At 44.9% G+C, this 57,671-nt stretch carries 51 protein-coding genes, 1 tRNA gene and 1 pseudogene (2 of these 53 cut by a window edge); 23 read left to right on the forward strand and 30 right to left on the reverse strand.

Annotated elements, in window-relative coordinates; genetic code table 11:
* Positions 1–540 carry the 5' end (the start) of an O-acetylhomoserine aminocarboxypropyltransferase/cysteine synthase family protein gene (locus BSHG_RS19470; protein ID WP_008657251.1) on the reverse strand. It extends 741 nt beyond the left edge of the window, so only the first 540 of its 1,281 coding nucleotides appear in the window; the start codon lies at positions 538–540; the stop codon falls past the left edge of the window.
* A gap of 169 nt (positions 541–709) precedes the next feature.
* Between BSHG_RS19470 and BSHG_RS19465 the strand changes: the two genes are divergently transcribed.
* Both BSHG_RS19465 and BSHG_RS19460 read left to right on the forward strand, forming a co-directional pair.
* Complete coding sequence (locus BSHG_RS19465) at positions 710–1,750, forward strand: N-acetylmuramoyl-L-alanine amidase (protein ID WP_008657253.1); 1,041 nt, start codon at positions 710–712, stop codon at positions 1,748–1,750.
* A gap of 127 nt (positions 1,751–1,877) precedes the next feature.
* Positions 1,878–2,834, forward strand: a complete 957-nt coding sequence (locus BSHG_RS19460; RefSeq protein ID WP_005814689.1) for a homocysteine S-methyltransferase family protein — start codon at positions 1,878–1,880, stop codon at positions 2,832–2,834.
* Positions 2,835–2,881: 47 nt separating this feature from the next.
* Here BSHG_RS19460 and BSHG_RS19455 read toward each other — a convergent pair whose 3' ends face one another.
* Complete coding sequence (locus BSHG_RS19455) at positions 2,882–3,877, reverse strand: hypothetical protein (RefSeq protein ID WP_008657255.1); 996 nt, start codon at positions 3,875–3,877, stop codon at positions 2,882–2,884.
* 156 nt (positions 3,878–4,033) lie between these two features.
* On the opposite strand from BSHG_RS19455, the gene BSHG_RS19450 reads away from it, so the two are divergent.
* From BSHG_RS19450 to BSHG_RS19435, 4 genes are all read left to right on the forward strand, one after another.
* Positions 4,034–4,297, forward strand: coding sequence for a hypothetical protein (locus tag BSHG_RS19450; protein WP_008657257.1), 264 nt, complete (start codon positions 4,034–4,036; stop codon positions 4,295–4,297).
* Positions 4,298–4,398: 101 nt separating this feature from the next.
* Positions 4,399–4,674, forward strand: a complete 276-nt coding sequence (locus BSHG_RS19445) for a hypothetical protein (RefSeq protein ID WP_005790330.1) — start codon at positions 4,399–4,401, stop codon at positions 4,672–4,674.
* A 294-nt stretch (positions 4,675–4,968) separates the two neighbouring features.
* A complete protein-coding gene (locus tag BSHG_RS19440; protein WP_005790332.1) occupies positions 4,969–5,403 on the forward strand; it encodes a DUF6078 family protein in 435 nt (144 codons plus the stop codon).
* Positions 5,404–6,204: 801 nt separating this feature from the next.
* The gene (locus BSHG_RS19435) at positions 6,205–8,517 is read left to right on the forward strand and encodes an ABC transporter permease (protein ID WP_008657259.1); all 2,313 of its coding nucleotides are present in this window, start codon (positions 6,205–6,207) and stop codon (positions 8,515–8,517) included.
* A 289-nt stretch (positions 8,518–8,806) separates the two neighbouring features.
* On the opposite strand, the gene BSHG_RS19430 is transcribed toward BSHG_RS19435, so the two are convergent.
* Complete coding sequence (locus tag BSHG_RS19430) at positions 8,807–9,493, reverse strand: HAD family hydrolase (protein WP_005790337.1); 687 nt, start codon at positions 9,491–9,493, stop codon at positions 8,807–8,809.
* Between the two features lie 188 nt (positions 9,494–9,681).
* On the opposite strand from BSHG_RS19430, the gene BSHG_RS19425 reads away from it, so the two are divergent.
* Positions 9,682–10,554, forward strand: coding sequence for a fimbrillin family protein (locus BSHG_RS19425; RefSeq protein ID WP_005790338.1), 873 nt, complete (start codon positions 9,682–9,684; stop codon positions 10,552–10,554).
* An 82-nt stretch (positions 10,555–10,636) separates the two neighbouring features.
* A complete protein-coding gene (locus tag BSHG_RS19420) occupies positions 10,637–11,461 on the forward strand; it encodes a fimbrillin family protein (protein ID WP_005790340.1) in 825 nt (274 codons plus the stop codon).
* Here BSHG_RS19420 and BSHG_RS19415 read toward each other — a convergent pair whose 3' ends face one another.
* The 5 genes from BSHG_RS19415 to BSHG_RS0219945 all read right to left on the reverse strand — a co-directional run bounded on the left by BSHG_RS19415 (position 11,462) and on the right by BSHG_RS0219945 (position 20,296).
* Positions 11,462–12,250, reverse strand: a complete 789-nt coding sequence (locus BSHG_RS19415; protein WP_005790342.1) for a hypothetical protein — start codon at positions 12,248–12,250, stop codon at positions 11,462–11,464. It lies immediately after the preceding gene.
* A 346-nt stretch (positions 12,251–12,596) separates the two neighbouring features.
* The gene (locus tag BSHG_RS19410) at positions 12,597–14,243 is read right to left on the reverse strand and encodes an efflux RND transporter periplasmic adaptor subunit (protein ID WP_008657261.1); all 1,647 of its coding nucleotides are present in this window, start codon (positions 14,241–14,243) and stop codon (positions 12,597–12,599) included.
* Positions 14,244–14,274: 31 nt separating this feature from the next.
* The gene (locus BSHG_RS19405) at positions 14,275–15,780 is read right to left on the reverse strand and encodes a TolC family protein (protein WP_008657265.1); all 1,506 of its coding nucleotides are present in this window, start codon (positions 15,778–15,780) and stop codon (positions 14,275–14,277) included.
* 179 nt (positions 15,781–15,959) lie between these two features.
* A complete protein-coding gene (locus BSHG_RS19400; protein ID WP_008657267.1) occupies positions 15,960–19,718 on the reverse strand; it encodes an efflux RND transporter permease subunit in 3,759 nt (1,252 codons plus the stop codon).
* A gap of 191 nt (positions 19,719–19,909) precedes the next feature.
* Complete coding sequence (locus BSHG_RS0219945; protein ID WP_224223207.1) at positions 19,910–20,296, reverse strand: HYC_CC_PP family protein; 387 nt, start codon at positions 20,294–20,296, stop codon at positions 19,910–19,912.
* 136 nt (positions 20,297–20,432) lie between these two features.
* Here BSHG_RS0219945 and BSHG_RS19395 point away from each other — a divergent pair, with 136 nt between their 5' ends.
* A complete protein-coding gene (locus BSHG_RS19395) occupies positions 20,433–21,410 on the forward strand; it encodes a lytic transglycosylase domain-containing protein (RefSeq protein WP_005790351.1) in 978 nt (325 codons plus the stop codon).
* 44 nt (positions 21,411–21,454) lie between these two features.
* Positions 21,455–22,354, forward strand: a complete 900-nt coding sequence (locus tag BSHG_RS19390; RefSeq protein WP_005790353.1) for an ion transporter — start codon at positions 21,455–21,457, stop codon at positions 22,352–22,354.
* Here BSHG_RS19390 and BSHG_RS19385 read toward each other — a convergent pair.
* Both BSHG_RS19385 and BSHG_RS19380 read right to left on the reverse strand, forming a co-directional pair.
* The gene (locus BSHG_RS19385; RefSeq protein WP_008657271.1) at positions 22,344–28,217 is read right to left on the reverse strand and encodes a DUF3320 domain-containing protein; all 5,874 of its coding nucleotides are present in this window, start codon (positions 28,215–28,217) and stop codon (positions 22,344–22,346) included. The two genes, BSHG_RS19390 and BSHG_RS19385, sit on opposite strands and share 11 nt — an antisense overlap.
* Positions 28,218–28,335: 118 nt before the next feature.
* Entirely contained in the window at positions 28,336–28,707 is a 372-nt protein-coding gene (locus tag BSHG_RS19380) for a DUF2809 domain-containing protein (RefSeq protein WP_005797821.1), read from the reverse strand.
* A gap of 224 nt (positions 28,708–28,931) precedes the next feature.
* On the opposite strand from BSHG_RS19380, the gene BSHG_RS19375 reads away from it, so the two are divergent.
* Positions 28,932–29,600, forward strand: a complete 669-nt coding sequence (locus BSHG_RS19375) for an MgtC/SapB family protein (RefSeq protein WP_005790360.1) — start codon at positions 28,932–28,934, stop codon at positions 29,598–29,600.
* A 2-nt stretch (positions 29,601–29,602) separates the two neighbouring features.
* Here BSHG_RS19375 and BSHG_RS19370 read toward each other — a convergent pair whose 3' ends face one another.
* From BSHG_RS19370 to BSHG_RS19360, 3 genes are read right to left on the reverse strand one after another with little or no spacing between them, the layout of a single operon-like run.
* A complete protein-coding gene (locus BSHG_RS19370) occupies positions 29,603–30,376 on the reverse strand; it encodes a TIGR03915 family putative DNA repair protein (RefSeq protein WP_032497320.1) in 774 nt (257 codons plus the stop codon).
* A gap of 7 nt (positions 30,377–30,383) precedes the next feature.
* A complete protein-coding gene (locus BSHG_RS19365; protein ID WP_005802486.1) occupies positions 30,384–31,649 on the reverse strand; it encodes a putative DNA modification/repair radical SAM protein in 1,266 nt (421 codons plus the stop codon).
* Positions 31,646–32,545 (reverse strand): helix-turn-helix transcriptional regulator, encoded by a 900-nt coding sequence (locus BSHG_RS19360; RefSeq protein ID WP_008657276.1) that lies wholly within the window; start codon positions 32,543–32,545, stop codon positions 31,646–31,648. The genes BSHG_RS19365 and BSHG_RS19360 overlap by 4 nt, the downstream gene beginning before the upstream one ends.
* 171 nt (positions 32,546–32,716) lie before the next feature.
* Here BSHG_RS19360 and msrB point away from each other — a divergent pair, with 171 nt between their 5' ends.
* Positions 32,717–33,802: a peptide-methionine (R)-S-oxide reductase MsrB gene (gene msrB, locus BSHG_RS19355; RefSeq protein WP_008657279.1), complete on the forward strand. Its 1,086-nt coding sequence runs from the start codon at positions 32,717–32,719 to the stop codon at positions 33,800–33,802.
* A gap of 163 nt (positions 33,803–33,965) precedes the next feature.
* On the opposite strand, the gene BSHG_RS0219950 is transcribed toward msrB, so the two are convergent.
* A complete protein-coding gene (locus BSHG_RS0219950; RefSeq protein WP_005780999.1) occupies positions 33,966–34,142 on the reverse strand; it encodes a histone H1 in 177 nt (58 codons plus the stop codon).
* A 148-nt stretch (positions 34,143–34,290) separates the two neighbouring features.
* Between BSHG_RS0219950 and BSHG_RS19350 the strand changes: the two genes are divergently transcribed.
* The 4 genes from BSHG_RS19350 (at position 34,291) to BSHG_RS19335 (ending at position 39,319) form a co-directional block, all read left to right on the forward strand.
* On the forward strand, positions 34,291–34,932 hold the full coding sequence (locus BSHG_RS19350) for a helix-turn-helix domain-containing protein (protein WP_008657281.1): 642 nt from the start codon (positions 34,291–34,293) through the stop codon (positions 34,930–34,932).
* Positions 34,933–34,967: 35 nt separating this feature from the next.
* Entirely contained in the window at positions 34,968–36,347 is a 1,380-nt protein-coding gene (locus BSHG_RS19345) for an alanine/glycine:cation symporter family protein (RefSeq protein WP_008657282.1), read from the forward strand.
* 100 nt (positions 36,348–36,447) lie between these two features.
* Positions 36,448–37,086: a hypothetical protein gene (locus tag BSHG_RS19340; RefSeq protein WP_005790373.1), complete on the forward strand. Its 639-nt coding sequence runs from the start codon at positions 36,448–36,450 to the stop codon at positions 37,084–37,086.
* A 133-nt stretch (positions 37,087–37,219) separates the two neighbouring features.
* Entirely contained in the window at positions 37,220–39,319 is a 2,100-nt protein-coding gene (locus BSHG_RS19335) for a KamA family radical SAM protein (protein WP_008657284.1), read from the forward strand.
* Between the two features lie 90 nt (positions 39,320–39,409).
* Here the strand turns inward: BSHG_RS19335 and BSHG_RS19330 are convergent, their stop codons facing one another.
* Together BSHG_RS19330 and BSHG_RS19325 are read right to left on the reverse strand one after the other, a co-directional pair.
* Positions 39,410–40,735 (reverse strand): nucleobase:cation symporter-2 family protein, encoded by a 1,326-nt coding sequence (locus tag BSHG_RS19330; protein WP_005790376.1) that lies wholly within the window; start codon positions 40,733–40,735, stop codon positions 39,410–39,412.
* 6 nt (positions 40,736–40,741) lie between these two features.
* Positions 40,742–41,449: a DUF5020 family protein gene (locus BSHG_RS19325; RefSeq protein ID WP_005790377.1), complete on the reverse strand. Its 708-nt coding sequence runs from the start codon at positions 41,447–41,449 to the stop codon at positions 40,742–40,744.
* 106 nt (positions 41,450–41,555) lie between these two features.
* Here BSHG_RS19325 and BSHG_RS19320 point away from each other — a divergent pair, with 106 nt between their 5' ends.
* The 3 genes from BSHG_RS19320 to BSHG_RS19310 all read left to right on the forward strand — a co-directional run bounded on the left by BSHG_RS19320 (position 41,556) and on the right by BSHG_RS19310 (position 42,640).
* Positions 41,556–42,146, forward strand: a complete 591-nt coding sequence (locus tag BSHG_RS19320; RefSeq protein WP_008657288.1) for a uracil-DNA glycosylase family protein — start codon at positions 41,556–41,558, stop codon at positions 42,144–42,146.
* A gap of 2 nt (positions 42,147–42,148) precedes the next feature.
* Entirely contained in the window at positions 42,149–42,502 is a 354-nt protein-coding gene (locus BSHG_RS19315) for an arsenate reductase family protein (RefSeq protein ID WP_005790381.1), read from the forward strand.
* 65 nt (positions 42,503–42,567) lie between these two features.
* Positions 42,568–42,640 (forward strand) — tRNA-Trp (locus BSHG_RS19310).
* Between the two features lie 50 nt (positions 42,641–42,690).
* On the opposite strand, the gene BSHG_RS19305 is transcribed toward BSHG_RS19310, so the two are convergent.
* From BSHG_RS19305 to BSHG_RS19285, 5 genes are read right to left on the reverse strand one after another with little or no spacing between them, the layout of a single operon-like run.
* Positions 42,691–43,860, reverse strand: a complete 1,170-nt coding sequence (locus BSHG_RS19305) for an energy transducer TonB (RefSeq protein ID WP_008657292.1) — start codon at positions 43,858–43,860, stop codon at positions 42,691–42,693.
* Positions 43,857–44,432, reverse strand: a complete 576-nt coding sequence (locus BSHG_RS19300) for an RNA polymerase sigma factor (RefSeq protein WP_005790385.1) — start codon at positions 44,430–44,432, stop codon at positions 43,857–43,859. Before BSHG_RS19300 ends, BSHG_RS19305 begins: the two co-directional genes overlap by 4 nt.
* Positions 44,433–45,089 carry a lysophospholipid acyltransferase family protein gene (locus tag BSHG_RS19295; RefSeq protein WP_005790386.1) on the reverse strand — a complete coding sequence of 219 codons (657 nt, stop codon included), beginning with the start codon at positions 45,087–45,089 and terminating at the stop codon, positions 44,433–44,435.
* A 24-nt stretch (positions 45,090–45,113) separates the two neighbouring features.
* Positions 45,114–46,070, reverse strand: coding sequence for a phosphatidate cytidylyltransferase (locus BSHG_RS19290; RefSeq protein WP_005790388.1), 957 nt, complete (start codon positions 46,068–46,070; stop codon positions 45,114–45,116).
* Positions 46,067–46,723: a CDP-alcohol phosphatidyltransferase family protein gene (locus BSHG_RS19285; protein ID WP_005790391.1), complete on the reverse strand. Its 657-nt coding sequence runs from the start codon at positions 46,721–46,723 to the stop codon at positions 46,067–46,069. The genes BSHG_RS19290 and BSHG_RS19285 overlap by 4 nt, the downstream gene beginning before the upstream one ends.
* Before the next feature lie 190 nt (positions 46,724–46,913).
* Here BSHG_RS19285 and BSHG_RS19280 point away from each other — a divergent pair, with 190 nt between their 5' ends.
* Together BSHG_RS19280 and BSHG_RS19275 are read left to right on the forward strand one after the other, a co-directional pair.
* Positions 46,914–48,746: a vWA domain-containing protein gene (locus BSHG_RS19280; RefSeq protein WP_005790393.1), complete on the forward strand. Its 1,833-nt coding sequence runs from the start codon at positions 46,914–46,916 to the stop codon at positions 48,744–48,746.
* A 202-nt stretch (positions 48,747–48,948) separates the two neighbouring features.
* Positions 48,949–49,263, forward strand: coding sequence for a hypothetical protein (locus tag BSHG_RS19275; protein WP_005790398.1), 315 nt, complete (start codon positions 48,949–48,951; stop codon positions 49,261–49,263).
* Positions 49,264–49,463: 200 nt separating this feature from the next.
* Here BSHG_RS19275 and BSHG_RS19270 read toward each other — a convergent pair whose 3' ends face one another.
* The 6 genes from BSHG_RS19270 to queD form a co-directional block, all read right to left on the reverse strand.
* A complete protein-coding gene (locus BSHG_RS19270; RefSeq protein ID WP_008657302.1) occupies positions 49,464–50,336 on the reverse strand; it encodes a pyridoxamine kinase in 873 nt (290 codons plus the stop codon).
* A 70-nt stretch (positions 50,337–50,406) separates the two neighbouring features.
* Positions 50,407–50,985 carry a lactate utilization protein C gene (locus BSHG_RS19265; RefSeq protein ID WP_005790401.1) on the reverse strand — a complete coding sequence of 193 codons (579 nt, stop codon included), beginning with the start codon at positions 50,983–50,985 and terminating at the stop codon, positions 50,407–50,409.
* Positions 50,982–52,367 (reverse strand): lactate utilization protein B, encoded by a 1,386-nt coding sequence (locus BSHG_RS19260; RefSeq protein WP_005790403.1) that lies wholly within the window; start codon positions 52,365–52,367, stop codon positions 50,982–50,984. The genes BSHG_RS19265 and BSHG_RS19260 overlap by 4 nt, the downstream gene beginning before the upstream one ends.
* A complete protein-coding gene (locus BSHG_RS19255; RefSeq protein ID WP_005790405.1) occupies positions 52,364–53,104 on the reverse strand; it encodes a (Fe-S)-binding protein in 741 nt (246 codons plus the stop codon). The genes BSHG_RS19260 and BSHG_RS19255 overlap by 4 nt, the downstream gene beginning before the upstream one ends.
* 132 nt (positions 53,105–53,236) lie before the next feature.
* Positions 53,237–53,782 (reverse strand): 7-carboxy-7-deazaguanine synthase QueE, encoded by a 546-nt coding sequence (locus BSHG_RS19250; RefSeq protein ID WP_005817247.1) that lies wholly within the window; start codon positions 53,780–53,782, stop codon positions 53,237–53,239.
* Positions 53,769–54,101 (reverse strand): 6-carboxytetrahydropterin synthase QueD, encoded by a 333-nt coding sequence (queD, locus tag BSHG_RS19245; RefSeq protein WP_005790409.1) that lies wholly within the window; start codon positions 54,099–54,101, stop codon positions 53,769–53,771. Before queD ends, BSHG_RS19250 begins: the two co-directional genes overlap by 14 nt.
* Before the next feature lie 116 nt (positions 54,102–54,217).
* Between queD and BSHG_RS19240 the strand changes: the two genes are divergently transcribed.
* Positions 54,218–54,580: a YbaN family protein gene (locus tag BSHG_RS19240; protein WP_005790413.1), complete on the forward strand. Its 363-nt coding sequence runs from the start codon at positions 54,218–54,220 to the stop codon at positions 54,578–54,580.
* Here BSHG_RS19240 and BSHG_RS19235 read toward each other — a convergent pair.
* Positions 54,547–55,113 carry an MTA/SAH nucleosidase gene (locus tag BSHG_RS19235; protein ID WP_005790416.1) on the reverse strand — a complete coding sequence of 189 codons (567 nt, stop codon included), beginning with the start codon at positions 55,111–55,113 and terminating at the stop codon, positions 54,547–54,549. The two genes, BSHG_RS19240 and BSHG_RS19235, sit on opposite strands and share 34 nt — an antisense overlap.
* 152 nt (positions 55,114–55,265) lie before the next feature.
* Here BSHG_RS19235 and BSHG_RS0219955 point away from each other — a divergent pair.
* Positions 55,266–56,436: pseudogene (locus BSHG_RS0219955) on the forward strand (acyltransferase).
* Positions 56,437–56,513: 77 nt separating this feature from the next.
* Here the strand turns inward: BSHG_RS0219955 and BSHG_RS19230 are convergent.
* Together BSHG_RS19230 and BSHG_RS19225 are read right to left on the reverse strand one after the other, a co-directional pair.
* Positions 56,514–56,996 (reverse strand): PepSY-like domain-containing protein, encoded by a 483-nt coding sequence (locus tag BSHG_RS19230; protein ID WP_005790420.1) that lies wholly within the window; start codon positions 56,994–56,996, stop codon positions 56,514–56,516.
* Positions 56,997–57,105: 109 nt separating this feature from the next.
* On the reverse strand, positions 57,106–57,671 hold the 3' portion of the coding sequence (locus BSHG_RS19225) for a copper homeostasis protein CutC (protein ID WP_005797842.1). 190 nt of this gene lie beyond the right edge of the window; the window shows 566 of its 756 coding nt (coding positions 191–756); the start codon falls outside the window, past its right edge — the gene reads right to left on this strand; the stop codon is at positions 57,106–57,108.

The following is a 57,671-nucleotide window of genomic DNA, read 5'->3' on the forward strand; positions in this document are numbered from 1 at the left end:
CAAAGGCACACCGTGACTATGGGCAATGCGGGCGAATTTCTCAATGTCGAGCACTTCAAGTGACGGATTGGAGATGGTCTCGCCGAACAGTGCTTTCGTATTCGGACGGAAAGCCGCCGAAATCTTTTCTTCACCAGCATCGGGGCTGACGAAAGTGACATCGATACCCAATTTCTTCATCGTCACGCCAAAGAGGTTAAACGTTCCGCCGTAAATGGCCGACGAACAAACAAAATGATCGCCCGCCTGGCAAATGTTGAATATGGCATAGAAATTGGCAGCCTGTCCACTGGAAGTCAACATAGCTCCCACACCTCCTTCGAGAGCGGCAATCTTGGCGGCTACAGCGTCGTTCGTCGGATTTTGCAGACGGGTATAAAAGTAACCGCTGTCTTCAAGATCGAACAAGCGGGCCATCTGCTCACTGGTTTCGTATTTAAAAGTAGTACTTTGATAGATGGGCAGCACGCGCGGCTCGCCCTTTTTCGGAGTCCATCCTGCTTGTACGCACAGGGTTTCGGGCTTGAATTGTTTTGCCATAATGATATTGAGTTTACGATTATATTGCCTTAAAAAAGTTATATCGACGCAAAAGTAGAGAAAATTATTGGTTTAAAAGGCTATCTTTGCGAGCGAAAAAGCAAAAATTCACCTTAGAAGTCAAACAATAGCACAGCAGCCCGAGCCTGCATCTTTTATACGTAGCGATATGAAAAGAAAACTCTGTCTTCTCCTGTTCTTCTGTCTTTTATTGATTGCCCCGGCTTTGCGGGCACAGCAGAAAGCCACTCCCAGATCCGGTGAAGGTATCTCTACCTTCCTCCTGCGCCACAACCGCGCCCCGAAGAAATACTACAATGATTTCATCGAACTCAACAAAGCCAAACTAGGGAAGAGCAGAACTCTTAAAATGGGTGTCACTTACCTGATTCCCCCTGTCAAGAAAGCGTCGGCCGCCACTTCCGGAAAAACGACGGAGGCAGCAACCGAAAAGACATCCGCACATCACCCGCGCCGTACGGAAGTCAACGAGCCGCTCTTCGGGAAGTGGCTTTCAAATGTCAAGGTCACTTCCAATCGCCTTGCCGGTACCTGCTTCTATGTTGTCAGCGGACATGGCGGTCCCGATCCGGGCGCCATCGGACGCATTGGCAAACACGAGCTCCACGAAGACGAATATGCCTACGACATCGCCCTTCGCCTTGCCCGCAACCTGATGCAGGAGGGTGCCGAAGTCCGTATCATCATTCAAGATGCCAAAGACGGCATCCGTGACGAGGCTTATCTCTCGAACAGTAAACGTGAAACCTGCATGGGCTCTCCCATCCCGCTGAACCAGGTACAGCGCCTTCAGCAGCGTTGCGACAAAATCAATGCCCTTTATCGTAAAGACCGCAAGAAGTATAAATACTGCCGCGCCATCTTCATTCATGTGGACAGTCGTAGCAAAGGTACCCAGACCGACGTCTTCTTTTACCACTCCAACCGCAAAGCCGAGAGTAAGCGCCTCGCCAAAAACATGAAGGAAACCTTCGAGTCCAAATACGACAAGCATCAACCTAACCGGGGGTTTTCGGGCACCGTAAGCGGACGCAACCTCTATGTTCTGGCCCACACCACGCCCGCCTCTGTTTTTGTCGAGTTGGGCAACATCCAGAATACCTTCGACCAGCGTCGCCTGGTGATCCCCTCCAACCGGCAGGCACTCGCCAAATGGTTAATGGAAGGGTTTATAAAAGACTATAAATAAACAGAACCTCTTGTTTTTCTGAAAGATTACAAAAGGATGTGAATGTACTGAGAGCAGATGACCGGAGTGAGCCGATAAATCCTATATTTGTTGCCGGATGTAAAGTAAAACTTTTAAAGTCATTTTTATGGAACAGTTATCTTTTATAGAATCATTCCGGACTTCTCCTTTCATTCTCACCGAAGGCGCTATCGTAGAACGTTTGCGTCACGAGTTTCACATTTCACCGGACAAACACATTGCACATGCCGCACTGATCTACGATGACTCCCATCGTGAGATTCTGGCATCCATCTACCGGCAATACCTGCAGATAGCCACTGAGTTCCGCCTGCCACTGATGCTGATGACTCCCACCCGCAGAGCGAACATCGAGCAAATAGCCGCGTCCGATTACCGGCATAAAAATGTACTGGCGGATACTATGGCCTTTCTCTCCCGCTTCCGTGACGAAGCTTCCACTCCCGTATATATCGGCGGACTGGCCGGATGCCGCGGCAATGCCTACGACGGCCGCTACTATCTGTCGGTAGAAGAAGCCATGGAGTTTCATTTCCCGACAGTCCGCACGCTGGCACAGTCGGGGGCGGACTATCTGTTTGCCGGCATCATGCCGCAACTGACAGAAGCCATCGGAATGGCCAATGCCATGGCTGCAACAGGACTGCCTTACATCATCAGCTTCATGGTATGTCGTGACGGACGCCTGATAGACGGTACTTTCATTCATGACGCCATCGATGCCATCGAAAAGGAAACTTCCACCCGCCCACTGTGCTATATGGCCAACTGCGTACATCCCGATGTGTTGCATCAGGCGCTGCTGCATCCCCGGAACGATACGCCTTTGGTGCGTCAGCGCTTTCAGGGTATTCAGGCCAATGCCGCCAACCTCAGCCCGGAGGAACTGGACGGATGCGATCATCTGATTTCTTCTTCACCGGAAGAACTAGCAGACAGACTGATGACACTGCTGTGGGACTTTCCGTTAAAAATCTGCGGAGGCTGTTGCGGAACCAACCAACAGCACATGCACCGTTTCGCAGAGATGCTGGCCTACCGCCGTGACAATAAAGCGTGGTAACTGTCTGCTCCGGTAAACGGGACCGCCCGTGCCGGCAATGCAAACTCTCACTCCTTCCTCCTGCGGTTCAGATATCTGCGCAACAATGTGGGAGTAAAGCAGAAAATCAACTGGGCTTTACTCCACTTGTAGCATTGCTGGAACACAAGCATACCGATAGTGATGAACAGGGCAGCGCCCGCAGCAGCTTGCAGAGGCAGCCAATGCACACCCTCTTGCGGGACTATCAGAGGAATCAACGCCAATGCTCCGGCGGGAGCAAAGTACTTTCCGGTCCACTCGAAGACAGCAAACAAGCAGCAGATGATGAGCAAGGCGACCACCGTCTCGGGCAAATGCAAAAAGGTATGCCCGATGATCTGAAAAGCAGTCCCCAAGGCAGCTCCGGTAACCAAAAACAGAAACACCTGCATGGGGCGGTTTCTGAATCCGGCTTTCGAATTGACAATCTCCGTGAATGTCACGATCAACGGAGGAATAATGAAATAACTGCATCCGCAGGAGATAGAAAGGGCAGCTACCAGTGAAACCCAAAAGAGCAGAGCCGCCCAACGGAAAATCTCCTTTTTCCACTCACGCCCGGGCAGGACGTAATCCGTCTCCCGGCGCAAACTTCCTTTTTCCATCAGCCTTTGTCCGGCAACAAGCACGGCGGAAAGCAGGAAAACGGCCGACGGATAGATCCAGGTTTCAGTGTGCAGCAGCACCGGCAGCATACAAGCCGAAATCAGTGGAATCAGAGTAGCCCGGCTGAACAGCAGGCAGCAGGCGGCAAAGGCAAATGCCAGACATAAATTGCAGAGCAAAGGCAGCGTGGAGTAGCGCACGATACAAACTCCAGCAACAGCCCCTGCTGTCATCAGCCCGATCAGCTGCCAACACCCGACTTTCCAAACCCGCTTATCGATCACCCACAAGCCGACGGCGAGCGCTGCCATCTCCGGAAAGATAATCTCTTTCTCGCCTGTCCATTCGGCTATGCCCACCATCAGCATCACCATGAAAACAGAGAATACATATCTGACTTTTTTCGTTTTGTCCATCATGAAGTCCAATAAAGATCCGCAAAGATAGTCATTTATCAGGAGGCATCCCTCCCGAATGGCTACCGGATGGAAATTTAACCGTAAAAATTCGACGATCGCCCGATCATAACCGTCCCGGATTTGTTACTACACCAAGTGTAACATCAAATTCTTATGACCATGTCCGATTTCAACCCCAGACCGTCCGACAAACTGACGGCAAGCGAACGTAAAGAACTGGATACCTCCGAGTTCGGCATACCCCAATTAAGAGAGTTCCCCATCCATGACGCCGCCCATGTACGCGCGGCAGAAGCCTACTTCAGGTATGCGCCCGAAGAATATAAAGCGCAGTTGGCACGGAACATCCTGGCCAAAGCATATCTGCTGGGAGTGAACGTAAAAAGCCCCACCATCCTGGAGTGGGCGGAGAAATAACCGGAAATAAAAGCAATAAGGCAGGCGCACGAAGAAAGATTCCCGGATTATTTCCTACTTTTGTACCCATATACCCCCTCACTTTATAAAAACTGTTGTATATGAGTTTCTCAGGATTCGTTTTTGATATGATCAGGCGCAATAAGGAGAACAGAGACCTGCTTACTCTGCGCCGGGAACGGATGAAGGACCTTCAAGGTAAAATGTACCGGAAAGGGACGCTTCAAAATCCGAATGTAACCCTGGAAGAGCTGGAGAAGATAGAAAAGGCCACCCGTGAAAAGGAAAAAGCGGAAACACAATATTATCTGCGCGCCACGCTGATCTTCCTGACCGTGACAGCCATACTGGCACTCATACTCTGGTGGATATTGTAGCACCGTCCCCGCTTTAGAGAACCATCGGTTCCACATCCGTTACCGTTCACCTCCTCATACCTTTATTCAACCGATTATGAACACAAAGACATACCCTTGGCTGCGTACGGCCGCATCGGTGAAACGATAAAAGAGAATGCTCAGGACTACGGACGGTGTCTGCCCTTCTGAAAACGAACGGGACTTATTTGTAACCGGTATGAAAATATTCTTTCATGCCGGGATGATATTCGTCGGATAAACACTACCTTTGTTGGAATACAACGTTTCCAACCTAATATCAATCCATATAACATGACTCCAGATTTCGATTACAGTGAAGTGCCTTTCGGATTCAACTATTGCCTCAACAAATCATGTAAGCAAGCCTCCACGTGCCTGCGCTACCGGTTGTACACTCATATTCCGGCAGCTTGCCAGACCATAAGAATAATCAATCCCGTTTACGCCGCCACCATCGACGACGTGTGCCCTTTCTTCATGCCCGACAAGAAAGTGCGGTATGCCTTAGGCATCACCCACTTGCTGGATCATGTGCCTTACAGTGACGCAGTCAGCATCAAAAGACAAATGCTGGCACACTTCAAGCAGGCCACTTATTATCGTTGCCGCCGCAAAGAACGGATGCTCGATCCTTCCGAACAGGAATATATCCGTAAATTATTTGTCAGTAAAGGAATCAAAGAACTACCGGTATATGATGAATACATAGAAAAGTACGACTGGTAGCACAAGCATTTATAAAGAAACCGGCAACTTCGGTAAAGGGAAAGGATTGCTTCATAAAAGAGAAACGAATGCTTTGTCAAAGGGGAGAAAACGCCTTGTTGAAAGGGAATGGCAGACCTCTCCCAAAGGAAAAATCGCACGACCCAAAGAAGGCAGTCAGCCTGCCGAAGAGAAAAAACCTACTATCTGAAAGGGAGCAATCACTTCAACAAAAGAAATAATCACTTCAACAAAAGGGGAATAGTGCCCTCTTCAAAGAAAAATAATCGATCTGTCATAGAAAAGCAGTTGCCTCACCACAGAAAAAGAGCTGCTTCACCACCCAAGAACAGTTGCTTCACCACAGAAAAACAGACATTTAACCGATGACAAACAGATATTGCTTCCATGGCAAATCATCATTTAAATGAAGAGAAACCTTCCACTAAAGTGTCACAATCTTTACTTCTAGGCGACAACTTTTTGTCGCCCGAGAGAAAAAAGTTTTTCACCTACACGACACAAAGTGAAACAATAGAGAAAGGAATAAATACATCTCCATCTACCGGATTCTTCCACTGAATTCTTCCAATAAACTTATCGGATTCTATATTCAAAATAAGATTGCGAATGTACCGTTTTTTACAGAAGCTCCGATTTAATATCCAAGGGTAGCCGGATGTAATTGTGCGATAGTGAACTGCCTTTGTGCGTGTCCGCACAATAGCAAAAGAATGTTCAGGAATATATTGTATTATATAATAGCCATTTAGCGATATGGCATGATTCTTGCAAGCATAAAGAAAAAACAGTAATAGAACCATGATCAAGCATTACTTGAAAGTAGCATTACGCAATTTGATGAACTTTAAAGTTCATAGTCTTATTTCGGCTATTTGTTTAGCGATAGGTATCACCTGCTTCAGTATGATGAATTATTTTATTGATGCCATAACGGGTAAAGTAGAACTGTCCGATAATAATAAATACAGCATCCGGTTGTCCGGAGCATCTTCCCAGACAGCCGCCGATATCTATTTGTTTAAGGAGGATTTTGATTATCTGAAAGAGTTGCCGATAGCGGGCATAGATACCCTTGTGGCTTCTTCCTCTTATAGCAATGGAAAAGAGATTACGGCCATCGACAAAAAACAACGGGAACTGCCGTTTTTGGTGTCGTTCCAAAATGTATCATCCAATTATTTCACCTATAATTCGCTCCAATTGAAGTATGGCAATCAAGAGATAACAGCTCCCGACGAGGTGATCGTCTCCCGATCGTTTGCCCGGAAAGCATTTGGAGAAGAGAATCCGATAGGCCAGGTCATCCGTCAGGAAACAGAGGCTGCCAACCCGTCTGATCTTATGGTGTATAAAATTGTCAATGTTGCTTTGACAGAAGAAAAAGATTTTCATGGGAAAACGATCGATTGTTATTTTCCCTTGTCCGCAAAATCCCGTACTCCGCTCTGCATCAGATCACGTCTCACCGGACAAACCACGACCGAAAGCCTGAATAAGCAGTTAAAAGGCCTGACCTGGAAGCATGGAGACCAGGATATCTATTTATATGCCTCCCTGGAGTCGGAACAGAATAGCAGTGTTCAAAGAACGATAAGCATTCTGCTCGCCCGGTTTATAGCTTCGCTGATTTTATTGTCTGGTTTGATCAATTTTCTGAAATTCATTATCCAGATGTTCTATAACCGGCAACGAGAACTGGTGCTTCGCAAATGTATCGGTTCGGACATCAAAGGATTGTTTGCCTTGCTTTTCGCCGAAATCTTCTGGATGCTATCTGTCGCTTTCCTTCTGTCCTTGGCCGTGACGGAAATCACGCTCTCTCTGGTATATACGTACATCCGTCCGGAAGACATGATCTCATTCTCCCTGGTAGACTTGTATGGTTCACAGTTAGGTTTGTACCTCGCTTTGTTGTTGATCTGCATGCTCGCCATTCTTTATCCTATCTATCGGTTACGCCGGTTGAGTGTCCTCCATTCGGTCGTGCAGAGACAGAAGCGGCACGTGTTCCGCAATTTCATGATTGCTCTACAATTGGCGATCTCCATCCTTTTCACAGGCGGTGTATTCGGCATAACGCTTTTGTTCAATGAGATGTTTGAAGGAATGTACCGTCCTTTGAGCACGGAAGAAGAGAACCGGGTGATTTCAATATCGGTCAATACCATATGCATGCAGAAAAACATGGATGCCATTCTTTCGGATATCCAGTCTTTGTCCGAGATAACCGATCGGACATCCGCCTTCAATACCTTCGATGCCGATGTTTATACTTATATGACCTATATGAAAGACGGAAAGCCGAGAGGAAATGTGATGATGATCCAAGCAGAGCCTCATTATTTTGAGTTCTTCAAGATCCCGTTCTCCGGAAAATTAGTAGATAAGGATGCTCAAGGCTTTGTTTATATAAGCGAACAGTTTAAAGAACAATTGCAAAGGGATAGTATAGCAGGTAGTGTCACGCTGGATGGCAAAGAATACCGGATTGCCGGGACTTACCGTGCACTGAACAGGGAAGATACTCAGAGCAGTTCAGTCGGTTCTGTCTTTCTAGTTAACCCGCAAGCCTACACCTATTACTTCAAAACTCTCCATTCCGATATTACTCCGGTCGCCCTGGAAAAGATAACGGAGATCTGCCGGCGTTATGTACCCGAGACATTGCCTCTTAACATTCGTAATACGGGTGATTCCAAACAGTCCGTCATGGGAACTGTAGCACTCTTGCAGACAGCATCCCTGTTGTTGGCGATAGTCAGTATCCTCCTGTTGATATTAAGTATTTATTCCGGAATCTCCATGGATGTGATAAATCGGCAAAAAGAAGTGGCCATCCGAAAAATAAACGGAGCCACCCCAAGAGTGATTGCCCTGTTATTCGGCAAAATCTATTTGATTATTTATCTTTCTGTCTTCGTCATTATCTATCCGCTGGTACGATTGGTGTTGATAAGCATCACACAAAAAAGCAATCTGCAAAGCATATATAGTTGGAGCTGGGGAGTCCTGTTGTTCTTCACGATGGCTCTTTTGATCTTTTTGGTTACGGCATACAAGATTTATAAAGTAATGCACCTGAATCCGGCAAGCGTCTTGAAAAAGGAATAAAAACGATCTCTATTGCGCCTGCCTGTTATAAGGTCAAAATGAGGAGATGTGTCAAGACTCGTATTCACCACAGGTTACACGGATGTATACAGATAAGCAGTATTGGTTATCAGCAGATAAAAAAATCGTTTAGTGTAAATCTGTGCAATCCTGTGTGGTGAGTTATGAAACCCTCTCCTTTCCTGCGCGATGCACAATAACCATGTCAGGGTGTTGATGCGCCCCAAGGCTGTGGAAGTACACCGCCTACTCTTCAAAGCCATTCTCTTGTGCAACCTCATTTTCTGCTTTATCCTCTTAGCACTGCCGGCAATTCCGCCAACGAATGAATCATCAAATACTCTCGCTCCGTCCCGGAGATCACCTCGTGTTTCCACATAGCTTCGGCCGGCACATGAATGGCATGCCCACCCAATGACAATACCGGAAGCACGTCCGATTTCAGCGAGTTACCCACCATTAAAAAAGATTGTGGAGCAACGTCCAGTGAAGAGATCAGCCGCTGATAATCCTGCGGTGCCTTGTCGGTCATGATCTCCGTATGATCAAAATAATGGGAGATTCCCGAACGTTGCAGTTTACGTTCCTGATCCAGCAAGTCGCCTTTGGTCGCTACAACCAGTTTATAGTCATCCTTCAGTGTCTCAAGCGCTTCCGTCACCCCGCCGAGCAGACGGATAGGCATCTCCAACAGTTCTTTTCCCATCTCCACGATGCGTCCGATCACTTCGGCAGGCACCCGGTTCCGGCTAATCTTCACGGCAGCCTCCACCATGGAGAGCGTGAACGGCTTAGCCCCGTATTTATAGATATCCATATTCTCCATCTCTATGGCGAATAGGCGGGACGAGATTTCTTCCGCCGTTCCATACCCGGCAAGTAAATGGCAAAATTCACTCTCAACCTTGTCGTAAAACACCTGATTATCCCATAATGTATCGTCCGCATCGAATGCGATCACTTTAATTTGCTGCATGTCTCTCTCTTTTGATTCCTGCAAAAATACGCTTATAAAATGAAAGCAGCCTGCATCCGGTAAATAAAATTAAGTTCTTTTCCGGATTCAAGAACCAACACATACGGCTTTTGTTATTACCGCATAATCAGAGATGTTCAATTTTCAAACAATAAAATCAATGTATGATAACCTAAAACAACAGAAGTATGAAAAAGTTAATGTTTGCTGTAATAGCTTGCGCGATGGGCCTTTCGGGCTGCTCTTCGGAGGATGACTGTGCTACCAATCCCGAACCTGCGGGAGATGTGACGGAAATCAAATTAAGTGCCGGTATCCAGGGAGTGGCAACCCGCAGCCCGGTATCGACCAATGACAATATAACGGCTCCGTTTGTGGCCTCCGCCACCACCGGAGACTATACGACGAATGCATGGAGTTCCACCGTGACGTTTGTGGCATCGCCCACACCGACAGCCGCACTCTCTTTCAGCCCGGCACGGTATTATCCGGTGGATAATTCTCCCATCTATATCAGAGGTTACTACCCGGCAGGGACACTTTCCGGTAAAACAGTTACGCTGGCTGGCGATGGGACAGAAGACGTGATGCTCACCGCTCAAGCCTCAGGGACGAAAGCGACTGCGGGAGCACTGTCGTTTGTCTTCAACCATCTGCTGACGCAATTGCAATTCAAACTTGTGGCCGGTGCAGGATATCCGGCATCGGGTGTCAACGTGACCAGTCTTGTCATCAAGCAACAAAAGACACCTGCCACACTGGACCTGAATACATCCAGCCTGACGTATACCACCAAAGACCTTACCCTTTCGGGTACATTCCCCATCCTAACGGCCGGAAGTACAATCAACAACTATCCGATGGTGAAAAGCGGCGAAGCCCTCACGGTGGCAGTCACCACAAGTGACGGAGTGACTTATCCCGAATCTACCATCTCGGTCACTACCGAAGTCGGAAAATCACATTTAATCACCCTTACCTTTACGCCGAAGGAAATCACGTCCTCTATCAGTGTGACAGCCTGGCAGACAGGAGGGACCGGATCGTCCACATTACAATAAACGTTCTCATAACACGCAGGTTGTGCAGGAGATGGCGACAGCTATATCCGCGCAATCTGTCACATCAAGAAAGAAAGGGGCGATGAAACGGACTATCCTCATCTTATTGGGCTGGATGCTGCTCTCGCAAGGATGCAGCTATGGTGTGGGCGACGACTGCCTCCCACCTGAAGAACCTGTACCCATACGGATGGCGATTGCAGAAGGAAAGCTCTCCACGCGGGCACCTGTCACAACGATCGATGCAAGCAATCTGTCGAATGTCGGCATTTACGCAGTCAGCGAAGGGAGCATAGCCGGGCAGTATCCCTGGACATCCACTCCTTTCGCCCTGAATCTGGTACCGAGCGGCATCAGCGGCAGCCAGCTCTCTTTCAACCCCAAACTCTATTATCCATTGGGAGGGAAACGGGTCATTTTCTACAGTTATTATCCGCGCACGACAGCCACAAGCGGCAGCAATTACATCACGGCTCCGGGCAACGGTGTCGCCCCTGCCTATCATTTCACGCTGACGGGAGCAGAAGACATCATGTATGCCGCAGGCACTCCCACAGGAAGTACCAGCACCATGCCCGTCAGCCTGACATTCAACCATGTGTTGACCCAACTCCAACTGAACACTTCTCTATTGGGCGCACTGTCCAGCATCAAGCTGCTGGGTGTGTACAATAAAGGTACGCTCGACATTGGCAACGGAAATGTCACCTACGACAGTTCCACGACGGATATCACATTGACCGTTCCCCTTCTAGGTTCGGTTACCAATACCGTAATGGTTCCTGCCGGAGTAGCAAGTTATAAGGTAGAAGTCGTTCTGCTGCTTTCGCTGTTGAAAAGGACATATCTGGTGAAACCCACTTCGGGTAATTTCCAACCTGGGGTAATTTATACGATCAGTCTCTGATCAGGAAAAGAGTAACGACAGGAAGTTTGCATTCTCCTCCTGCTCTCCGTCTTCCGGATTATGGCTGTAGCCGTTCTCCATCAACAAGTCACGGTATATCAGGCAGAGCTGCATGGGTGAGTGGTAAGGCTCGTATGTGCTGACCGGAAGTTGCGACACCGCATGCAGGGCATCTGCTATTTTCATCGCCATCCGCCTGTTCTCCTGTATCCGGTGGAAACACTCTTCCCGCTCCTCTACACTTTCGGCATGTACCATCTGCGACGCAAGTTCCTCTATTCGGTTGAGAGGTCCCCGCAGCTCCCTGCTGACGTGGGCAAAAAAGGCTGAGCGCAACCGGTCCGCCTGTTCGGTGCGCTCCTTCTCTATACACAGACGGTTGGCTTCCATCACCTGTGCGGTTATATTCTTGACGTATCCTTTCAGATAATAGAATCCATTGCCCAGCGGTTGGCAGGTCACAACATGATTTTCAAGATAAAAGTCCTCTCCGTTGCCATGAATCTTATAACGGATTCCTTCCTGGGGAGGACGCCCGGCATGAATGTCGGCCATAAACTGAGTGACGGTCTGCAGATCTTCACCGTTCATCAATTTCAGATAATCCGCTGGATCGACATACTGCAATTCGTCGTGCCGATGGATGGTATCGGCGAATCCAATGTAACGTAATCTTCCCGTTTCGGTACTGTATGTCCACATACCAACTCCTGCTATTTTCAGCATTTCCAGCAATACCTTTTCCCTGAAAAGGGCATCAAGGCTCTCTTTACGATGTTTTTTAGCCATTCTGTAATGATTATGAATACTTAGATGGTCCTGAGTTGTTTTACAGTTAAATCTATTTTATAAGTCCATTGTCTATCCAATTGCATAGTACACATCCGAAAGATGTTTGTTGAAGTACAACAATCGGGAAAAGAAAAGGTTCGGTAGCGGTCCTCTACTTTCCGGATGAGGAGCAGGCTGCTAAAAAGAGGATGTGTCAAGACTCCTGCTCACCACTGATTGCAGCGATTGACACAGATAAACATCATTAGTTATCAATAGATTAAGTTCGCTCTACAGAACTCAGTGTTGCTCTGTGGTGAATTTTGACACATCCCCCTATCTTCTATCCTACGCTGTGACAGCGTTACTCATCCCGATATTTGCAGCAGCCGGGCAGAGCATCGTAAACCGCTTTGACAGCCTTGTACTTATCCGTATCATGGCCCGCTGCGGCAATGGCTTTGGCAACGGCGTCGGCCGATGTTTCTGACGGGTCGAGTTGCAAGTGGATCATTTGTTTCTCCCGGTCCCAAAGAGCGGACCGGACACCGGAAACACCTTTAGCGGCTGTTTCGATGCGTTCCTTGCACATATCGCAAGAACCACGGACGGCAAACAGTACGTGTTCACTTTCCTGAGAGACAGCATGACTGCCAGACATACCGGACATGCTGTGTCCTTGGTGTCCGGTCATGGGAGCAGTTCCCGGAGTATCTTCGTTCATCATTGAGCGTTTGCCTTCGAGTTGTGCACTGGCATCGATGGAGAAGACTCCGTTGGTCACAATCTCCTCACCATCGGAAAGTCCGTCGAGAACCACATAGGCTCCGCCAAGAGCGGGGCCAAGGGTGACTTCACGCATCCGGAAGGTGGGAGTATCCGTATCGGGCAGGCGCACATAGACCACAGCACGCTTGCCGGTCCAGAGGACAGCCGTTTGCGGAACAACAATCCGGTCTTTATACCCCTTTAGAGGAGCAGCAACCTGAGCAGTAGCATACATTTCGGGCTTCATCTCCAGAGTGGGATTGGCTACATCCACGCGGACCCGGGCCGTGCGCGTAGTGGCATTAAGAATGGGATCGATGAATGAAATACGCCCGGAATACGTCTTTCCGGGAAAGGCAGAAAGAGTAAACTCCACCCGGTCACCTTTGGCAAGAAAAGGTAAATCCACCTCAAAAGCGTCGAACATGGCCCACACACGGGAGAGGTTGGCAATATCGAAAAGAATGCTCCCCTGTGAAACATAGTCGCCCCGGTTAACCCGCTTGGCAATGACGATCCCATTCGTGTTGGATTTAATCTCTACCATAGGAGACGCCTGGCCGGAATATTGGATAGCGTCGATCTGGGCATCCGTCAAGTTCCAAAGGCGGAGTTTCTCGCGGGCAGCCTGCACAAGAGCGGGTTGCTGCATACGGACCGCTTCGAGCAATTCCTGCTGGGCGGTGAAAAGTTCAGGCGAATAAAGAGTAGCAAGTGTCTGCCCGGCACGTACGGTCTCGCCGGTGAACTCGATGTCAAGCCGTTCAATACGTCCGCCTACATAAGCTGTCTGCGACTGCAAACTACGTTCGTCCGGAATAATCTTACCGTACAGCCGGACTTGCTTCACGGGGTTACTGCGACTGACACGGGTAGTCTGAACATCGGCGAGAGCCATGGCCTCATCAGAGAGCCGGATGGCATCGGGATCGGAAACAGCATCACCTCCAGAAATAACGTTCTTCTTAAGAGGGATCAGGTCCATACCGCAGATAGGGCATTTGCCGGGTTTGTCCTGACGAATCTGCGGATGCATGGAGCAGGTCCAGACACCGGATTCGTCCTGCACCAGATCATGAGACGTTCCATGCATATCATGGTTATGAGCTTCAGCATGTGTTCCCCCGGCAGACTCCGGAGAAGATGAAGGGCTGAACAAAAGCCATCCCAGCACAAAGCCGGCAAGGGCAATCAGGGGATAAAGTACTTGCTTCTTACGAAGAATATCTGATATCTTTTTCATACAATTACTATTTTAGTGGTTCTATTTATTTTCAGTCGGCTATCAGCTTTTCTATGGCTGCCACCGTAGTATTATAAGCGGCTACGGCCTCACTCTTTTTCAGTTTATAATCGAGCATCTGGCGCTCCACCTGAATCACATCGGTCAGCGATTGACGCCCGGCGGTAAATTCACGCACCATCAACTGCCAGGTAGAAAGAGAGAGGGCATACTGCCGTTCGTAAAGTGACACCTTACGGGCGGCATCGTCGAGCTGCTGGCGAACGTTAATGTATTCAGCCTGCAACTGGTTCTGTACATTGTCACGTTTCAGTTCGCTTGCCATCCGGTAGTTATGGCTCTCCCGCTGCCGGGCATTGTATTTCCGGCGGAACAGCGGAAGACTTACCTTGACCATCGGCATCACCATGTCCTTGCCGTTCATATCGGGCATTCCCATCGGATCGGCCACTTTATTGACCACAGAGTATTGAAGACCGATACCGATCATAGGATAACTCATGCGACGGTCCATCTTTGCCTTGGCACGATAGGCTTCTCCCTCCGCCTCGAGCATGGCAAGCATGGGATTACGGGTGAAGATGCTGTCGAGCAGGAGCTGTCCGTCTATCCGGTAGAAGCGTTGTGTCAGAGAATCGGGTACACAGACAGAAGCATCGGACGGACGGTTGAGCAGGGCGTTAAACCGGGCTTGAACGGTCAGCCGGGCAGAAAGCAAACTGGCAAGGTTATCCTCCAATCCGGCACGCTCCATTTGAATGCGGAGAACATCGGACATACCACCAACAGCAACGTTTCCCATTGATCCGCCTCCCATGCCGGACATGCCTCTACCGGAAGAGCTGCCGGCAGAAACACCTGGAGTCCCCGCAGGCGCCGGGCTGCCCATTCCTCCCATACCGGACATGCCACTTCCCGAAGAAAGTGCAGATGGCATCGAAGCAACTGACGTTACAGAAGTCGACGAGGGAGCTGCCTGTGCCGACGAAGCGGAAAAGCGGTTCAGTGCCAACTGCTCGAGTTGATAAAGAAGACGGATATTAGCTTCCGTAATGTGATATTGCTCGTTGAGGCTACTAAGCTGATACCACTGGGCCTTAACCTCGTACCAGAGATTATTACGTGTATCACGAAATTGTTCGTAAGCCATACGTGCCATCTCAGAAGCTTCACTGCGGGCGGCCTTGCGAGTGCCGAACCAAGGAAACATCTGCATCAACGTAAAGTCGGCTATCTGCTTTCCCATCAGCGTCTCCATAGGTTTAACGAAAAAACCGATTTCCAATTCGGGATCGGCAAAAGCACCGGCCTGAGGGATCTTCTCCAAAGAGGCTTTATAGAGCATGAAGTCGGCATTGACTTGCGGATTACTGCGTGCCGCCTGTTCCAGATAGTGGGACAAGCTGTCGACAGAGGGTTGCACCGAAACAGAAGGCACCTCCACAACGGATGGCTGCGCCGAAGCCGAAACGGCAAAATGACTCAGCGAAAGGAATATCGCCAAGGTGAGTAAAGATATATGTTTCTTGTTTATCATATCTGATTGTTTTTATGTGAATCCGATAGACGAATCGAAGACTGTCGGATTCTGATTCTGTTATTCTTTATAATGATGAGTACGGTTTCAGCCCCATACGACCGGCAGAGGGGACATTCCAAATATCCGGGAATGTCCCGGATAGCCATCAGGGAGTATGCCGGATGCCCATCTGAAGATCAGATACCGGGAGAGCCTGTAACCGGCTCAGAAACTTCACTTCCGTTTTTCTTCTCACGTCTCCTCTCCACAGTCTCACGCCACCAGCATTGTAATACCGGGACGACAAACATGGTCATTGATTGTATCAGCATTCCTCCAAACGTGGGTATAGCCATCGGTACCATGATATCCGCTCCCTTTCCGGTAGATGTAAGTACGGGAAGCAGAGCGATGAGTGTTGTCGCCGTTGTCATTGCAGCAGGGCGGACACGCTTCAGCCCGGCTTCTACTACCGCCTCACGGATGTCATATTTCGTACGGGGATCGCGTTCCAGAAAAACATGGTGAATATACGTTCCCATCAATACTCCATCATCCGTGGCCACACCGAAGAGAGCAATGAACCCTACCCAGACCGCTACACTCAGGTTGATGGGATGCATCTGGAAGAGGTCACGCATGTTTTCACCCGCAATGCTGAAATTCATAAACCACGGTTGCCCATAGAGCCACAAGAGAATAAAACCGCCAGCGAAAGCTACGAATACACCCGAAAAATGAATCAGCGAGGCCGTCACCGTACGAAACTGGAAATAGAGTACTAGCAGGACAATGAGCAAAGCCAACGGAACAACAATCATCAACCGGTCCGTAGCACGTTGCTGTTGTTCATAATTACCGGCAAACTTATAAGAAACACCTTTGGGGAGAACCAGTTCACCGCTTTTTACTTTAGCCTCGAGCAGATTACTCGCCTCCTTCACCACATCCACTTCGGCACGGCCTGAAAGTTTATCGAAGATGACATAACCTACCAGGAAAGTGTTCTCACTCTGGATCATTTGTGCACCACGGGAATATTCGATGTCCGCCAACTCTTTAAGAGGTACCTGTATTCCGGTAGCAGTAGGTACAAGTAGCATGGAAAGAGCCTCCGGACTATCACGCAACTCACGTGCATAACGTAACCGGATGGGGAAGCGCTCGCGCCCCTCTACAGTACGGGTCAACGCCATGCCACCAACAGCAGCACTGAGCACTTCCTGCAGATCGCCCACCGCCACGCCATAACGTGCCATTGACTCACGATTCAGCTTTATTTCGAGATACGGAGCACCTACCGCCCGGTCGTAGAACACAGACGAGGGAATGACAGACGGTACAGACTTTAATGCCTGCTCAATCGCCTTACCTCCCTGCTCTATATCCTCCAGTGTGGGACCGTATACCTTCACCCCCATCGGTGCACGCATACCGGTTGAAAGCATTACGAGCCGTGCCTCAATAGGTTGCAGTTTCGGTGCAGAGGTCAGTCCCGGCAAATGGGTAACATTGACAATCTGTTGCCAGATATCATTTGCATTCTTAATCTCCGGACGCCACTGGCGGAAATAGTCGCCACGCGAATCAGGTACCAGACTATCGGCAGGGATAAGCCGGAAACCATTGGCAGGATTATATGTACCTCCACCTTTCAGCAGGAATGCACCATCATAATTCACACGGAAACGGGCACGCTTTCCGTCTTCTCCGATGATATATTCGGGACGATAATTAATGGTATTCTCAAACATCTGGACCGGTGCCGGATCGAGAGCGGAATTTACACGTCCCCACTTACCGATGGCAGTTTCTACTTCTGGAATGGCCGCCAGCCGCTTATCGAGTTTCTCCACATAATCTAGATTCTGTTCAATACCCGTATGAGGCATACTGGTAGGCATCAATAGAAAAGAGCCTTCGTTCAGGCTGGGCATAAATTCCTGCCCGATACCCCGCCAGATGAGGAAACCACAAACGACGGTTGCTGCAGGAATCATCATAAACTTCCAACGATTGGCCAGACACCAACGCAAAATACGCTCGTAGAAAATGACCAGTATCCAAAGTAAAGCCAGAATGATGGCAACGCAACCGGCTACAAACAGCACATTTACCGACAGTCCCCGTTGCGGTCCCATCGGCAGCCACTCTTCGGACAGATAGAAAACAGCTACCAACAGGGCAATACCGATATTAACATAATTGCCTGTCTTAGGATTCTTCCAACGATATGCAAGCAAGTTATTGATTCCAACCGCCGTCAGTCCCAATGCAGGGACACTATCGTATACGGCGAACAAAACAATACCCGCTGCTATAAGCACACAGTTCATTACGCGCCGGATCAACCTCGAGTCAATCCGCACCGAAAAAAGGATATAAGCCAATGTAGGCAGCAAAATTAATCCCAACACAAAAGCTGATGCCAATGCATAAGTTTTTGTATATGCCAGTGGAGAGAACATTTTCCCCTCTTGCGCCTGCATGGCAAATACGGGTAAGAAACTGACAATAGTCGTAATCATTGCCGTAGCAATAGCTCCCGACACCTCGCTTACAGCTTTATAGATCAGTCCGACAAATGGTTTACCCCGCGTGATACCCTTATTCTCCGGCATCTCCATGTACCGGATAATACTCTCGACAAATACCACACCCACATCTACCATCACCCCGATGGCAATCGCGATACCGGACAGCGCCACGATATTTGCTTCGATACCGGTATATCGCATCAGTAGAAATGTAGCCAATACGGCAATAGGCAGCATACTTGCTATTACAACCGATGCCCGCAAGTTAAGTACCAACACAATGATGACAATAATACAGATCAATATCTCGTGCGAAAGGCTCGTCTCCAATGTACCGATGGTCTCCTTTATCAATCCCGTCCGGTCGTAGAAAGGGACGACAGTCACTTTCGACACCGTCCCGTCAGCCAATGTTTTCTGCGGCATTCCGGCATCCATCTCATGTATCTTTTCTTTCACATTATTAATTACTTCCAGAGGATTGGAGCCATAACGGGCAATCACCACGCCCCCCACAGCCTCTACTCCTTCCTTGTCCAAGCCGCCACGTCTCGTCCCCGGCCCGATATTCACAAAGGCAATATCGGAAATACGTACAGGTACCCCTTCACGGACGGTAACAACCGTATTCTCTATATCTGCCACATTTTTCACATACCCAAGACCACGAATCAAGTATTCCACTTTATTCACCTCCATTGTTTCGGCACCAATATCAAGGTTACTCTTCTTCACAGCATTCATCACATCCATCACCGACACATTGAACGAGTACATCGCATCCGGATTCAACTCGATCTGATACTCCTTGATAAAACCTCCTGCTGAAGCTACTTCGGACACACCTTCGGCAGCAGACAAAGAGTACTTGACATAAAAGTCCTGAATAGTACGCAATTCCTCAGCGTTCCAGCCGCCGGCAGGTTTCCCGGTTTTAGGATCACGCCCTTCCAGCGTATACCAATAGATTTGTCCCAATGCTGTAGCATCCGGCCCCAGCGTAGGCTGCACATTTTCGGGCAAAGTGCCCGGAGGCAACGAGTTGAGTTTCTCTAAAATGCGCGAACGACTCCAATAGAACTCAATATCATCCTCAAAAATAATGTAGATAAACGACATACCGAACATAGACGAACTGCGGATGGTCTTCACCCCCGGTATACCCAACAATGAAGTGGTCAGCGGATAGGTAATTTGATCTTGGATGTCCTTAGGCGAACGTCCCATCCATTCCGTAGCCACAATCTGCTGGTTGTCACCGATATCGGGGATAGCATCCACAGGAATCGGGTTTCGCGGCACAATCCCCCCATGCCAGTTAAAGGGCGCAGTAGAAATTCCCCAAACCACGACAAGTGTCAGCAGAAGAATAGTTATCACCCTATTTTCAAGGAAATAACGAATTATTTTATTAATCATACAGATAGATTATTTATTTTAAATTAGTAAACACTTGGCAATGCCAAAAAGGATCAGTAAAGTGATAATAAAATAGAAAGTAGGAGCCAAATCCCCATCGATACATGGGTATGACGACTCCTACCTCACTTTAAAATCAGTAAGGTCTAATTTTCTCTTCTTTTCTGGCCGAAAGAGAAGCTATGTGAAAACTAAATCAGATAAGTACAATGATGAACAAACAGCGGAATATCTGTTTGCCAAGGTGGGAAATTGAAAGAAGCAACACTTCGACGCAGACTTTCTGCCTCCAATGGTATAAAAGCACTATACATCACAGGTAACAGTTCTGTCACTGCCGGTAATAGATTAGTTACCGGTACGTGGTTCACATCCTGATCTACCGCCAGTTTGACGTAATGCGCCTCGTCTTTACAACAATGTGAGGTCATCTTCTTCTCTCCACACGATGCACAAACGGACGCACTTCCCCACTCTACATCCGCCAGACGGCCCATGCAGTAATGGAAATTAATCGTTATGCCTGATGAAACAACGGCATAAAGCAACGTCAAGGTGATTAATATAAACTTCTTCATGTGCATTTTGAGGCTGCGAAAATAAGTATCGACACCGATACTACCGATACCCGTTACATATAATTAACGTATGAACATCCTTTTTGGTTTAATCCTTTTGGTTATCTTTACCCCACTAATTAACATAATAATTGTCATGAAACATATATCTATTAACTATATTCTAACTACTGCACTTGCTTTAGGTATCGGCATCAGCATCCCTGTCCTTATAGGCAGCACTTGCCTCAGCGAACAACACTCTGTACAATCCGAAGTTCCTTATTGCGTCACTCCTCCCACTGTCCCCGAACAAGCTGTGTTTGATGGTGACACAATCGACCTGCGTCGTTATGACCGCCGTGAACGTATGGACCGCGAACTGATGTCCTTCACTTACATGCACTCCAGCACCATGCAAATGATTAAACGGGCCAACCGCTACTTCCCTGTCATTGAACCATTACTGAAAGCCAACGGTATTCCGGACGACTTCAAATATTTGATGGTAATAGAAAGCAATCTCAACCCGATAGCACGTTCACCGGCCGGTGCCGCCGGTTTATGGCAATTTATGCCTGTCACTGCCCGTGAATTCGGTCTTGAAGTAAATGATAACGTAGACGAACGCTATCATATTGAGAAAGCTACCGCAGCCGCCTGCCGCTATTTCAAGCAGGCTTATGCCAAATATGGCGACTGGATGGCTGTATCTGCCTCTTACAATGCCGGACAAGGACGTATTTCCTCTCAACTGGACAAACAATTGGCGGATCATGCCATGGACCTCTGGCTGACAGAAGAAACCTCACGCTACATGTTCCGCCTACTGGCTGTAAAAGAGGTATTCGGCAATCCTCAACGTTTCGGTTTTCTGCTGAAGCGGGAACATCTCTACCCTGCCATTCCCTACAAAGAAGTGGCGGTAGATACAGAAATCAGTGACTTGAGCAACTTTGCACAGAAACAAGGCATCACCTATGCACAACTTCGCGATGCCAACCCCTGGCTTCGAGGTTCATCACTAAAAAACAAAACCGGGAAGAAATACGTTTTACATATACCCACACAAGAGGGTATGAATTATGATCCTCGTAAAACAGTTCCTCACGAACATAAATGGGTGATTGACTAATGGTTAATCAAACAAGTACATTGGTATATTAATATATTGGCACATTGAAAAGTGATTCTTGGCTCCATCGTTTTTTGCATAATCAGCCGCTAAAGCATAAGCTGTATGTCATTATCTTCGAATCCGATACACCCGCAGGGAAAGCATTCGACGTAACCCTTATCATATGTATTCTGCTGAGTATCCTGCTTGCTATAATCGAAAGCCTTCAAGGTCTGCCTTCCTGGCTTTCCACTCCCTTTATCGTGCTTGAATATCTTTTCACAGTTTTTTTTACCTTTGAATATGTCACCCGCATCTATTGCTCACCCAATCCACGGAAATATATTTTCAGTTTTTTCGGTATTGTCGATCTTCTGGCTACATTGCCACTCTACCTTGCCTTCTTCCTGCCCGGAGCACGCTATCTGCTGATTATACGTGCTTTCCGGATTATCCGGGTATTCCGAATATTCAAGTTGTTCAACTTCTGGCTCGAAGGTGAACGTCTACTCACTTCCCTGCGGGAAAGCAGCAAAAAGATCGCCGTCTTTTTCCTCTTTGTTGTCATCCTCGTCGTTGCCATCGGCACTTTAATGTACATGATTGAAGGGACTCAACCCAATACACAATTTAATAACATTCCGAATAGTATCTATTGGGCCATTGTCACCATGACCACCGTAGGCTATGGAGACATCACTCCTGCTACCGCTCTTGGCAAATTTCTTTCTGCCTGCGTGATGCTGATCGGTTACACAATTATTGCTGTCCCTACAGGTATCGTCTCTGCATCCATGATGAAAGAATACAAAAAATTAAAAGACTTACAATGTCCCAACTGTCATAAAACGGGGCACGAAGAGAATGCCACTTATTGTAAATACTGCGGACATAAATTGAAAAATGATGAAATTTACCGGCAGGAAAACACGGCAACTGATCCGGATCGGACTACTTCATAAGTATTTTATCCCCTTCGATCTTTACCTCTTCTCCGTCCAACAGTATTTGCACTCCCCTACGCATGGCAGTCTCCACATTCAATCCGAAACGTGCATACCCCAACAACTGGGCGGTTACCCGCATTAAGTCAACCAAAGGTAAAGCGACCTGCTGTTCCAGTATATTCCGAGCCGCATTGGCTACCTCACGAGGAGGTAAATCTACGGCTTCACGCTTGGAGTCTATGCGGAATCCGGTATACGAGTCTGCTTCTTCCTTGGTATTCCAGTAGAAAACCAATCCATCAATTTCCTGCTTGTAATAAGGAGTTTTATCCAGTATACCATCCATCCATTCAATCAGGCGAGCTGTCTTCCGAAGAATGCCATAAGCATTAAAGATCCTGCTGCTTAACAATGAACGGCTAATCGGAGCCTCCGTACGCATGATCTCATTCAATTGTTTTCTGATACGGGGCTCCCGGCGTGGCATCATCAATTCCCAAGCAGATACATTTACAGAGTTTAGAAGAGTTTTTTCATAAATCTCCGGTGACGCAGTTTTCACTTCTTCCCGAATTACTTGCTCCGGCAACTTCACTAAGCAGTGTTGTGCATGGCATAGTAAACCCTCTTTTTGCACTTCTCCCGATCCTGAAGCCAAAGAAATCACCGGAACGGATCGTTGCGATTTTCCGCACTCAGCTCTTTTCAATTCCGCCTCTATATGGTCAATAACTTTCTGTGAGTCTTCCCACCAATCCAGAGTCCATACTTTACAAATGTTCCATCCCAACATTTTCAGTACACTGTCTTGCACAATCTCCCTATCCCGAACTGTTTTTGCAGCCCGATAATTCTCGCCATCACACAAAATCCCGAGCATATAACGGGAGGTATCATTAGGATCGATAATACCTACATCTACTTTGAATCCGGAACATCCGATTTTGGTTTTCACCTGATGTCCTTTTTCACGAAGTGCCACAGCAATCAGCTCACCCATTTCGACCTCTTCGGATACCGCTGCATAAGAATGATTCAAAACTCCGGTACCCTTACCTGCATATTCAAGGAAATATTTCAAACCTGCCACTCCTATAGAAGATGTCTTTTTCAGATTAATCTGGTCGGCTCTTAATGTAGAGAAGACTTTCATCTCATATCGGGCACGTGACACTGCCACATTCAAACGACGTTCGCCACCATCCCTATTCAACGGTCCGAAATTGAGACTCACCCTTCCGTTGACATCCGGACCATAACCTACAGAAAAAAGAATAACGTCCCGTTCATCCCCTTGCACATTTTCCAGATTCTTAATAAAAACAGGTTCTTCACGATTGAATGCAAGATTCTCTAATTCTGCGTTCTGTAAAACAACATCCGATAACATGTCTTCTATTAAAGTCTGCTGTACGGAACTAAAAGTTACAACACCTATACTCTGATTTCTCAATTCCGGATCGGAAAGTCTGCGAACAATCTCGTCTACTACCGCCTGTGCCTCAGCTTGATTCTGACGACTTTTACCCTTATCGTAATATCCCTCGATGGGTACTAAAGTAACTTTGGCAGCCAGATCATCCGGAGATGGAAAAGTCAGCAACTTATTATCATAATACTGAGAATTGCTGAAAGCAATCAGGCTTTCATGTTTACTGCGATAATGCCATAACAAATATTTAGAAGGCATAGACAAAGCCAGGCAATCATCCAGGATACTTTCCAGATCTTCTATCTCTATATGTTCTTCATCAACTGAATTACTGGTAAAGAAATTAGTCGGGGGCATTTGTTTCGGATCACCTACAACGACTACATGATTTCCACGGGCAATAGCACCTACGGCTTCACAAGTAGGCATCTGTGAAGCCTCATCAAATACAACCAAATCAAACTTATCGTGGTTCACATTGATATACTGCGCTACTGACATTGGACTCATCAGCATACACGGACACATACGTGACAATAAGTTGGAAATCGAATCGAACAACTTACGAATAGACATTCCACGTCCGTTACTGCGAATACATTTCTGCAAAATACCAACCTCCGAACTTTGGGCAGCCGCAAGTACAAACGATGGGATATTAGAAGCCAGTTTTGTATAAAGTTCCTTTTTTATTAATTCCTGATACTCCGTATTCAATTCACGAAAACGCCGGATACTGTCATTGAACAGCTCCCCGTTAAAAAATTGCAGAACCTGCTCCTTCCCGATGGCATATTCAATAAAACTATGATAAAACCCTTTCAAATAAATATTCATCATCCGTTCGGCAGGCAAGTTACGTTCCGTATATGCTGCAAATACAGAAGTCAAGCCACAAGCCTCGAACCGACGAGATACATTCAGCCAACGATACCAATCTTTCAACTTATCCGTGTTCCTTGCCCAAATCTCACATTGTCGTGACGCTCCTGCCAGCCAGTCGTCTTCACAAGCATGAAGCACCTCTTTGGAAACGCCCAATAATTGCAACATCGATTTTTCCAATTGCTTTATACACTCCCAGTCGTATACCAAACCTTCCAACAACTCCCGATTCATTTGCCGGAACAAAGAATACCCCCCAGAGAGTTGTTCCGCCAGTTTCTCCTTAACTCGCCGTATAGACATAGGATCATCCACTACCTCCACCAGAAGCCTGTTCAATTGGAGTATAGCCTTGCTCATCACTTCTATATCGTCCCATTGCTCTTCACCGGGATGGGATTTATTCCCAAATAAGTCCTCAAACCAACGACTACTGCTATCTACTTCCTGTTTTTGCTGCTGATAAAAGAGCAATTGTTGCAAAGCGGGAAGAACTTGTTCTTTATTGACACGGCCCTGAAGCGAAAAGAGAGACAGTTCCTTACAAAACTTCCGTTGTTTTAACAAGCGAGGCAGAAACCAACTCTGTGTAATATCTTTCCATTCCGAGATCTTTTGCTGCACCGGTAAAGTGAGAAAAGTGTCTTCAAATGATTGTTTTAGCAGATTGCAAAATTCATCTCTTTTTCGTCCATGTTCAATGATCCGGCCTATCTTATCAACATTCTCGTCAAGATCGGTTAACAACATCAAGTTACCGGTCATACCAGGAAGTTGCATTAGGATTCGGATGAACCGAACAAAGTTATCCAATAGCTTCTCTGTGCATTTATTCCCTATTCCATAATTTGAGAAGCATCTATTCATCTTCTCTTCCATCTTCTGCAACAGAATCATATAGTCTTTCAGAAGTTTATCCGCTTCTTCTTTCAGTTGAGAAGAGTACTCCATTATATTGATTCCTGTGAGAGGATGCTGATGGGAATGTCCACTTACTTTTCCAACTCCGATCAACTCTTCCACAGCATGATTCCATTCATTGAATTGCTCCTTAGTCAACGAAGCAAGCAAAGAAGCGGGTATCATTATTTCTTCTGTTTCGTCAATGGAGCTATAACGGGTGATAGCCTCGTAGACAGATATGCCACAAGGATATATTCGGTGTAATGCCTCTACATATCCATTAATCTGCTGACGCATTTTAAACAGCCTTTCCGACTCTTCCTTAAACTCTTCCGGTTCCTTATAACGAAAGATCTCAGTTGATTCTTTCAGCTGACTCAGTACATCTGTCTTTCGTGCTTTATTAGAATGCAGTTCCAGGCAGAACGGAGCTAAACCTATATTCATAAGCCTTTTCTGAACTACGGAGAGTGCAGCCATTTTTTCGGCCACAAACAATACCCGTTTACCCTGATACAGTGCATTGGCTATAATATTCGTAATGGTTTGTGACTTGCCGGTTCCCGGAGGTCCATGTAAAATAAAGCTTTTCTCATTTACAGCTTCATAAACCGCTTCAAGCTGCGAAGAATCGGCACTGACAGGCAACGCAATATCAGCAGGAGTTAAAGCATGATCCAGTTCTACGGCATTGGCATCGACTTCTGCAACCTCCCATTCCATTTTACCACTCATCAAACTGCCGACAATCTTATTTTTACTCAACTCTTCGGCATTCGAATGAATGTCATTCCACATGATGAACTTACTGAATGAAAAAGTACCCAAAATAGCCTGTTCTTCTACGTCCCAACGCTTTTCGTTCATCACAGCTTTCCGAAAGATTGAGAAAATACGTTTCACATCGGTTCCATTTTCATCTTTCGGCAATGAATCGAGCCCAGAAATAGTGATGCCAAAGTTTTGTCTCAACATCTCCAACAAGGTAATGTTAAGCATACTCTCTTCTTCACGGGCACGGATAATATATCCTTTGGATACCGACTTACGGATCATCTCAACAGGAAGTAACAATATCGGGGCATAACGAGGACGCTCACTATGTTCGGTTTCATACCACCTCAGCAGCCCCAAGGCAAGATATAAAGTATTTGCACCATTTTCTTCCAATGCTATTCTGGAAGAACGATATAAATAAGTAAGCGATTTCTTCAGATCCTGTTCGGTAAGATAGGTTCTCAATCTTTTTTGAGTCAGCTCCTGCTTAATCAAATCAATCATCGGATCCGATTCCGTTAAAGTGCCATAAAGCCCGAAGTCATACAACGGATTATCCCAATCAGAGGGCTTACCCAAAATCTGAAATTCTGTTCCGTCCGAAAAAGCATCTTCCATCTTATCTATATCCGCAGAGATCACTTGAAGGGCATTACGGGTAATACGCAGGTTCAGAAAATTATTACGTAGACTCAGGTCAAGTAACTTTCGTTCCCACAAAAGTTGTTTGGTGAATTCCACATAACTATCCTGATTATCCAAATCATATTGCTTAATCTCTTCCGGAGCACTAACAGGACTAATGTACAACCCGCTTTTAGGAATCTGAGCTACCTCCGGACCCACAGTCCATGCTTTCCCATGCATAACCCGTTGAGGTAAAGGCAAAATATGAGCAAAACGGCTGCGAGCAACATCTATAAAACAAGTAAAGTCATTCACAGCCAACATTTTGTCATTAGCCAGCCCGACTGCGGTATCGAAAGTCACATTGTTTCCATCGGTCATACAAGTGGCTTCCAGCAAAATAACTTCGTTGATACCGTCCGCCGTTCGTTTGGTCAATAACGAAGGGTCATCGTTCACCGCATCAGGAAATGTCCCGTCAATCAACCAGCATCCCACAAAAGCATGTCCCTGAATGATCACCAACAACGGATGCAACCCCATGGCTTCGGCACATGAAGCATACAACAGTGACAGATCCAAACAAGTCCCTAATTTACCGGAAAGTACATTATCCGAAAGCCTGACTCGCTGACCGGCATCACCAAAACTGGACGGAGGCGTGCAGTATGCAATATGCTGTTCTTTAATAGCCTCGTACAGAGCCGCCAATTGTAACTTCACCCGATTGGGATTACAACTCTGATAAGCATCCAATGAAGAATTACCGGACCACTCTTTCAGGATAGATGACGCCCGCGAAAGAACTCCTGTAAGTACCGGATGATTAGGAACCACAAATGCAGACAAAAGTTCAGGCAATACCTGAATGCCTCCCCATTGATCAAAAGCCAGGATATCAACAGGATACTTCTCTTGAAAAAATACGTTTTCTTCATCAGAAACTACCAGAACGATAGTACCGGACAAGCGTTCGGTTTGCTGAATAAAAAAAGAAGGGTCCAGCATCAGATTTAATCCGGTTATTGTAATAATCTCACCGGAAGCTAATTTTTCTACCATTACCGGTGAAACTGATGCAAATTCAGGCTCCAGAGTTAGAAATACCTTTAAATCCGCAAGCGGATGTTCTGTATTATTTTTAATAGAAAGTAACCGGACAACAGGTATCCGGTTTTGCTGCATGGAATAATTGATAACAGGCAAATAAATAAATTCCACATCCAATTGTGAAGAAGGATTCTCTTGACTCATGATAAACGAGATTAATTAATTCACATTCAAACAATAACATGTGGCAAAATTACATATTTATTTATAAAGGAGACCTCTTTAATTTAAAGAATTTACAAAACAAGCAGAAATATATGTATTATTTTCTTTTCTTATCTAAAAAATATTCTGCCAGTAGAATAAATACATATCCGCCGGCATAACTGACCATATCTTTCAAATCGAAAGTAGAACCAAGGGCTATACGGAGTATACGATTCGATATTCCCAACACATCCACCAACTGAAAATATTGAAGTATCTCTATGAAACAGGCAAAAGCAAGCACATACAAAGGTAATTGTGACAAACCGTTCGGAATAAAAATTCGTATAAAACAATAAATCAACACAACAACCAGTGCGTCACCCATATAAGGACGTACAAAGTTATCACGAACATATATACCAATAATAATCTCAACTACCAGTATTACGACAAAACATATCGCATAGAAAAAACTTTTATTCATGGTGTCTTTCGAATTTTATCTTTCACAGGATATACTGAGAATACAAAGTTCGATTGTTGTTTATCAATACTATTAAAAACTTTATGTATTATATCAACTTTATGATGTCAGTATTTCCGATAGAAATAATCTTTTGACTGCGAATATACGTTATTTCTAAAAAACTATTGTATCTTTAGGTAATGAATAAACGATTGAAATAAAGATAGAAAGGAAATTTACGTATGATGTTGAACTTCGACTTTGTATTAAGACTTTTAGTCGCCGGAATCTTAGGTGCCATCATTGGCTTGGACAGAGAATATCGTGCCAAAGAAGCGGGCTATCGCACACACTTTCTGGTGTCATTGGGTAGTGCACTGATTATGATCGTTTCTCAATACGGCTTTCAAGAAATCATAAAAGAAAATAGTGTTACACTCGATCCAAGCCGTGTAGCGGCACAAGTAGTCAGTGGGATTGGTTTTATCGGTGCCGGAACGATTATCTTTCAAAAACAGATAGTCAGAGGACTGACTACAGCGGCAGGGATTTGGGCGACAGCCGGAATAGGCCTGGCAGTAGGCGCGGGCATGTACGTCATAGGTATTGCTGCCATGGTACTGACCCTGATTGGTCTTGAAGTGCTAAGTTACCTGTTTAAAAGCATAGGAATGAAAAGCTCAATGATAACTTTTTCGACCGATAACAAACAAGTACTGAAAGGAGTGGCTGACCGATTTAATTCCAAAGATTACCTCATAGTGTCGTATCAGATGGATACACAGAAGCACGGAAGCATAGAAACCTATCAAGTGACAATGATCATCAAATCCAAACGGAACAATGACGAAGGACATTTGCTATCTTTAATACAAGAATTTCCTGAAGTGACAGTAGAACGAATTGAATAAGATTATTTCTGTTTTTCGGTGATATACTTCCAATAACGCACCGGCATATCCTGTTTATGTTTACGAGGATTCAGTCGTTCTTTAATTGTGATAGATTTAAAATAAGTCTTCCAAAGTTGTTGGAAAAGTTTTTCGTCCTTATCCATCAAGCTTTCGTCCAACATTCCGGTAATCAGATGTGCTGCTTGACCATCATCATCAAATGTCACCTCCTCTACCGTGTGTAGATCATAATAAAAACCATAACGGCGCTTCATGTCATAAATCAGCCACCGCTGATCGGCAAAACGATCTTTAAAGTGACCTACCGTCAAAGGTAAAGCATTGTGCTGTGGTTCAAAAGCAGCGAAAAAGGTACCATCCACCGCTTTCTGAAAACGTACGAACTGCAACATACGCAAACGCTCCCAATCTACCCGCTTCCATATTTTGGAAAGAGTGAGAACATCCGGATCACCGAAATTAGTCTCAATGGAGACGGGAGAGTCAATGGCCTTTCGGATGTATCGGAACAAAAGCATACCTACTTCCGGTAACTCTGAAAGCCAACACCAGGTGATAGCTGAAAGGGCCGATGCCGATATCTTCTTCTGCAATCCCCGCCAGACACGTCCTGCCTTCTCTTCATCAGTGATAACCGTAAAAATGTCATCATAGAAAAGTGGTAAAGTATCTCCTTTCGAGAGTAAGACATCAGGAAAGGTCTTGCGGTTATAAGCATCGAATAGTGCTGTCAGCAAGCCATCAAGTGTTTTATCGTAGATAAAAAGAATCATAACAATCTCAATCGTTAAAAACAAATGATAACTGATTTTCATCCGTCTTTTTCTTAGCAGATTTGGGCAGTAACAAGCTACGTACGGTCTGTGGAGTCATTTCATTTACAGTCCGCATGGGTAATTCGCTGCAAGTAATAAAATATTGTGCTTTTTTCATAACCACACCTATTTTTTTAAGTTGATAATATCCCAACTTCGAATAACGACGGGAAGCTATAATTAATTTTGCCGACTTTACCCCAATTCCCGGAATACGAAGTATCATTTCATAATCCGCCTTGTTGATATCAACAGGAAACTGCTCGGGATGACGTAACGCCCACGACAACTTGGGATCTATTTCCAGATCAAGATCAGGATAGGTGTCATCCACAATTTCATTGACTTTGAACTGATAGAACCGCATCAGCCAATCTGCCTGATAAAGACGATTCTCACGTACCAAAGGAGGCTGTTTAAGTGCAGGTAAACGAGTATCGTATGTATTTACTGATACGTAACCGGAATAATAGACACGCTTCATCGTGGGACGCTGGTAAAGGGCGGAAGAAAGAAAGAGAATATCCTTATCACTTTCAGCCGTAGCACCGACAATCATCTGTGTACTCTGACCCGCAGGAGCAAAGCGGGGCGCATACCGGAACTTTTTTCGTTCTTCACTACTTTCCAGTACGCCCTGTTGAATATAAAGCATCGGTGCAAATACACTTTTATGATCTTTTTCAGGAGCCAGCAGTTTCAAGTTCTCTTCTTTGGGGATCTCCACGTTCACACTAAGCCGGTCAGCATAACGCCCGGCTTCGTTCACCAATTCCCGGCTGGCTCCCGGAATACTTTTCAAATGAATGTACCCGTTAAAGCGGTGCACTTCACGCAGATCTTTCGCCACACGTACCAAACGCTCCATTGTATAATCGGGATTTCGCACCACACCGGAACTCAAAAACAACCCTTCAATGTAATTTCGACGATAAAACTCAATCGTCAAATCTACCAGTTCGGACACAGATAACGTAGCCCTGGGCAAGTCATTACTTCTCCGGTTAATACAATAGGCACAATCGTATATGCAATAATTGGTAAGCATCACTTTCAGTAACGAAATGCAACGTCCGTCTTCCGCAAAACTATGGCAAATACCCCATCCACCCACCGTATTACCTAATGTACCGGGCTTGTTGGCACGCACCGTGCCACTTGAGGCGCAGGAAACATCGTACTTGGCCGATTCTGCCAGTATCTTCAATTTTTCGAGAACATTTGCATTCATAAGCGGTAAAGAGTTTGCATGTTTTGTATCTCGGCTTTTATCTTATCCCGCAGCGACTGGGGCTTCAACACCTCCACTGCCGCTCCTTTGGATAATAACTCCTGAATAAAATCATAAGTATGCGAAATATAAAGTTCAAAATCAACATAACTCTCTGTAACGGCAATCTCCTTTTGACTGGAATGTAAAGGAAGATTTCTCAGGTATGGAGCCTGTGAAATAGTGGTCCTGAGGACAGTGTGCTGAGGAAGCAGATTTTCATCACGAATAATACCAAAACTATCTCTGAAATGATCCTGAGGAGTAAACTTACGTGGGAAATTGAATGTCTCTTCCGAAAGAGCGATTCTCTTGATCCGATCGAGAGAATAAGAACGAAAAGCTTTATATTCCCGGTTTATTCCTATCAAATACCAGCGATGACGGAATAATTTCACGAAATAAGGCTCAAGTAACACATCTTTGGAGTGTTCCCAGTTGTACGCCTGATATTCCATAGCAAGCACGCGTCCGCTACGCATAGCATCAATAACAAGATCCATGAATTGCACTCCCGAAGGTACTTCCTCAAATACAATCCGGTTCTTCATATCCACATTTTCCTGCAATACATTGTTCAACGAAAAACTATTCAGTAACCACATCTTCAACTTATCGCCCAACATTCCTTCGGCGTCTGCTATATAATAGGTATTGTTCCGTTTATCACATTCAATGTTTATGTCGAATATTTCTTCAATGGCCTGTCGATGGTTATGGAAAGTCCGCAAAGGTATATCAGAACGATTATCATCTCCCGCTCTCCAACGACGATTGATTTCGGCAAATGTCACAGGAGCATTCCGGAAGATAGTATCTACCAGCCAGATTAGTTTATTGAATTGTTGTTTTGCCATACTAAACTTGATTTCTGCTGCAAAGCAAGGAAATGTTTATGCCAAAAATAAGCACAATCCTCCAAAAGATCAAAAGATAATCTCTTTTTAACCACTTCATTGCAGGATACAACAGTTCTTAATAATCCGAAAACGATCTTCGTTTGTTATTTATAAAAGAGACTGAAAATTATGAAGAAGAAGTTTACTATATTTGTCGTGCTATTGGCCGGTATCATTTACACTGGCCATGCACAAGGCGTACAATGGATTTATCAACAAAAACAGGAGAAAAAAAACATGAAGAATCTGAGTGAAATATATTTTGCAGGCGGTTGTTTCTGGGGAACAGACCATTTCCTGAAACAGATCAGAGGAGTAAAATCGACTCAGGTCGGATATGCCAACGGAAACATTGCTAATCCGACTTACCAACAGGTGTGTACAGGAAAAACCAATTTTGCAGAAACCGTTAAGGTGGAGTATAATCCACAAGAAGTTCCCCTAAAACTATTGATCGACCTTTTTTTTAAGACAATAGATCCTACAAGTCTGAATCGACAAGGCAATGACAAAGGTTCGCAATATCGCACCGGTATTTATTATACTGATGAAGTTGACTTGCCGACTATCCGGACAGCCATCGACGAATTGGCTAAAGAGTATTCCAAACCTATAGTCATAGAAGTGAAACCCTTATCCAATTTCTACAAAGCCGAGGAATATCATCAGGATTACCTGGATAAGAATCCCGGAGGATACTGCCATATTAACCCTGCACTATTCGAGTTGGCAAAAAAAGCAAATGCACAGGCTGAGCAGCCCCAGACAAATTACAAAAAACCGGATGACGCCACACTTCGTAGTAAATTGACGCCCGAGCAATATGCGGTCACACAAAAGAACGCAACCGAACCAGCTTTTCATAACGAATACTGGGATGAAAAACGAGATGGCATCTACGTAGATATCACTACCGGTGAGCCTCTTTTTATATCAACAGATAAGTTTGATTCCGGCTGTGGCTGGCCCAGTTTCACCAAACCGATAGAAAAAGAAGTGATAAAAGAGAAGATGGATACATCACACGGAATGATACGTACAGAAGTACGGAGTAAAACGGGAGATGCACATTTAGGACATGTCTTCACGGATGGCCCTAAAGAAAAAGGAGGATTACGTTATTGCATCAACAGTGCATCCTTACGCTTCATTCCAAAAGAGAAAATGAAAGAAGAAGGATATGGAGAGTACTTGAAACTTCTGCCTCAAAAATAAGTCACCAACAGATATCAAAATCATTGTCGGAATCCCAGTGTACACAAAAAGAGGATATCCACAAGATTATCGTTTCTGAAATATAGACGGATTAAAATTCTGTAAAACAAAAAAGCCGGTTTCAAAATTGAGACCGACTTTTCCATTTTTTCTATTCGTAAGATTACTTCTTTGATTCTTCCAAAGATACTTTACGGAATTCTTTCATTGCTTTTTCGATTTCCAATGAAGCTTTACGGGCACGAGTTCCTGCAGCTTTGTTACCATTTTCAATCTGAGCATTTGCATCTTTGTTGAACTCAGCTACCAAAGTAGCAATCTTTTCTACTAATTCTTTCATAATCCTTATTTATTTCTTCGTTAATAATGATGGGCAAAAATACATCCTTTCCCGAAATAAACGCATAAAAACGATATTTTTTTTGAAATTATCAGCTAAAAATCAGCAAAAAAATAAGGTTTAGTCTTTTTTATCTACTTTTGCAGGCATGAAACCGCTTACAGATACTGATTACATACACGCATTGATAGCCGAAGGGGAGCATCAACAGCAAGACTTTAAATTTGAAATATCCGATGCCCGTAAAATCGCCAAAACACTGTCAGCTTTTGCCAATACCGATGGAGGACGGCTGTTGATCGGCGTTAAAGACAATGGAAAAATAGCCGGTGTACGTTCGGATGAAGAAAAATATATGATAGAAGCAGCTGCCCAACTTTATTGCCGGCCGGAAGTTGATTATTCCATGCAAACATTTCACGTTGAAGGACGTTCTGTATTAGTCGTACAAATAGATGAAAGTGAACACAAGCCCGTTTTTGCAAAAGACGAAAACGGTAAATCACTGGCATATATTCGGATCAAAGATGAAAATATCCTGGCTACTCCGGTACATTTGCGCGTCTGGCAGCAAAGCGGTAGTCCGGCAGGAGAATTGATCCGCTATACCGAACGGGAACAACTGTTGCTGGACTTACTGGCAGAAAATACTTCGCTTTCTCTTAACCGCTATTGCCGGCAAGCAGGTATTTCCCGACGGGCTGCAGAGCATTTACTGGCTAAATTTATCCGGTTTGATATCGTGGAACCGATATTCGAGAACCATAAATTCTACTTCAGGCTAAAATAAAAGAATTTGCCCCTGATACCAATTAATTAATAGATATGAATCTAATTAACGATATATTATGGACCTACATCCTGATTGCAATGCTGTTGGGATGCGCCATTTGGTTCACGATTAAAACCCGTTTCGTGCAATTCCGCATGATCGGCAAAATGCTACGTCTGTTGAAAGACTCTGCCGGAAAAGGAGAACATGGAGAGAAACATATTTCTTCGTTCCAGGCCTTTGCCATATCACTGGCAAGCCGTGTCGGTACAGGAAATCTGGCTGGCGTAGCTACGGCAATTGCCATCGGCGGACCGGGTGCCATATTTTGGATGTGGATCATTGCTCTATTAGGAGCATCGAGTGCTTTTGTAGAATCTACCCTCGCACAATTATATAAGGAAAAAGGGAAGGAATCTTTTATCGGAGGCCCTGCCTACTACATGAAGAAAGGGTTAAAAAAAACATGGATGGGAATTCTGTTTGCCATACTGATTACTGTCACTTTCGGATTTGCCTTCAACTCAGTACAAAGCAATACCATTTGTGCAGCTGTAGAACATGCGTTTGGCATCAGCCATGTGCCTATGGGCATCATCCTGACCGGACTGACTCTATTGATTATTTTCGGAGGTATCCAGCGCATTGCTAAAGTAAGCAGCATCATCGTCCCTGTCATGGCACTGGGATATGTAGGATTGGCACTGGTCATTGTACTCATCAATATCACACATCTGCCGGATGTTATCGGAACCATTGTCAGTCATGCTTTTGGTTGGCAACAGGCTTTAGGAGGAGGTGTAGCAGCTGCATTGATGCAAGGCATCAAACGTGGGCTGTTCAGCAATGAAGCCGGTATGGGTTCGGCACCGAACGTAGCCGCAACCGCATTCGTATCACACCCGGTGAAACAAGGACTGATTCAGACCTTAGGAGTTTTCACAGATACTCTTATTATCTGTTCATGCACAGCATTCATCATTCTTTTCAGTGGTGCTCCGCTCGATGGTTCGACCAACGGAGTACAACTCACTCAACATGCGTTGAACAACGAAATAGGAAGCATAGGAGGTATATTTGTGGCAGTTGCCCTTTTCTTTTTTGCATTTAGCAGCATCATCGGCAATTACTATTATGGAGAAGCAAATATCCGATACCTCACCCACAAACGATGGATAGTTTACCTTTACCGTTTATTGGTAGGAGGGATGGTATGGGTGGGAGCCATGTCCACTCTCGATTTTGTATGGGGACTGGCAGATATCACCATGGGGTTAATGGCCATCTGCAACCTGATAGCGATCGCCTTTCTGGGAAAATATGCTTTCCGATTGCTGCAGGACTATCGTGAACAGAAAAAGTCAGGCATCAAAAGCCCGGTATTCACCAAAAACAAGATGAAGGATATTGAAAAAGATATTGAGTGTTGGTAAAGAGCCTCAAAAAGAATAGATGTTATCCGTATAATCTGTAGTAATTTAACAACTTATTTAGTAAATTTGCAACCTCAATCTATAATTGACAAAATGACTTATGAGCATATTCGCTAACTTATTTAAAAAACAGGCCGACGCTGACGCAAAAGTAGTAGGCAATGTAGAAGATTTCGTATCACTGACACGTGTATATTTTCAATCTGTAATCGCAGTAAATTTAGGTATCACGAATATCCGTTTTCTGCCGGATGTAGCCAACTTCAAACGTTTATTCAAAGTAGCCACACAAGGTGGCAAATTAGGACTTGCCGAGAAATCAGCTTCCCGCAAGATGTTGATGCAGGATTACGGCATCAGTGAATCGTTTTTTAAAGAGATAGACACCTCTATCAAGAAAAACTGCCGCACACAAAATGATGTACAGGCATATCTTTTCATGTACCAGGGATTCTCAAGTGACCTGATGATGCTGATGGGTAACCTGATGCAATGGAAGTTCCGTATGCCGGCGATATTCAAAAAAGCCTTGCGCTCCATGACAGAAAAAACTGTGCACGATGTATGTACCAAAACAGTATGGAAAGCTGATGACGTACACAAAACGGCTGCCGCAGTACGCCAGTACAAAGAACGTCTCGGATTTTCGGAACAATGGATGTCAGAGTACGTATACAACATTGTTTTACTGGCTAAAAAAGAGCCGAAACATAAGGACGAAGAAGCAAAAGCAAAATGAAAAGCGGAATGTTATTAAACAAAAAAGAATCGTAAAGAATAGCATGAATAGCAAAGCGGAGGTTTTCTACCTCCGCTTTTTTTGTTATATTTATGCAAATATTTCAATTTTAACAATCTAAAAACAATCGCGTATGAAACAAAAGAAAATGCTTTCACTCACACTTTCCCAAATACGGCAACTATACTGTCAGGAGTTACCTGAACTCACAGCAATGGCTCAACAAAGTCTTGACGACACCGACTTTAAGAACCACCTGCAAGAGTTCCTCACTCCTTACATATCCGGAGGGAACAAAGCGGGTGAGCAAATTCGACTCCTTATCAGCTACGACGGAAAGACTGTTCATGAGCTGTCTAACGAACAGGATATGCAAATACAGACCTTATCTCTTCTCCGACGCTTCTTGACCGGGAATTTGGAAAATGCAGAAATACCTACTGACTTGTTCCTGGACCTATACTATCTCTTTAAAAGACTGGAAGAGCCGGAATCCCCACTCCCCTCTCCACAACGAATTAAAAACCGAACCGAACGCTGGGCCACCGGACTGGACGAAGATGTGATAGAGTTACGTTCCGAGAATCAGGAACGGATGCTGCATCTACTGATACAAAAAATAGAAAACCGGAAATCCAAACCATCTTCACGTTTTCACTTTGAAGAAGGAATGAGTTATGAAGAGAAATATCAACAGGTCTGTCAGTGGTGGAACGACTTTCGCTTCCATCTTTCAATGGCCATCAAAACTCCTACCGAGTTGAACCGCTTTCTCGGGAACTCCCTTTCCAGCGAAACAATGTATTTGTTGTCACGGGCCCGCAAAAAAGGAATGCCTTTTTTTGCCACTCCTTACTATCTTTCTTTACTCAATACCAGTGGAGAAGGGTATAACGATGAAGCCATCCGCAGCTACATTCTTTACTCCCCCCGTCTGGTAGAAACCTATGGTAACATTCGTGCCTGGGAACGTGAAGACATTGTAGAAGCCGGTAAACCGAACGCCGCCGGATGGTTATTGCCGGATGGACATAACATCCACCGTCGTTATCCGGAAGTAGCTATCTTGATCCCCGATACAATGGGACGGGCTTGTGGAGGATTGTGCGCTTCATGTCAACGCATGTACGACTTCCAGAGCGAACGATTGAATTTCGAGTTCGACGCACTTCGTCCTAAAGAAAGCTGGGACAAAAAGCTACGCAGATTAATGTCTTATTTTGAAGAAGATACCCAATTACGAGATATATTGATTACCGGAGGAGATGCTCTGATGAGTCAGAACAAAACCCTGAAAAATATTCTTGAGGCTGTTTACCGCATGGCCGCACGTAAAAGAAAAGCAAATCAGGAACGCCCGGAAGGAGAAAAATACGCAGAATTGCAACGTGTCCGTCTGGGATCAAGATTATTAGCTTACCTACCTATGCGTATTAACGATGAATTGATAGAGATCCTAAGAGAATTTAAAGAAAAGGCTTCTGTCATCGGAGTGAAACAATTTATTATTCAAACTCACTTCCAAAGTCCTTTAGAGGTTACTCCCTACACCCGGGAAGCTATCCGGAAAATTCTTTCTGCCGGATGGCTGATTACGAATCAGTTGGTATATACCGTAGCTGCATCCCGACGGGGACACACCACAAGACTGAGACAAGTACTCAATTCGCTGGGAGTAGTTTGTTATTATACCTTCTCCGTCAAAGGATTCAATGAAAATTATGCCGTATTCACTCCCAACAGCCGATCGATGCAGGAGCAACATGAAGAAAAAGCATTTGGCAAGTTGACGCAGGAACAGGCTGACGAACTGTACTCTCTTCTTGAAACAGGTGAGGACATCGCTACTCGAATACGTCATTTCATGAAGAAACATCATTTACCCTTCATGGCAACAGACCGAAGTGTACTTAATCTGCCCGCTATCGGCAAGAGCATGACATTCAATCTAGTGGGAATAACAGAGGAAGGCAGACGTGTCCTTCGTTTCGACCATGACAGTACCCGCCGTCATAGCTCTATCATTGACAAACTGGGAAAAATATATATCGTAGAAAATAAATCACTCGCAGCTTATCTAAGGCAATTAAGCAAAATGGGGGAAGATCCGGAAGATTATGCCAGCATTTGGAGCTATACGGAAGGAGAAACAGAACCTCGCTTCAAGTTGTATGAATACCCTGAATTTGAATTCCACACAACAGAACGGATGAGCAATCTGGAAGTATTATAAACAACAAACAGTGAATAATAAACAGCCTCCTAATATATAATGCGTATCCTGTTTATTATTCACAGTTCATCACTCTTTGCCGAGCGTCCGTTATTCCTCGTTTTCCTCTTTCACCCGAATTACGATATTCGCTATGATAGCAGTCAAACCACCGGTCGTGATGCCAGACGAAAAGATACTACGAATAGCTTCCGGAGCCTGGCTTAACACATCGGGCATCAATTCTACTCCAAGTCCCAATGAAAGACTGACAGCCAATACCAATGTTTCCTTCCGTCCGATATTTTGTGATGCAACAATGCGGATTCCGGCTGCTGCGACAGTTCCGAACATTAACAAAGTAGCTCCGCCTAATACAGGGTCCGGCATCAGTGAGAAAACAGCTCCCACAATCGGAAATAGCCCCAAAAGAATCAACATTGCAGCTATATAGTAACCCACATACCGACTGGCCACTCCTGTCAATTGAATGATTCCATTGTTCTGAGCAAAAATAGAATTAGGGAAAGAGTTAAATATACCTGCCAGAAAAGAGTTAAAACCATCGGCCATTACACCTCCCGAAACTCGTTTGAGATAGTCGTCACCCTCGATCTTCAAACCAGAAATCATCGAATTGGCCGTTACGTCTCCGGTCGCTTCGATAGCTGTAATCATATATACGAGCCCGATGGCAATGAAAGAAGACACATTAAAATCGAGTCCGTATTTAAAAGGCTGGGGAATATTGAAACTCATCAGCATCTCTACATTCAAAGCACTCATATCTACTTTTCCCAAAACAAAAGCAAGGCCGTATCCCAAACAGAGTCCCAACACAATGGAACTCATGCGCAAATACTTATTCTTGCAACGGTTAAAAAACAGCACGCTGAGCAAAACCGCACCTGCAATCGAAAGATTCTCCCAAGAAGCAAACGTACCATTATCCATCGCAGTATAACCACCTCCACAAGAGATAATGCCTACTTTTATCAGACTTAACCCGATAAGCAACACCACGATACCCGAAACCAACGGAGTAATAATATTACGCATATATTTGAAAGTGCGGCTGATGATCATTTCAATGGGAGCAGCCGCCATACAGACACCAAAAATAAGAGGAAGTCCACCGACAAGTCCCGTAGCAATGATAGGACCGATAAACGAAAAACTTGTTCCCTGAATACAAAGCAACTTTGCCCCTATAGGTCCAAAACGGCGGCACTGGATAAAAGTAGATACCCCCGAAGCAAAGAGAGACATCGAAACCAAGAAACCGGTTTTCTCCACATCCAGTTTCAAGGCACTGGCGATAATCAACGGCGGAGTAATAATAGCTACAAAAATAGCAAGCAGATGCTGCAATGCCGCAAATAATGCATCTTTAAAAGGCGGACGGTCTTCAATACCGTATATCAAGTCTGTTTTCATCAGTTTTTAGTTTATTGTCCATTTCAGTGCCAGTGTAGGGATGACATAAAAACCATCGCGTCCACCAAAATTATTACTCAGCTCAACTTCTGAGCCCACACTCAACTTAAATTTATCACTGATACCTTTTATACGGTTCAGATTCACCCAAAACTGGGGCTCGGTAAGAAAAATAGTCTTCCCATAAGCAGTCTCCTCACGCCACCAGTCAGCAAAGCCGGAAAAAGTGAGCAAGTTATTGCTGAAATTCATATACCAGGTTCCGGTCAGCTGAAAGTTATTGGGAGAATGGTGTTTCTGAATATACTTATACATGGCCGACAATGAAAAGCCACGCGAGAAAGCAGTATTATTATAAGTATAGGTAACTCCCCCCAAATAAGCGTTCTGATAAGAAAAACCTTTGGCAAGACCTCCATTATACTCCACATGTACCGAGAACGGATTCTTCCAGAATTTCAATTCACGGGCTATTTCCCAATAAGCAGCCGCTACTCCGTCAGAAGTATAGTCCATGTCCACAAAGAAATAAGTACTACCCCACTTATCAGGATGAAACTTCTCCACGGTAGAGGTTAATACAGGACGGTCCTTTAAATCTTTATCATACAAAGAACGTCCGAAATCATAGTGCAACTGAATGTTTTGTGCCCTTAATCCGATGCCAACAGATAACAAAAACAGGCAAAAAAGAGCAATAGCAGTCCTTCTCATGTTGAATGTTTTTTTATTAAGGCGCAAAAGTAATTAAAAATCGTGGGAGTACGTTTCTATCAAATAGATATTATCACTATTTTTGCTCCCGATCAAATAGTAAACAATGGACATAGAAATAGAAAATCATCCGTTAGAGCCCTTTCTCCCCGCCAATGCCCGATTGCTGATGCTGGGAAGTTTTCCACCTCAAAAGAAACGATGGTCGATGGATTTTTACTATCCGAACCTGAACAATGATATGTGGAGAATCGTGGGATTGCTGTTCTTTAACAACAAAGACTACTTCCTTAACGAAACCCGGAAAGCTTTCTGCCGCGAACGCATTATCAGCTTTCTCAACGATAAAGGAATAGCTTTATTCGATACCGCTTCGGCCATCCGACGCCTACAGGACAATGCCTCAGACAAGTTCCTGGAAGTGGTGCAGCCCACTGATATAAGCCGACTTCTCGGACACCTCCCGGAATGCAAAGCCATCGTCACAACAGGGCAAAAGGCAACAGATACACTCCGGGCACAATTCGAAGTGGAAGAACCCAAGGTGGGCGATTTCTCTGAGTTCGTCTTTGATGGACGCCCGATGCGCTTATACCGCATGCCTTCTTCTTCACGAGCCTATCCGTTGGCACTCGACAAAAAAGCGGCAGCATACCGCACCATGTATCAAGATTTACAAATGCTTAATATAGAATAAATATGAAAACTCTCTTTTTGCAATATCCCGCATGCAGCACTTGCCAGAAAGCTAAAAAGTGGCTGACAGAAAACAACATTGAGTATACTAACCGCCTTATTGTGGACGATAATCCCACAGTAGAAGAATTGAAAGCCTGGATTCCACTAAGCGGACTACCCGTTAAGAAGTTTTTCAACACCAGTGGTGTAGTATATAAAGAGCTGAAACTCAGCAGCAAGCTTCCTACAATGACTGAAGAAGAACAGATCGCCCTTTTAGCTACCAATGGCAAATTAGTGAAACGCCCGCTGGTAGTGACCGAGCGCTTCGTATTGGTAGGATTTAAACCCGAAGAATGGGAAAAATTAAAATAATTAGCAACTTCTTTGCATAAAAGCTTGCAAATTCAGAAGTTTATTCTACCTTTGCAGCCGCAAACACGGGAGTAGCTCAGTTGGTAGAGCACCGGTCTCCAAAACCGGGTGTCGGGAGTTCGAGCCTCTCCTCCCGTGCAGAAAAAATCCCGCTTAGGTCACATGACTTAGGCGGGATTTTTCATTAATCAAAAACGGATACTGATTTCTACCGGTTCCTCACCCATTGTCCAGCCAGGTCCTTCCTCGATCAAGCGAATGGCTTCCTCATCAGCCGAAGCACAAAGTCCCTTTTTAACAGTAATGTCTTGTGGACGTCCTTCCTTATCTACCCGAAAAGTAAGAATAACTTTTCCCTTGGCACGCGCACAGTCTTTATCAGACGGATGAACCAGACTCTCTTTCAGATACTTCCGAAATGCCTTTTTACCTATGGTAGGTTGGGGAGTACCGGACATTTTCAGACTCGCTACAGCTCCCGTTATACTCCCTTTCGACTGCGAACCATACCCTACCACTACCACCTCATCAAGCGTAGCTTGATCTTCGTTCATCGCTATTAATAAGCTTTTAGTCGTATCAGCCGGAAGTGTAACGGATTCATAACCAATATAATCGACTGCAAGTTCCCGATTTCCACCTGTCTTCAATACAAAATTACCATTTACGTCGGAGATAGTTCCCTGATTAGTCCCTTTCAGCTTAACGGTAGCACCGACAATAGGATAACCGCTGGAGTCTGTCACTCTGCCATGTACTTTACCCCCAACCGCTACCTGAGCAGTAAGGCTGCTGTCATTAGCCGGAATAGATTTCATAGCCGAACTTGTGGTAGCAGCCAAAGGCTCTTCGGCAATAGTGGTTTCCAATGCCTCATCGATCCATTCCTGTGTCATGGCCTGAGGCACCTCTGTGTGGGGAGATACAACAACTTTTTTCTCTCTATTCCCGGTTATCAATCCCTTCTGAATAGTTGCGGAATCTTTTCTCACCGTCGCCACCAAATCCTCTTTCTTTTCTTCCTTTTGTACAGACAAAGGTTCCAAGTGAGATACTTCTTCCATTGCTATCCGTGCTTCATCCGGTAAAGTATTCTCCTGAAGCAGGAAATAAGAACCGATACAAACTCCGATCAGAAGGCTGGCAGCCACACTCCAAGCAATGGTATGCCTGCGTTTTTGCGTTACGCGCATATTCACCCGGCGACGCAACAACTCTATTTGCTCATCGGCTCCACTCTCCACCCGGCTATACCCTTCCAACGCATCGGCCAAAAAAGGATCACGCATCGCTTCTTTCTCCAATCGATGTGCTTCTTTCCCCTTGCGGAATCCCCGTATGTAATCCGATAGTTTCATCCCTTAAGCTGATTTTTAATGCAAATCTTTAAATTTCGTTTTCCATTTTGGATATAACTCTTCACATTGTTCAGAGTAAATCCGGTTTGTTCCACAATGTCGGCATACGACATCTCTTCGAGAAAGAAACGCGTAATACTGGTCCGTTGTTCTTCGGGCAACTTTTCGAGACAGTGATGTAATGCCTTCAGTTGTTCCTCCGAACTTTCCTCTTCACTTAATAGATGCAGAAATTCGTCAGATTCCATAATATTAACCGTATAATCTAACGGAATTTCTTTATTTTCCTTCCGTAAAAGTTGCAGGCAATGATTCTTCGCTACCCGGTAGAGCCATGGCTTGAACACTTTTATCTCATAATTTCCCAACTTAGGTAGTAAATCTTCAAATAGTTGCATGACTGCTTCCTGTGCCCGGTCTTCATCATGCAGGTATTTCAGGCAAAGTCCATACAGTAACGGTATATATCGGTTATATAATTCGCCGAAATATTCCGTATCGCCAGACTTCGTATAGTGTATCAGTAATTCCTCGTCCGATAGTCTCGATATATTTCTTTTGAAAAACAACATCTATTCCTCTTCTTCGTCGATAACGACTTGATATTTTTCTTTCATTACTTCAAAATCACCTGTAATCTGGTCTAATATTTCATGTGTATCTGTACTCTTTACCAATGTGGGTATACCGTAATAGACGGATGCTTTGTAGGGTAGCAGTATCATTTTGCCTTTAGGCAGTGAACGTCCCATGCCGGTCATGAACACGGGAATATATTTCACTTCAGGTCGCAGAGACAGGATACGGGCTATACCGGATTTTATTTTTCCCATTTGTTCCGACTTTCCTCTGGTTCCTTCCGGAAAAAGAATCAGTGAATATCCGGCATCAATGGCTTCGAGCATCTTGCGAATCGGATCATGTTCCGAATCTTTTTCCCCTTTTCTCCTGATTAAAAGAGTATTGATGAAAAAGTTACTTATCGAAGCCTGAAAGCGAGTTTTCCCGAAATAATCTTCTGCCGCTACAGGTTTGACTTTCCATAAAAGGTTACCGGGCAAAGAAGATAGCAAACTGAGGGTATCCAAGTGGCTGTTATGATTGGCAAGGATGATAAACTGCTTCTCCTTTTTGAGGAACTGGCAATCGGTGAACTGAACCCCTACGATTAATTTCAGGAACCAGTGGAAAACACCTTTATATATAATCCGCATGGCAACAGATTGCATGAATCTTTTTTCCATCTTTTCCTCTTAATAAGCAATATAATAAACTAAATGAAAAAATACGGGGGCAGTGTAGGCCAGAGAGTCGATCCGGTCGAACACCCCTCCATGACCGGGAATACTGTTTCCCATATCTTTGATTCCTTTGTCTCTCTTGATCGCGGAGATGACTACATCTCCCGAGAATCCGGCAATTGCGATAAGGGCACTTACCAGGATGACATTAGGAGCGGAGAGGGGAGTCAGGAAACCGAGAAAGTAACCAATCACAGTGGTACTGATTACACCACCCAGAAAACCTTCCCATGTTTTGTTCGGACTTATTTTCGGAAGTATCTTATGCCGTCCCAAGAGTTTACCCCAAATGAACTGCATGACATCATTTATTTCGGTAAGGAATACAAGGAACAACAGCAGACCTCGTCCTCCTGAACTGAATCCCGGTAGTTCGGGAAGCGACAGGAGATAAGCAAGGTGACTGATACCGAATACCGAAAGCATCAGAATCCATTGCAACAGGGCCATCGACTTGGTAATTCCATGCGTGTCTCCCTTTAAAACCAGTCGTAAAGGCAATACAAGGAACATGACTACCGGAATGAATATGATGAAGGCTCCATACCAGGCCAGGTAGGCAAGGTAATATTGAATGGGAATGGCTAGTATGCCCCAGAACAATGCTCCGCGATCCGCTTCTCTGAATCCCAGTACCGAATAAAGTTCTCTGAAGGCGATAAAAGAGAGAAATGCAAGGAAGAAATAAGAGATGTTATAGCTGATAAATACGGCACCGATAAACATGCCCGCCATGATCCACCATGAGCGTGTGCGTGCAGCGAGTTCGCTGATATTTGTTTTCGGAAATATCTTCTTTACGAGAAAGAGAATAAGGCTTGCCGTAACAAGTAGTCCGATGATAAGCGAGATGACAATAATCAGTTCATCGCTTAATGTGGGGAATATTTTATCCAGTAGATCTTTCATTTTATTTCAGTGTTTGTAGTGTGTGATATGAGGTACAAGCGGTGTATCAGTGTTGCGATAAGACCGATGTTGATAATGATTAGAGCTATGAAACATACCATCCGGTCGTATCCTGAATAAATAGTGCAAGTGGCGACCACGAAGGTAAGAGTCAATAATGCCATACGGTGCTGCTTGGCCATCGGGCCGTTAAAGAAATGCTGGTGTGTCTTGTATGCCCCTATCCAGCGGAAATAGGCAGTCATAACAGCGAGAAGAGCAGCCAGCCATCCCAATTCAATGCCGAATCCACCAGCTACATACCCCACGGGAATGATGAACAGAGCATCGGCAAAGCGGTCGGGCATATCGTTATAAAGATCTCCATTGGCACTTTTCTTTCCTCCTTCAATGGCTACCATCCCGTCGAACAGATTGCAGAGTAATCGCGACTGCATACAAACGATAAACAGAATATAGGCTACATATTTATTGAAGCCGGGATAAATGACTGTGCCAATCAGCAGGAGACATCCCACCATAGCGAAGAATACACTCATCATGGAAATTTGGTTGGGTGTGACACCCCAATGAGTAAGTTTACGGGCAATGATATTAGCCCAGGCCGTGTTTCGTGAGGCTATTTCCCGCCTTCCATCAACTTCATTTTTCATATTTGTGATATGTTTATGATTCGCAAATATACACATCATCTGATGAGTTGCAAAGGAATGAGTGAGAATTTTGAAATGAACCTCTTTTGCAGCAAAATAAAAAAAGTTTGGGTTGTTTATGGAATCTGTGTGGAATCTGCATCTCTATAGTAAAAGCGAACTAATAGTAACATTTTAAAATAATGAAGTTATGAAAACAAATCAATTCAGAGCGATGGTGTTCGCACTGCTAATGGCAGTTATCTCTTTGGCTACAGTGAGTGCACAAGCTATTACTGTGTCGGGTACTGTAACAGATGCAAAAGATGGAACTCCGCTTGTCGGCTGTTCGGTACAGATAAAGGGTACTACGAAAGGTACGGTGACGAACATGAACGGTCAATACACGATTCAGTCTAAGAAAGGAGAGACGTTGTTGTTTCAGTATATCGGCTATAAGCAAGAGAAAAGGGTGGTAAAATCGTCCACGCTGGATGTGAAGATGAAAGCTGACGAACTTGTATTGGAAGAATGTGTGGTTGTAGGATACGGACACGAACTAAGGGCCACTAAATCAATGTCTACTGCTTATATGGCAGTATGTCCCGCATCGGGAATCATGTATAATGCTGTAAATGCGGAAGAATATGGCGAGATTCAGGAAAATGGTTTCAAGAATGTGTCGGATGCTCCACTTTCTACTTTTTCTATTGACGTGGATGCCGCTTCTTACAGCAATATGCGTCGTTTTATCAATAAAGGTAAACTGCCTCCAGTCGATGCAATCCGTACGGAAGAATTAGTGAACTACTTTTCCTATGATTATCCGAAACCGACGGGAAGTGATCCTGTGAAGATTACGATGGAAGCCGGAACCTGCCCTTGGAACGCAGATCACCGTCTTGTCCGTATCGGACTGAAGGCTAAAGAAATCCCGACGGACAATCTGCCTGCATCCAATCTTGTCTTTCTGATCGACGTCTCTGGCTCTATGTGGGGAGCGAACCGGTTGGATTTAGTGAAATCCTCTCTTAAACTATTGGTAAACAACTTACGTGATAAAGATAAAGTAGCTATCGTGACTTATGCAGGCAATGCCGGTGTGAAACTGGAAGCAACTCCGGGCAGTGACAAACAAAAGATACGTGAAGCCATTGACGAGCTGGAAGCAAGTGGTTCTACCGCAGGAGGTGAAGGGATCATGCTGGCTTATAAAATAGCCCAAAAGAACTTTATATCAGGAGGCAACAATCGTATCATACTCTGCACCGATGGTGATTTCAATGTGGGCGTATCATCGGACAAGGAACTTGAAAAGCTGATTGAACAAAAGCGTAAAAGCGGTATATTCCTCACCGTATTGGGATACGGAATGGGCAACTACAAAGACAGCAAGATGCAGACTCTCGCCGAAAAAGGCAACGGAAACCATGCCTACATCGATAACTTACAAGAAGCCAACCGGGTATTGGTGAACGAATTCGGAGCAACTTTACACACTGTTGCCAAAGACGTAAAGTTACAGGTAGAGTTCAATCCGGCACAAGTGCAGGCCTACCGACTGATAGGTTACGAGAGCCGTTTGCTTGCAGACGAGGATTTTAATAACGATACAAAAGATGCCGGAGAAATGGGAGCCGGACATACAGTGACAGCTTTCTATGAAGTAGTTCCCACGGGAGTAAAGAGTGATTTTGCAGGAAAAATAGACGATCTCAAATATCAGAAAAAACAAAAACCATCTACGCCTCTCAATGAATCTGACGAGTTATTAACCATTAAGCTACGTTACAAAACTCCGGACAGTAACACCAGCAAGAAGATAGAATTGCCGTTGATTGACCATAAAAGCAACCGGGTCTCTGCCGATTTCCGCTTTGCAGCCGCAGTAGCCATGTTCGGACAACTACTGAGAGACTCGGAATTCAAAGGAAACGCCACTTATGACAAAGTGATCTCTTTGGCAAAAACCGGATTAGAAAATGATGAAAAAGGATACAAAAGAGAATTCATACGGCTTGCAGAAACTGCCAAAAGTCTCTGAGATTGTGGAAGTTTTCCACGGTATCCACACTCCAAAGTCCCGTTTTCCACAGTTTGAACTTTAGGTCATCGTTCATAAATAGCTATATACTAGCACTATAGCACGTCCACCTTCGTTCTGGCACGAGGCTTGCACTATTATTATCGTAAGCAAGTGGCTTACAGAAAAACAAACTTCATTTATTAACTTAAAACTTACAATTATGAAAAAGGTATTAGTAGCAGTAGCATTGGTTATGGGATTAGGTAGCTCAGTAGCATTCGCACAGAACGCAGAAAACGCTAACGCAGTGGTAGCAACCGCACAAGCTCCGCAAGACGAGTATACAAAGATTGAAGTAAAGGATCTGCCCGCAGCAGTAACCGAAACTCTCGGAAAAGCTTATCCTGAATCAACCATCAAGGAAGCATCGGTAACAACTAAAGAAGAAGGTAAACTTTACAAAGTAGTCGTTACTCAGAAAGACGGAACAGACGTGACTGTGGTATTGAACGAAAAAGGGGAAGAAGTAAAATAAAAGTGCACGTTTAAAGGGCGAAAAGCACTGTTTCCAATCAGGGGAGCAGTGCTTTTCCCATTTATGGAGGAATGTGGACTTACCATTACAGTTTATTTGCCTCTTATCATCTATTGACTGGCCTCCTCCTGTCCGGCAACGAATGATAGGGACAATAAATATAAGCAACCGACTTCCGGAACAAAATTCAGAGTCACTACTTAAATCAACTCGTAGCTGCTGCTCTGGATGGGCATATCGAGATTGTGAAGTACCTTCTCCAACAGAATACCCTCACGATTGTCGTACTCGTAACCGAAAGTAGCACGAATGCCCTGCAAAATAAACTGCGTAGCACGGTCCAGAGCAATAGGAAGACTGTCTCCCTGCAATAAAGCTCCGGTAATGACACTCGTAAACGTATCTCCCGTACCCGGATAATGGGCGGGCAAATAGGGACATGTGATTTTCCAGTAACGGTTTCCTGTCCGATTGTAAGCATAAACAGAAGTTTTGTGGGGTTCGTCCAACACCGGTACACTGGTGATAATGACCACTTCCGGCCCTTTGTCCGACAAACAACGCAAATACTCTTTTAGTTCCTGATCGGTATTACTCTCTTTATACGGCCGGTCGAGCAGATAGAAAAGTTCCGTCAGATTGGGGGTGATCACATCGGCATGTGTGACTAAATGCTGCATTTCCACCACCATCGATTCAATGAAATTGGAATAGAGCTTACCATTGTCTCCCAAAACGGGATCTATTACAGTCAGACTATCTTTTCTGCGAAAATCACGAATAAAATCAGATACAATCTGAATCTGTCGGGGCGATCCCAGATAACCGGTATAAATAGCATCAAACTCCACTTCCAACCGTTTCCACTCAGCAATGATACGAGGCATCTCGTCCGTCAGATCAAGAAAAGTAAAATCAGGATACTGCGTGTGGTTAGACAGGATGGCCGTAGGCAACGGACATACCTGAAACCCCATCGATGACAGAATGGGAATGACGACCGTCAGAGAGACCCTTCCCATACCGGAAAGATCGTGAATGGCCGCCACCTTCTTTACTTTATTTGCAAACATACACTTATATCAATCAAAACCAATATTCATCCAAGCAACCCGCAGTCGCATCTCCTCTGACACTACTTCGTTACTTTAATATTACCAATACATCTCTCGCTCCATGAGCCCCCATCACCAATGCCTGTTCAATGTCGGCAGTCTTTGAGGGTCCCGAGATAAATGTACCGAATTTATATTTTTCATCTTTTATCCGTTCGTAAGCCTGATGCATATTGCTCACAATACGATTTTTGTCCAGAACAATCACCAGCTTCTCGGCAATAAAATAGAGTGCCTTGTATTTCACCGTCTGAGGAATCCAGACAGCCGCATTCTCGGCTACCCCGATTTCACCTTTGACAACGGCTATATCGGTTCCGTTCAGATCCTGCGCACGACCTAACAAATCAGGATTGAACGTAGCACACGTGATTTCCTCCAAATCGGAAGCAATGCTGCCGGCATCAGGGTAAGTACGGCGAATGACAGCATTGATATCTTCTCCCTCACCGAGCACAATAGCCTCACCACCGACGGCAAAACTCATTTCACAGAATTTGGCAACCACGTCCGGATAAACAGTTGCATTGATCTGCCAATCGGGATATTCGTAGCGGTTCTTCGTATTTTTACGGATACTCGCTAATATGTCTTCTTTACTACTCATTTGTTTTCCTCCTTTCCCTGCACTTTATTTTTCTTCCACATCTCGTTAAACGATTCGCCCGCAAATTTAGGAAGTTCTCGTCCTTTTCCCCACGCATCCAAATCGTTATACTTCATAAAACGTGGCAAATGGTTAACTACCGGAGCAGCCCAAAGCGCCGCATTGAAAAGCGTAGGATGATCCATCAACACCTTCATGCCACCGGACATTATTTTCTTACCCGTATTAGCTTTTCCAATCTTATCCAGATCCTGCCTCCATTTATAAATCTGTTCGGCCAAGTCCACCTTTGCCGGACAAACATCCGAACAAGACATACAGAGAGAACAGGCTGACAGATTATCGTAATACTTTTCCGGATCATGTGCCATTCCCAGATTGATACCGATAGGTCCGGGAATAAAGTAAGTGTAAGAATATCCTCCACTCCGACGATACACCGGACACGTATTCATGCAGGCACCACATCGGATACAGTTCAAAGTCTTGATATGGTCGGGATGGGCCAGCAGGGCACTCCGTCCATTATCTACAATAATAATATGATATTCACCTCCTTCACGGGGATTCCGGTATTGAGAGGTATAAGTAGTGATCGGCTGTCCCGTTGCCGAACGTGCCAACAGACGGGTAAACACTCCCAGAGCCTCCATGTCCGGCACAATCTTTTCCATGCCGAAAGCAGCAATATTCAGTGTCGGGCACGATGTACCCATATCGGCATTTCCTTCATTGGTACAAACCACAATATCTCCGGTAGACGCCACAGCAAAGTTGGCTCCCGTCATAGCGGCTTCTGCATTCAGAAAGATATTTCGTAAGTTCTTTCGGGCGGCATGGGTCAGATAAGTGGGATCAAAATTCCCTTTCTCCGTTCCCATTTCTTTCTCAAAAAGTTCTCCTACCTGCTCACGCTTGATGTGGATAGCCGGAAGTACAATATGACTCGGTGCCAGATTCATCAATTGCAGGATACGCTCACCGAGATCGGATTCCACCACATCGATTCCTTTCTCTATCAGAAACGGGTTCAGTTCGCACTCTTCTGCCAACATCGATTTGCTTTTCACAAAATGCTTTACTCCGTGACTGCTCAATATTTCATAAACGATGGCACGATACTCTTCCGCATCTTTTGCCCAGTGAACGATGGCTCCATTGGCTGTGGCATTCTTCTCAAACTCCAGCAAGAGTTCCTCAAGGTGGCTGTTGGAGTAAAGTTTCAACGCACATGCCTTATCACGCAATTCTTCCCACTCGGGTACTTCCTTGCTCATCTTGTCTCTCTTGGCACGAACCATCCAAAGGGTCTCGTTGTGCCATGCTGCCATCACCGGATTTTCCAGGAATTTTTCGGCAGCTTTTGCATGCTTGGTACTCATAATTGTGATGCTAATATTTCTACAACATGAATCATTCGGATAGGCAGGTGCTCACGTTCGATGATACCCTGCATATGCATCAGGCAGGAGCTATCCGCTCCGGTGATGTATTCGGCACCGGTCTCCATGTGATGCCGTATCTTATCGCGTCCCATACAGACTGAAACAGCCTGCTCCTCGACCGCAAACATACCTCCGAAACCACAACATTCGTCCACATGGGAGGGCTCAAAAACTTCAATTCCTTCGACCATCTGAAGTAAATCACGCAATTTATTAAAATAAGGTATATTCAGTTCGCTCGGAGCTGACAGGAAAAGTTCACGTACACCGTGACAACTGTTATGGATGCTGACTTTATGGGGAAAGCGGGCAGGAATTTTCGTAGGTTTTATCACATCGTGAATGAAAGCGCAAAGGTCATATATCTTACCTGCGCTTTGGCACTGATGGCCTTCTTTGGCCAGAATGCCGGGATGATTCTCTTTCACAAAAGCCACACAACTGGCAGAGGGACCGACAATGTAATCGTACTTCCGGAATAAATCATCGAAACGAATAGCCATTTTTAAAGATTCATCTTGAAAACCGGCGTTCGCCATGGGCTGTCCGCAACAGGTCTGGTCAAGAGGATAATCAACATCCACCCCTAAGTTCTTCAGTAATTTATATGATGCCACCCCTACCTGCGGATAAATGGCATTGATATAACAGGGGATAAATAAACCTACTTTCATAATATATCATTAATTAGTTACAAGTCACGAGTCACAAGCTACGAGTCACAAACGATCAATAACACACAAGACACAATACGGCTGCCTATATCTTGCAGCTTATCACATATAGCCCGAATCAGATCCCACAGCTCATAGAATATTTATCAGTTTGTGCGTTTGCAGGCTAAGTCTCCATTTAGGATGTCGCATCACGCAATCCACCGTTTCTGCGGTGTTATTACAAGAACAAGGCTGAAGGAAAAAATGTTCGGCGGGAAGTTGTTCATAAACGTCAATATTTTGTCCTTCGTAAACAACTTTAACTTCATCCATCCGGTTTAAAGCTAAATTGACACCCTGCTTGGGAGAGCAGGTCACCCAATCGATAGCAGCGGGCAAGGGTTTCGTACCATTGGTTTCGATACATACATACTTGCCTGCACGGTGCAAAAGGTCTATAAAAGCATCGTCAATCCACAAAGAAGGCTCTCCTCCGGTAAGAATCACCATGACAGCCGGATACTTCCCTATTTCATTGACAATATCTTCGTCTGTCATCATTTCACCCTCTTCGTGTCGGGTATCACAGAAGTCACATTTCAGATTACAGCCCGAGAAACGTATAAAAACAGCAGGGGTACCCGTATGATACCCCTCTCCCTGTAAACTATAAAAAATTTCGTTAATCTTTCTCATAAATCACCGTATTTGCTTCCGATTCCTGCACTTCGACCTTATAACATTGAGGTATTTGCTTGCATACCCAACGGGCAATATTTTCTGCCGTGGGATTAAAAGGAAGTACCTCATTCAGATTCCTGTGATCCAGTTTCTCCTTAACGGCCTGCTTAATCTGGGTGAAATCCACTACCATTCCATCTGCATTGAGCCGCTCAGAACGGCAGTAGACAGTGATAATCCAGTTGTGACCATGAAGACTGGCGCATTTGCTCCGGTACGGAAGAATCAGCTTATGTGCAGCCGATATCTCCATTCTTTTGATTACTGTAAACATTGTTGTAGATATTATTAATGGTTACTGCACCTAATGTCACCTCGGTGCGGGCACAAAGATAATACAAAAGATAGTTTTCATTCAGCGAGAAAAGTTATTTTTCCTATTTTTGCCGAATGAAAACTATCTGTATTATATTAGGTACCATTTCGCTGGGGCTCGGCATTCTTGGCATTTTTCTGCCATTATTGCCCACTACCCCGTTTCTGCTACTCACTGCCGCCCTCTATTTCAAGGGATCTCCCCGGTTATACCAGTGGCTTCTGAATCACAAATACTTTGGTACTTATATACGCAACTTTCGGGAAAATAAAGCGATCCCGTTACGCGCCAAAATCATCTCACTGCTGCTCATGTGGGGCACAATGCTTTATTGCATTTTCTTCCTGATCCCGTTGGTCTGGGTCAAGATACTCCTCTTCCTGATAGCCGCAGGCGTAACTTATCATATACTTTCTTTTAAAACATTGAAAAAGTGAGATAAGCCTGCACGGGCATCTTCCAAACGGTCTTCCCAGTGCTTCACAGAATTCTGTCCAATCACATCCGAAACATACTTAACCGAAATAAAAGGAATTTCTTTGGCTCTGCATACAAAAGCCTGCGCATAAGCCTCCATATCAACCACATCTCCCTCAATATCCGTCAGCTCGGTCAGGAAGCTATCACCGGTATTGCAGGTTGCCGATTCGGTCCAGTGTTGGCAAAAGCCCCTGGCAGCAAGCAATTCCGACGAATCAATACGGTATTCCATTCCCAATCCGGTCATCTTATGCATATCCCGATCGACAAAATGACGGCAGACAAAAACGTCCCCTACCTGATGATTAATAGTTCCGGCTGTTCCCTGATTGATCACAATATCGGGCTTCACTTGCTGGATAGCCTCGGACAAATGAAAAGCCGATTTCACTTTTCCAATACCGGTCCGCACATAATATACCTCCACGTCGGGCCACTTGATTTCTGTAAATTCGCCTTGTACGGCATAAGTCACCAATATCTTTAACATGATTACTTTTTTTGAATTTCATACATTTATATCGCTGCAAAAGTAATCAATTAAAGCCAAATTGACCAGATATTATCTTTAATTGGTCAGAATCTACATATACCCGGCTCCTTTTCATCCTATCTTTGCCCGAAACTTAAAGCACAAATATCATGATTCAAAACTCTATCTCCGACAATCGTATCGTCTGGCTCGACGTCATCCGCTGTGTTGCAATGATAATGGTCATAGGCGTTCATTGTATCGACCCTTTTTTACATTTCTCCCACAATGCGGGCTATTCCGGAATACACGCATTGGGCAGCGATCTATGGTTCACTGCTCCGTCCGTCGGTACCTCTGTTTGTTATGATGACGGGACTGCTTCTGCTCCCCGTAAAAAAACAACCACTGGGTAAATTCTACAAAAAGCGCATTTACCGTGTTTTGTTCCCTTTTCTTATATGGTCGGTGTTGTATAGCATGTTTCCTTGGGTTACAGGCGTACTCGGACTACCGAAAGAGATCATCGGTGACTTCTTTTGCTATACACAAGGGCAGGAATCACAAAGCCTGATAGACTCTCTTAAAGATGTGGCAATGATTCCATTCAACTTCAGCCATAAAGAGAACCACATGTGGTATATCTATCTACTTATCGGTCTGTATCTCTACATGCCATTCTTCTCGGCATGGATAGAAAATGCCGACCGAAAGACCAAACGAGCTTTTCTCCTGATATGGATTATCTCACTCTTTATCCCTTATTTGAAAGAGTATGTTGCCAATTGTTTGTTCGAAAGAAGCGGATATGTATTCGGCACGGACACGTGGAATGAATTCGGGCTCTTCTATTACTTTGCCGGATTCAACGGCTATTTATTACTGGGGCATTATGTCAAAAAAGGAAATGACTGGAGCCTTATGAAAACATTCATACTCTGCATACTCATGTTTGCCGTCGGATATTATATCACTTATACAGGGTTCAGCACCACAGCGTCAAATCCCAATGCGACGGAAACGGAGATGGAACTCTTCTTTACCTTCTGCAGCCCCAATGTGCTACTAATGACTTTGGCTACCTTCTTACTATTACAAAAGGTTGTCATCACCAACTCTACTGTCATTAAAGTATTGGCCAATATGACCCAGTGTGGTTTCGGCATCTATATGGTACACTATTTTGTCGTAGGTCCCTTCTTCCTTTTAATAGGACCTTCGTCATTGCCCATCCCTTTGCAGGTTCCACTGATGGCTATCTGCATATTCCTTTGCAGTTGGGCATTTACTGCACTAATTTATAAGCTGATGCCACGAAAAGCCGTTTGGTTTATGGGATAAAGAACAAGCATTTACGGGTGAATGGAAAGATATTCGGACTCCTTCCATCCACCCGTAAATCCATAATACGAAGAAAGCTACAAAAAAGTACCGGGGCCCAATATATCATCCATATAGCTCACATTGCGAGTACGCAGCAATGTCCCATTCGGACTATAGAACAGTTGATACTGGATGTCTACATTTTGCTGTCCCACCTTAATGACAATAATCGGTTGCCATTTCGGAAATTCTACGTAAGTGACGTCCTCTACCTGCCAGCCGGAATAGGGTCCGGAAGCATACGCATTATATACCGTGGCAGAAAGTTCATCGGTATCTCCCCACTCTGTCTGCGTCATCTGCCATTGTCCCTGTGCATTGAACCAGACATTCTTTTCATAACCATTCATCATAAAATCGGCACAATAGTAACCACCGTCCTGCGACCAGGCGATTCCATCAGCCTTGGGATACATTTTTTTCAGGGCTGTCTGCACTTTGGCAGGTGCATTATCCGCAAAAACCGACACAGCCACTACCAACAAAGCCATCAACAAGCTGAATCTCAATTTTATCATAGCTAAAGCATTTTAATCGGGTGAATACTTTTCGCTAACTAACAGTTTGCAGGGATGGTTTGTTTCGAAAAAACGGCCGACACCCATTCGAACCGGCTCAAATACTCTTTTAAAGAGAAGAAGTAATACTCTCAATCGTATCTTTCACGCGTTTCACTGTCGTCACGTTCCGCTCATACTCACTGATGTGGACAGTTCCTCCCATGGATACCGCCTCATTCTTATACTCCATTCCGCTCTTAATGCTTTCACGAGCCGAGAAATGGAATTCCTGAATACCGGTCTCTTTTGCAATCCGGCAGATATTCTTTTCGTTCACCCCACAACCTGCAAGGAGAGTAATTCTGCCGTTCGCCCTTTCACGGAGTTCCTTCAACAAAGGTATTCCAAGTTCCGCCGTTGCCTGTTGCCCCGAAGTCAGGATACGGTCGCATCCCAGATCAATTATCTGTTCCAAAGCTTCAGACGCATCACGGCAGACATCAAATGCCCGATGGAAAGTGACAGATAAGCCTTTCGAGGCCTCCATCAATTGTTTCATCACCGGTACGTCTATCCCGCCATTTGTAGTCAGGCAGCCAAACACCACCCCGTCGGCTCCAAGTTGACGAGCCATTTCTATATCCTTCAGCATGGTCTTTACCTCGACAGGAGAATAAAGAAAATCGCCGCCGC

Origin of the sequence: Bacteroides sp. 3_2_5 (assembly GCF_000159855.2) — a bacterium.
GTDB lineage: Bacteria > Bacteroidota > Bacteroidia > Bacteroidales > Bacteroidaceae > Bacteroides > Bacteroides fragilis.

Excerpts from the sequence above, each read along its gene's own strand:
- BSHG_RS19465 (WP_008657253.1), top strand. The coding sequence starts at position 710 with ATGAAAAGAAAACTCTGTCTTCTCCTGTTCTTCTGTCTTTTATTGATT.
- BSHG_RS19460 (WP_005814689.1), top strand. The coding sequence starts at position 1,878 with ATGGAACAGTTATCTTTTATAGAATCATTCCGGACTTCTCCTTTCATT.
- BSHG_RS19455 (WP_008657255.1), bottom strand. The coding sequence starts at position 3,877 with ATGGACAAAACGAAAAAAGTCAGATATGTATTCTCTGTTTTCATGGTG.
- BSHG_RS19450 (WP_008657257.1), top strand. The coding sequence starts at position 4,034 with ATGACCATGTCCGATTTCAACCCCAGACCGTCCGACAAACTGACGGCA.
- BSHG_RS19445 (WP_005790330.1), top strand. The coding sequence starts at position 4,399 with ATGAGTTTCTCAGGATTCGTTTTTGATATGATCAGGCGCAATAAGGAG.
- BSHG_RS19440 (WP_005790332.1), top strand. The coding sequence starts at position 4,969 with ATGACTCCAGATTTCGATTACAGTGAAGTGCCTTTCGGATTCAACTAT.
- BSHG_RS19435 (WP_008657259.1), top strand. The coding sequence starts at position 6,205 with ATGATCAAGCATTACTTGAAAGTAGCATTACGCAATTTGATGAACTTT.
- BSHG_RS19430 (WP_005790337.1), bottom strand. The coding sequence starts at position 9,493 with ATGCAGCAAATTAAAGTGATCGCATTCGATGCGGACGATACATTATGG.
- BSHG_RS19425 (WP_005790338.1), top strand. The coding sequence starts at position 9,682 with ATGAAAAAGTTAATGTTTGCTGTAATAGCTTGCGCGATGGGCCTTTCG.
- BSHG_RS19420 (WP_005790340.1), top strand. The coding sequence starts at position 10,637 with ATGAAACGGACTATCCTCATCTTATTGGGCTGGATGCTGCTCTCGCAA.
- BSHG_RS19415 (WP_005790342.1), bottom strand. The coding sequence starts at position 12,250 with ATGGCTAAAAAACATCGTAAAGAGAGCCTTGATGCCCTTTTCAGGGAA.
- BSHG_RS19410 (WP_008657261.1), bottom strand. The coding sequence starts at position 14,243 with ATGAAAAAGATATCAGATATTCTTCGTAAGAAGCAAGTACTTTATCCC.
- BSHG_RS19405 (WP_008657265.1), bottom strand. The coding sequence starts at position 15,780 with ATGATAAACAAGAAACATATATCTTTACTCACCTTGGCGATATTCCTT.
- BSHG_RS19400 (WP_008657267.1), bottom strand. The coding sequence starts at position 19,718 with ATGATTAATAAAATAATTCGTTATTTCCTTGAAAATAGGGTGATAACT.
- BSHG_RS0219945 (WP_224223207.1), bottom strand. The coding sequence starts at position 20,296 with ATGAAGAAGTTTATATTAATCACCTTGACGTTGCTTTATGCCGTTGTT.
- BSHG_RS19395 (WP_005790351.1), top strand. The coding sequence starts at position 20,433 with ATGAAACATATATCTATTAACTATATTCTAACTACTGCACTTGCTTTA.
- BSHG_RS19385 (WP_008657271.1), bottom strand. The coding sequence starts at position 28,217 with ATGAGTCAAGAGAATCCTTCTTCACAATTGGATGTGGAATTTATTTAT.
- BSHG_RS19380 (WP_005797821.1), bottom strand. The coding sequence starts at position 28,707 with ATGAATAAAAGTTTTTTCTATGCGATATGTTTTGTCGTAATACTGGTA.
- BSHG_RS19375 (WP_005790360.1), top strand. The coding sequence starts at position 28,932 with ATGATGTTGAACTTCGACTTTGTATTAAGACTTTTAGTCGCCGGAATC.
- BSHG_RS19370 (WP_032497320.1), bottom strand. The coding sequence starts at position 30,376 with ATGATTCTTTTTATCTACGATAAAACACTTGATGGCTTGCTGACAGCA.
- BSHG_RS19365 (WP_005802486.1), bottom strand. The coding sequence starts at position 31,649 with ATGAATGCAAATGTTCTCGAAAAATTGAAGATACTGGCAGAATCGGCC.
- BSHG_RS19360 (WP_008657276.1), bottom strand. The coding sequence starts at position 32,545 with ATGGCAAAACAACAATTCAATAAACTAATCTGGCTGGTAGATACTATC.
- msrB (WP_008657279.1), top strand. The coding sequence starts at position 32,717 with ATGAAGAAGAAGTTTACTATATTTGTCGTGCTATTGGCCGGTATCATT.
- BSHG_RS0219950 (WP_005780999.1), bottom strand. The coding sequence starts at position 34,142 with ATGAAAGAATTAGTAGAAAAGATTGCTACTTTGGTAGCTGAGTTCAAC.
- BSHG_RS19350 (WP_008657281.1), top strand. The coding sequence starts at position 34,291 with ATGAAACCGCTTACAGATACTGATTACATACACGCATTGATAGCCGAA.
- BSHG_RS19345 (WP_008657282.1), top strand. The coding sequence starts at position 34,968 with ATGAATCTAATTAACGATATATTATGGACCTACATCCTGATTGCAATG.
- BSHG_RS19340 (WP_005790373.1), top strand. The coding sequence starts at position 36,448 with ATGAGCATATTCGCTAACTTATTTAAAAAACAGGCCGACGCTGACGCA.
- BSHG_RS19335 (WP_008657284.1), top strand. The coding sequence starts at position 37,220 with ATGAAACAAAAGAAAATGCTTTCACTCACACTTTCCCAAATACGGCAA.
- BSHG_RS19330 (WP_005790376.1), bottom strand. The coding sequence starts at position 40,735 with ATGAAAACAGACTTGATATACGGTATTGAAGACCGTCCGCCTTTTAAA.
- BSHG_RS19325 (WP_005790377.1), bottom strand. The coding sequence starts at position 41,449 with ATGAGAAGGACTGCTATTGCTCTTTTTTGCCTGTTTTTGTTATCTGTT.
- BSHG_RS19320 (WP_008657288.1), top strand. The coding sequence starts at position 41,556 with ATGGACATAGAAATAGAAAATCATCCGTTAGAGCCCTTTCTCCCCGCC.
- BSHG_RS19315 (WP_005790381.1), top strand. The coding sequence starts at position 42,149 with ATGAAAACTCTCTTTTTGCAATATCCCGCATGCAGCACTTGCCAGAAA.
- BSHG_RS19305 (WP_008657292.1), bottom strand. The coding sequence starts at position 43,860 with ATGAAACTATCGGATTACATACGGGGATTCCGCAAGGGGAAAGAAGCA.
- BSHG_RS19300 (WP_005790385.1), bottom strand. The coding sequence starts at position 44,432 with ATGTTGTTTTTCAAAAGAAATATATCGAGACTATCGGACGAGGAATTA.
- BSHG_RS19295 (WP_005790386.1), bottom strand. The coding sequence starts at position 45,089 with ATGCAATCTGTTGCCATGCGGATTATATATAAAGGTGTTTTCCACTGG.
- BSHG_RS19290 (WP_005790388.1), bottom strand. The coding sequence starts at position 46,070 with ATGAAAGATCTACTGGATAAAATATTCCCCACATTAAGCGATGAACTG.
- BSHG_RS19285 (WP_005790391.1), bottom strand. The coding sequence starts at position 46,723 with ATGAAAAATGAAGTTGATGGAAGGCGGGAAATAGCCTCACGAAACACG.
- BSHG_RS19280 (WP_005790393.1), top strand. The coding sequence starts at position 46,914 with ATGAAAACAAATCAATTCAGAGCGATGGTGTTCGCACTGCTAATGGCA.
- BSHG_RS19275 (WP_005790398.1), top strand. The coding sequence starts at position 48,949 with ATGAAAAAGGTATTAGTAGCAGTAGCATTGGTTATGGGATTAGGTAGC.
- BSHG_RS19270 (WP_008657302.1), bottom strand. The coding sequence starts at position 50,336 with ATGTTTGCAAATAAAGTAAAGAAGGTGGCGGCCATTCACGATCTTTCC.
- BSHG_RS19265 (WP_005790401.1), bottom strand. The coding sequence starts at position 50,985 with ATGAGTAGTAAAGAAGACATATTAGCGAGTATCCGTAAAAATACGAAG.
- BSHG_RS19260 (WP_005790403.1), bottom strand. The coding sequence starts at position 52,367 with ATGAGTACCAAGCATGCAAAAGCTGCCGAAAAATTCCTGGAAAATCCG.
- BSHG_RS19255 (WP_005790405.1), bottom strand. The coding sequence starts at position 53,104 with ATGAAAGTAGGTTTATTTATCCCCTGTTATATCAATGCCATTTATCCG.
- BSHG_RS19250 (WP_005817247.1), bottom strand. The coding sequence starts at position 53,782 with ATGAGAAAGATTAACGAAATTTTTTATAGTTTACAGGGAGAGGGGTAT.
- queD (WP_005790409.1), bottom strand. The coding sequence starts at position 54,101 with ATGTTTACAGTAATCAAAAGAATGGAGATATCGGCTGCACATAAGCTG.
- BSHG_RS19240 (WP_005790413.1), top strand. The coding sequence starts at position 54,218 with ATGAAAACTATCTGTATTATATTAGGTACCATTTCGCTGGGGCTCGGC.
- BSHG_RS19235 (WP_005790416.1), bottom strand. The coding sequence starts at position 55,113 with ATGTTAAAGATATTGGTGACTTATGCCGTACAAGGCGAATTTACAGAA.
- BSHG_RS19230 (WP_005790420.1), bottom strand. The coding sequence starts at position 56,996 with ATGATAAAATTGAGATTCAGCTTGTTGATGGCTTTGTTGGTAGTGGCT.